54 protein-coding genes and 1 pseudogene (1 of these 55 cut by a window edge) are annotated in these 55,603 nt (G+C 64.9%); 36 read left to right on the top strand and 19 right to left on the bottom strand.

Features of this window, described 5'->3' with window-relative positions; genetic code table 11:
* The 3 genes in view from LCI23_RS13855 to LCI23_RS13845 are tightly spaced (at most 22 nt apart) and all read left to right on the top strand, a layout consistent with a single transcriptional unit that may run on beyond the window.
* Window positions 1–608, top strand: partial view of an SDR family oxidoreductase gene (locus LCI23_RS13855; RefSeq protein WP_224947032.1) — the 3' end only. 682 nt of this gene lie to the left of the window's left edge; the window shows 608 of its 1,290 coding nt (coding positions 683–1,290); its start codon lies off the left edge, out of view; the stop codon is at window positions 606–608.
* Entirely contained in the window at window positions 608–1,072 is a 465-nt protein-coding gene (locus tag LCI23_RS13850) for a DUF2269 domain-containing protein (RefSeq protein ID WP_224947031.1), read from the top strand. The genes LCI23_RS13855 and LCI23_RS13850 overlap by 1 nt, the downstream gene beginning before the upstream one ends.
* A 22-nt stretch (window positions 1,073–1,094) precedes the next feature.
* A complete protein-coding gene (locus tag LCI23_RS13845; protein ID WP_224947030.1) occupies window positions 1,095–2,123 on the top strand; it encodes an NAD(P)-dependent alcohol dehydrogenase in 1,029 nt (342 codons plus the stop codon).
* Between the two features lie 9 nt (window positions 2,124–2,132).
* On the opposite strand, the gene LCI23_RS13840 is transcribed toward LCI23_RS13845, so the two are convergent.
* The 5 genes from LCI23_RS13840 to LCI23_RS13820 are packed head-to-tail and all read right to left on the bottom strand — an operon-like array spanning window position 2,133 to window position 5,117.
* Complete coding sequence (locus LCI23_RS13840) at window positions 2,133–2,912, bottom strand: glutaminyl-peptide cyclotransferase (protein ID WP_224947029.1); 780 nt, start codon at window positions 2,910–2,912, stop codon at window positions 2,133–2,135.
* Between the two features lie 45 nt (window positions 2,913–2,957).
* Entirely contained in the window at window positions 2,958–3,641 is a 684-nt protein-coding gene (locus LCI23_RS13835; protein WP_224947028.1) for an SOS response-associated peptidase, read from the bottom strand.
* Between the two features lie 24 nt (window positions 3,642–3,665).
* On the bottom strand, window positions 3,666–4,145 hold the full coding sequence (locus LCI23_RS13830) for a hypothetical protein (protein ID WP_224947027.1): 480 nt from the start codon (window positions 4,143–4,145) through the stop codon (window positions 3,666–3,668).
* Window positions 4,145–4,495 (bottom strand): DUF6152 family protein, encoded by a 351-nt coding sequence (locus LCI23_RS13825; protein ID WP_224947026.1) that lies wholly within the window; start codon window positions 4,493–4,495, stop codon window positions 4,145–4,147. The genes LCI23_RS13830 and LCI23_RS13825 overlap by 1 nt, the downstream gene beginning before the upstream one ends.
* Window positions 4,496–4,550: 55 nt before the next feature.
* Entirely contained in the window at window positions 4,551–5,117 is a 567-nt protein-coding gene (locus tag LCI23_RS13820; protein ID WP_224947025.1) for a histidine phosphatase family protein, read from the bottom strand.
* Between the two features lie 104 nt (window positions 5,118–5,221).
* Between LCI23_RS13820 and LCI23_RS13815 the strand changes: the two genes are divergently transcribed.
* Window positions 5,222–5,698, top strand: coding sequence for a GNAT family N-acetyltransferase (locus LCI23_RS13815; RefSeq protein ID WP_224947024.1), 477 nt, complete (start codon window positions 5,222–5,224; stop codon window positions 5,696–5,698).
* A 72-nt stretch (window positions 5,699–5,770) separates the two neighbouring features.
* On the opposite strand, the gene LCI23_RS13810 is transcribed toward LCI23_RS13815, so the two are convergent.
* The 3 genes from LCI23_RS13810 to LCI23_RS13800 all read right to left on the bottom strand — a co-directional run bounded on the left by LCI23_RS13810 (window position 5,771) and on the right by LCI23_RS13800 (window position 8,612).
* Window positions 5,771–6,778 carry a zinc-binding alcohol dehydrogenase family protein gene (locus LCI23_RS13810; RefSeq protein WP_224947023.1) on the bottom strand — a complete coding sequence of 336 codons (1,008 nt, stop codon included), beginning with the start codon at window positions 6,776–6,778 and terminating at the stop codon, window positions 5,771–5,773.
* Window positions 6,779–6,879: 101 nt separating this feature from the next.
* Window positions 6,880–7,962 carry a nitronate monooxygenase gene (locus tag LCI23_RS13805; protein WP_307727735.1) on the bottom strand — a complete coding sequence of 361 codons (1,083 nt, stop codon included), beginning with the start codon at window positions 7,960–7,962 and terminating at the stop codon, window positions 6,880–6,882.
* 32 nt (window positions 7,963–7,994) lie between these two features.
* Window positions 7,995–8,612, bottom strand: a complete 618-nt coding sequence (locus tag LCI23_RS13800) for a LysE/ArgO family amino acid transporter (protein WP_224947022.1) — start codon at window positions 8,610–8,612, stop codon at window positions 7,995–7,997.
* 95 nt (window positions 8,613–8,707) lie between these two features.
* Between LCI23_RS13800 and LCI23_RS13795 the strand changes: the two genes are divergently transcribed.
* Window positions 8,708–9,601, top strand: a complete 894-nt coding sequence (locus LCI23_RS13795) for a LysR family transcriptional regulator ArgP (protein ID WP_224947021.1) — start codon at window positions 8,708–8,710, stop codon at window positions 9,599–9,601.
* Between the two features lie 46 nt (window positions 9,602–9,647).
* Here LCI23_RS13795 and LCI23_RS13790 read toward each other — a convergent pair.
* Window positions 9,648–11,897 (bottom strand): annotated as a pseudogene (locus LCI23_RS13790) (PhoX family phosphatase).
* Between the two features lie 156 nt (window positions 11,898–12,053).
* On the bottom strand, window positions 12,054–12,371 hold the full coding sequence (locus LCI23_RS13785; RefSeq protein ID WP_224947107.1) for a YnfA family protein: 318 nt from the start codon (window positions 12,369–12,371) through the stop codon (window positions 12,054–12,056).
* 171 nt (window positions 12,372–12,542) lie between these two features.
* Here LCI23_RS13785 and LCI23_RS13780 point away from each other — a divergent pair, with 171 nt between their 5' ends.
* The gene (locus LCI23_RS13780; protein WP_224947020.1) at window positions 12,543–12,950 is read left to right on the top strand and encodes a DUF2750 domain-containing protein; all 408 of its coding nucleotides are present in this window, start codon (window positions 12,543–12,545) and stop codon (window positions 12,948–12,950) included.
* Between the two features lie 9 nt (window positions 12,951–12,959).
* Here the strand turns inward: LCI23_RS13780 and tssG are convergent, their stop codons facing one another.
* From tssG to tssE, 3 genes are read right to left on the bottom strand one after another with little or no spacing between them, the layout of a single operon-like run.
* Window positions 12,960–14,057 carry a type VI secretion system baseplate subunit TssG gene (gene tssG / locus LCI23_RS13775; RefSeq protein ID WP_224947106.1) on the bottom strand — a complete coding sequence of 366 codons (1,098 nt, stop codon included), beginning with the start codon at window positions 14,055–14,057 and terminating at the stop codon, window positions 12,960–12,962.
* Window positions 14,021–15,862, bottom strand: coding sequence for a type VI secretion system baseplate subunit TssF (gene tssF, locus LCI23_RS13770; protein ID WP_224947019.1), 1,842 nt, complete (start codon window positions 15,860–15,862; stop codon window positions 14,021–14,023). The genes tssG and tssF overlap by 37 nt, the downstream gene beginning before the upstream one ends.
* A gap of 2 nt (window positions 15,863–15,864) precedes the next feature.
* Entirely contained in the window at window positions 15,865–16,389 is a 525-nt protein-coding gene (gene tssE, locus LCI23_RS13765) for a type VI secretion system baseplate subunit TssE (RefSeq protein ID WP_224947018.1), read from the bottom strand.
* A 138-nt stretch (window positions 16,390–16,527) separates the two neighbouring features.
* On the opposite strand from tssE, the gene tssK reads away from it, so the two are divergent.
* Together tssK and LCI23_RS13755 are read left to right on the top strand one after the other, a co-directional pair.
* Window positions 16,528–17,865 (top strand): type VI secretion system baseplate subunit TssK, encoded by a 1,338-nt coding sequence (tssK, locus tag LCI23_RS13760; RefSeq protein WP_224947017.1) that lies wholly within the window; start codon window positions 16,528–16,530, stop codon window positions 17,863–17,865.
* Between the two features lie 63 nt (window positions 17,866–17,928).
* Window positions 17,929–18,480 carry a hypothetical protein gene (locus LCI23_RS13755; protein ID WP_224947016.1) on the top strand — a complete coding sequence of 184 codons (552 nt, stop codon included), beginning with the start codon at window positions 17,929–17,931 and terminating at the stop codon, window positions 18,478–18,480.
* 36 nt (window positions 18,481–18,516) lie between these two features.
* Here the strand turns inward: LCI23_RS13755 and glmS are convergent, their stop codons facing one another.
* Window positions 18,517–20,346 carry a glutamine--fructose-6-phosphate transaminase (isomerizing) gene (gene glmS / locus LCI23_RS13750; protein ID WP_224947015.1) on the bottom strand — a complete coding sequence of 610 codons (1,830 nt, stop codon included), beginning with the start codon at window positions 20,344–20,346 and terminating at the stop codon, window positions 18,517–18,519.
* 156 nt (window positions 20,347–20,502) lie between these two features.
* On the opposite strand from glmS, the gene LCI23_RS13745 reads away from it, so the two are divergent.
* A complete protein-coding gene (locus LCI23_RS13745) occupies window positions 20,503–20,973 on the top strand; it encodes an Lrp/AsnC family transcriptional regulator (RefSeq protein WP_224947014.1) in 471 nt (156 codons plus the stop codon).
* Between the two features lie 101 nt (window positions 20,974–21,074).
* Here the strand turns inward: LCI23_RS13745 and glmU are convergent, their stop codons facing one another.
* Entirely contained in the window at window positions 21,075–22,451 is a 1,377-nt protein-coding gene (glmU, locus tag LCI23_RS13740) for a bifunctional UDP-N-acetylglucosamine diphosphorylase/glucosamine-1-phosphate N-acetyltransferase GlmU (RefSeq protein WP_224947013.1), read from the bottom strand.
* 25 nt (window positions 22,452–22,476) lie between these two features.
* Between glmU and LCI23_RS13735 the strand changes: the two genes are divergently transcribed.
* From LCI23_RS13735 to LCI23_RS13715, 5 genes are all read left to right on the top strand, one after another.
* Complete coding sequence (locus LCI23_RS13735; protein ID WP_224947012.1) at window positions 22,477–23,370, top strand: DUF6279 family lipoprotein; 894 nt, start codon at window positions 22,477–22,479, stop codon at window positions 23,368–23,370.
* A 41-nt stretch (window positions 23,371–23,411) separates the two neighbouring features.
* Complete coding sequence (gene rsmD, locus LCI23_RS13730; protein WP_224947011.1) at window positions 23,412–24,041, top strand: 16S rRNA (guanine(966)-N(2))-methyltransferase RsmD; 630 nt, start codon at window positions 23,412–23,414, stop codon at window positions 24,039–24,041.
* A 132-nt stretch (window positions 24,042–24,173) separates the two neighbouring features.
* Window positions 24,174–24,674 carry a pantetheine-phosphate adenylyltransferase gene (gene coaD / locus LCI23_RS13725; protein WP_171087220.1) on the top strand — a complete coding sequence of 167 codons (501 nt, stop codon included), beginning with the start codon at window positions 24,174–24,176 and terminating at the stop codon, window positions 24,672–24,674.
* 44 nt (window positions 24,675–24,718) lie between these two features.
* Window positions 24,719–24,979: a YfhL family 4Fe-4S dicluster ferredoxin gene (locus LCI23_RS13720; protein ID WP_224947010.1), complete on the top strand. Its 261-nt coding sequence runs from the start codon at window positions 24,719–24,721 to the stop codon at window positions 24,977–24,979.
* Window positions 24,980–25,089: 110 nt separating this feature from the next.
* Window positions 25,090–25,641, top strand: a complete 552-nt coding sequence (locus tag LCI23_RS13715) for a DUF1003 domain-containing protein (RefSeq protein WP_224947009.1) — start codon at window positions 25,090–25,092, stop codon at window positions 25,639–25,641.
* Between the two features lie 531 nt (window positions 25,642–26,172).
* Here LCI23_RS13715 and LCI23_RS13710 read toward each other — a convergent pair.
* Window positions 26,173–26,367: a hypothetical protein gene (locus LCI23_RS13710; RefSeq protein ID WP_224947008.1), complete on the bottom strand. Its 195-nt coding sequence runs from the start codon at window positions 26,365–26,367 to the stop codon at window positions 26,173–26,175.
* A 154-nt stretch (window positions 26,368–26,521) separates the two neighbouring features.
* Here LCI23_RS13710 and LCI23_RS13705 point away from each other — a divergent pair, with 154 nt between their 5' ends.
* Window positions 26,522–27,478, top strand: a complete 957-nt coding sequence (locus LCI23_RS13705) for a LysR family transcriptional regulator (protein WP_224947007.1) — start codon at window positions 26,522–26,524, stop codon at window positions 27,476–27,478.
* A gap of 13 nt (window positions 27,479–27,491) precedes the next feature.
* On the opposite strand, the gene LCI23_RS13700 is transcribed toward LCI23_RS13705, so the two are convergent.
* Window positions 27,492–27,947: an Lrp/AsnC ligand binding domain-containing protein gene (locus LCI23_RS13700; RefSeq protein ID WP_224947006.1), complete on the bottom strand. Its 456-nt coding sequence runs from the start codon at window positions 27,945–27,947 to the stop codon at window positions 27,492–27,494.
* Window positions 27,948–28,162: 215 nt separating this feature from the next.
* On the opposite strand from LCI23_RS13700, the gene putA reads away from it, so the two are divergent.
* Entirely contained in the window at window positions 28,163–31,834 is a 3,672-nt protein-coding gene (putA, locus tag LCI23_RS13695; RefSeq protein ID WP_224947005.1) for a trifunctional transcriptional regulator/proline dehydrogenase/L-glutamate gamma-semialdehyde dehydrogenase, read from the top strand.
* A gap of 105 nt (window positions 31,835–31,939) precedes the next feature.
* Entirely contained in the window at window positions 31,940–33,055 is a 1,116-nt protein-coding gene (ald, locus tag LCI23_RS13690) for an alanine dehydrogenase (protein ID WP_224947004.1), read from the top strand.
* 6 nt (window positions 33,056–33,061) lie between these two features.
* On the opposite strand, the gene LCI23_RS13685 is transcribed toward ald, so the two are convergent.
* Window positions 33,062–33,826 (bottom strand): 5'-methylthioadenosine/adenosylhomocysteine nucleosidase, encoded by a 765-nt coding sequence (locus LCI23_RS13685; protein ID WP_224947003.1) that lies wholly within the window; start codon window positions 33,824–33,826, stop codon window positions 33,062–33,064.
* Between the two features lie 1,454 nt (window positions 33,827–35,280).
* Here LCI23_RS13685 and LCI23_RS13680 point away from each other — a divergent pair.
* Window positions 35,281–36,909, top strand: a complete 1,629-nt coding sequence (locus LCI23_RS13680) for a GMC family oxidoreductase (protein ID WP_224947002.1) — start codon at window positions 35,281–35,283, stop codon at window positions 36,907–36,909.
* Between the two features lie 31 nt (window positions 36,910–36,940).
* Here the strand turns inward: LCI23_RS13680 and LCI23_RS13675 are convergent, their stop codons facing one another.
* Window positions 36,941–37,282, bottom strand: coding sequence for a DUF3592 domain-containing protein (locus tag LCI23_RS13675; RefSeq protein ID WP_224947001.1), 342 nt, complete (start codon window positions 37,280–37,282; stop codon window positions 36,941–36,943).
* Window positions 37,283–37,606: 324 nt separating this feature from the next.
* Here LCI23_RS13675 and LCI23_RS13670 point away from each other — a divergent pair, with 324 nt between their 5' ends.
* From LCI23_RS13670 to LCI23_RS13585, 18 genes are all read left to right on the top strand, one after another.
* On the top strand, window positions 37,607–38,428 hold the full coding sequence (locus LCI23_RS13670; RefSeq protein WP_224947000.1) for an alpha/beta fold hydrolase: 822 nt from the start codon (window positions 37,607–37,609) through the stop codon (window positions 38,426–38,428).
* A 115-nt stretch (window positions 38,429–38,543) separates the two neighbouring features.
* Window positions 38,544–39,314 carry a TSUP family transporter gene (locus tag LCI23_RS13665; RefSeq protein ID WP_224946999.1) on the top strand — a complete coding sequence of 257 codons (771 nt, stop codon included), beginning with the start codon at window positions 38,544–38,546 and terminating at the stop codon, window positions 39,312–39,314.
* A 151-nt stretch (window positions 39,315–39,465) separates the two neighbouring features.
* Complete coding sequence (gene mnmG / locus LCI23_RS13660; protein ID WP_224946998.1) at window positions 39,466–41,397, top strand: tRNA uridine-5-carboxymethylaminomethyl(34) synthesis enzyme MnmG; 1,932 nt, start codon at window positions 39,466–39,468, stop codon at window positions 41,395–41,397.
* Window positions 41,394–42,050 (top strand): 16S rRNA (guanine(527)-N(7))-methyltransferase RsmG, encoded by a 657-nt coding sequence (gene rsmG / locus LCI23_RS13655; RefSeq protein WP_224946997.1) that lies wholly within the window; start codon window positions 41,394–41,396, stop codon window positions 42,048–42,050. Before mnmG ends, rsmG begins: the two co-directional genes overlap by 4 nt.
* A gap of 117 nt (window positions 42,051–42,167) precedes the next feature.
* Window positions 42,168–42,938 carry a ParA family protein gene (locus LCI23_RS13650; protein WP_224946996.1) on the top strand — a complete coding sequence of 257 codons (771 nt, stop codon included), beginning with the start codon at window positions 42,168–42,170 and terminating at the stop codon, window positions 42,936–42,938.
* Window positions 42,939–42,969: 31 nt separating this feature from the next.
* The gene (locus LCI23_RS13645) at window positions 42,970–43,842 is read left to right on the top strand and encodes a ParB/RepB/Spo0J family partition protein (RefSeq protein WP_224946995.1); all 873 of its coding nucleotides are present in this window, start codon (window positions 42,970–42,972) and stop codon (window positions 43,840–43,842) included.
* Window positions 43,843–44,155: 313 nt separating this feature from the next.
* Window positions 44,156–44,494 (top strand): ATP synthase subunit I, encoded by a 339-nt coding sequence (locus LCI23_RS13640; RefSeq protein ID WP_224946994.1) that lies wholly within the window; start codon window positions 44,156–44,158, stop codon window positions 44,492–44,494.
* 2 nt (window positions 44,495–44,496) lie between these two features.
* Window positions 44,497–45,333, top strand: a complete 837-nt coding sequence (atpB, locus tag LCI23_RS13635) for a F0F1 ATP synthase subunit A (protein ID WP_224946993.1) — start codon at window positions 44,497–44,499, stop codon at window positions 45,331–45,333.
* Between the two features lie 86 nt (window positions 45,334–45,419).
* Entirely contained in the window at window positions 45,420–45,659 is a 240-nt protein-coding gene (gene atpE, locus LCI23_RS13630; RefSeq protein ID WP_056340707.1) for a F0F1 ATP synthase subunit C, read from the top strand.
* A 72-nt stretch (window positions 45,660–45,731) separates the two neighbouring features.
* Window positions 45,732–46,202: a F0F1 ATP synthase subunit B gene (locus LCI23_RS13625; protein ID WP_224946992.1), complete on the top strand. Its 471-nt coding sequence runs from the start codon at window positions 45,732–45,734 to the stop codon at window positions 46,200–46,202.
* A gap of 2 nt (window positions 46,203–46,204) precedes the next feature.
* Window positions 46,205–46,738 (top strand): F0F1 ATP synthase subunit delta, encoded by a 534-nt coding sequence (locus LCI23_RS13620; RefSeq protein WP_224946991.1) that lies wholly within the window; start codon window positions 46,205–46,207, stop codon window positions 46,736–46,738.
* 80 nt (window positions 46,739–46,818) lie between these two features.
* The gene (gene atpA, locus LCI23_RS13615; protein ID WP_224946990.1) at window positions 46,819–48,360 is read left to right on the top strand and encodes a F0F1 ATP synthase subunit alpha; all 1,542 of its coding nucleotides are present in this window, start codon (window positions 46,819–46,821) and stop codon (window positions 48,358–48,360) included.
* Between the two features lie 56 nt (window positions 48,361–48,416).
* Window positions 48,417–49,292, top strand: coding sequence for a F0F1 ATP synthase subunit gamma (gene atpG / locus LCI23_RS13610; protein ID WP_224946989.1), 876 nt, complete (start codon window positions 48,417–48,419; stop codon window positions 49,290–49,292).
* A 105-nt stretch (window positions 49,293–49,397) separates the two neighbouring features.
* The gene (atpD, locus tag LCI23_RS13605) at window positions 49,398–50,801 is read left to right on the top strand and encodes a F0F1 ATP synthase subunit beta (protein WP_159699287.1); all 1,404 of its coding nucleotides are present in this window, start codon (window positions 49,398–49,400) and stop codon (window positions 50,799–50,801) included.
* A gap of 27 nt (window positions 50,802–50,828) precedes the next feature.
* Window positions 50,829–51,251, top strand: coding sequence for a F0F1 ATP synthase subunit epsilon (locus tag LCI23_RS13600; RefSeq protein WP_224946988.1), 423 nt, complete (start codon window positions 50,829–50,831; stop codon window positions 51,249–51,251).
* A 435-nt stretch (window positions 51,252–51,686) separates the two neighbouring features.
* The gene (locus LCI23_RS13595) at window positions 51,687–52,046 is read left to right on the top strand and encodes a hypothetical protein (RefSeq protein WP_224946987.1); all 360 of its coding nucleotides are present in this window, start codon (window positions 51,687–51,689) and stop codon (window positions 52,044–52,046) included.
* 139 nt (window positions 52,047–52,185) lie between these two features.
* Window positions 52,186–53,865, top strand: a complete 1,680-nt coding sequence (locus LCI23_RS13590; protein WP_224946986.1) for a beta-lactamase family protein — start codon at window positions 52,186–52,188, stop codon at window positions 53,863–53,865.
* Window positions 53,866–53,958: 93 nt separating this feature from the next.
* On the top strand, window positions 53,959–55,603 hold a 1,645-nt coding region (locus LCI23_RS13585; RefSeq protein ID WP_224946985.1), incomplete at its 3' end, for a serine hydrolase.

The following is a 55,603-nucleotide window of genomic DNA, read 5'->3' as shown; positions in this document are numbered from 1 at the left end:
TGCGCACGGCGATGGGCATGGGGCGCCAGCGCGTCCTGGCGCTGCCGGGCAGCGTGGCGCGCGGGCTGGCGCGCTGCGCGCCCCTGCTGCCGGGCGGCCTGCTCGACGAGGACGCGCTGCGCATGCTGGAGCGCGGCAATGCGGCCGACCCGGCCATGACGACACGGCTGATCGGCCATGCGCCGCGGGAGGTAGGCGAGTTCATCGCCAGCCCCGGCGCCGAGCGCAGCCGCGCCAGGCTGGGCTGGCTGCTGCCCGTCCTGCGCCTGTCGATCGCGGCGGTGTGGATCCTCACTGCGATCGTGTCCTTCGGCCTGTATCCGGTCCAGGACAGCTACGCGCTGCTGGGGCGCACCGGCATTCCGCCCGCGCTGCAGCCGCTGATGCTGTACGGCGCCGCCAGCTGCGACCTGCTGCTCGGCCTCGGAACCCTGTTCCTCGGCCGGCGCCGCAGGCTATGGCTGGCGCAGCTGGGGCTGATCGGCTTCTATACCGTCGTCATCGCAATCAGGCTGCCGGAATTCCTGCTCCACCCGTACGGACCGCTCACCAAGAACCTGCCCATGCTGGCCGCCATCTGGCTGCTGTACGAACTGGAGGAACACTGATGGACTACGTCGTCGTCAAGTGGCTGCACATCCTGTCCTCCACCTTCCTGTTCGGCACCGGCATCGGCTCGGCCTGGTACATGCTGTTCGCCAACCTCAGCCGCGACGTGCGTGCGATCGCCGTGGTCGCCAGGAACGTGGTGGTGGCCGACTGGCTGTTCACGGCGACGACCGCCATCGCCCAGCCGCTCACCGGCTTCTACATGATCCACCTGGCGGGCTACCCGCTGCACAGCAAATGGATCATGTGGTCGATTGCCCTGTACGTGCTGGCCGGCGCCTGCTGGCTGCCGGTGGTGTGGCTGCAGATCCGCATGCGCGACATCGCCCGGCACGCGGCGCACACGGGTACCGGACTCACGCCGCAGTACTGGCGTTACTTCCGTATCTGGGTCACGCTCGGCATACCGGCCTTTGTCGCCTTCGTGGCGATCTTCTGGCTGATGGTCGCCAAGCCGGTGTGACCTCTCACTCCAGGAGAACCCCATGAAGGCCTACCAGATTCTTCCCGGCGCAAACATCGACGCCCTGCGGTGCATCGACTACCCCGACCGCCAGCTCGGCCACGGCGAGGTGCGCATCCGCGTGCATGCGGTGTCGCTGAACTACCGCGACCTGATGGTCGCCAGCGGCAACTACCTCGTCAACGTGGACGATCCGATCATCCCCTGCTCGGACGGCGCCGGCGACGTGCTGGAAACCGGGCCGGGCGTCACGCGCGTGCAGGTCGGCGACCGCGTGGCCGCTTCCTTTTTCCCCTACTGGCAGGACGGGCGCACTTCACCGGAAAAAATCCGCCATGCGCTGGGTGGCGACATCGACGGCATGCTGGCCGAGGAAGTGGTGCTGCACGAGGATGCGCTGGCCAGGATTCCCGCCTCGCTGAGCTTCATCGAAGCCGCCACGCTGCCTTGCGCCGGGGTCACCGCATGGAATGCGCTGTTCGTCTCCAGCAATGGGACCAAGCCGGGCGACACCGTGCTGCTGCTCGGGACCGGCGGCGTCTCGGTGCTCGGCCTGCAGCTGGCCAGGGCCGCCGGCCTGCGCACCATCATCACCTCCTCGAGCGAAGACAAGCTGCGGCGCGCCCGCGACCTCGGTGCCCACCACACCATCAACTACCAGGCCACCCCCGAATGGCACGAGGACGTGCTGGCCCTGACCCAGGGCCGCGGCGCGGACGTGGTGCTCGAAGTCGGCGGAAAGGGCACGGTCAACCGCTCGGTGGCGGCGGCGGCGATGGGCGGCACGGTGGCGATCATCGGCGGCGTCAGCGGCTTCGGCGGCGAGGTCAATCCGGCCTCGCTGCTGTCCAGCGCCAAGCGCATGGTCGGCATTTTCGTGGGCAGCCGCGCCATGCTGGAAGCGCTGATGCGCTTTGCCGACGTCAGCGGCCTGAAGCCGGTGATCGACCGCGTGTTCCCGTTCGCACAGGCCCAGCAGGCCTACCGCTACATGGAATCGGGCTCGCACTTCGGCAAGGTGGTGATCGACGTGACCAGCCAGGACAACTGAGCGGGCCGCTCAACGCTGCTGCGGCACCAGTTCGATCTCGTACAACCTGGGCCAGAGCTTGCCGGTGACGAATAGGCGCTTGCCCTTGCTGTCCCAGGCGATGCCGTTCAGGACCGCGTCCGGATCGAGGGTGCCGCGCTGGGCGGCCGGCAGCAGGCCCTCGAGGTTGATCACGCCCTTGACCTTGCCCGATGCCGGGTCGATCCGGATGATCAGGTCCGACCCCCATACGTTCGAGAACAGTTCGCCCTCGACCATCTCGAGTTCGTTCAGCTGCGCGATCGGACGGCCCGCATGGGTCACCTGGATACGCCGTACTTCCTTCAGCGTCTTCGGTTCCAGGATGCGGATGAAGGAACTGCCATCGCTCATGTAGACCTGCTTCGCATCGCTGGCCAGGCCCCAGCCTTCGCCGACATACCTGAAGCTGCGCTTGAGCCTGAAGGTTTTCAGGTCGTACACGTAGCCGGTCTGCGAGGTCCAGGTGAGGGCGAGGATGTCGCCGCCGACCGGGGTCGATCCTTCGCCGAAGACCTCGGCCGGCATGTCCTTCTGCTGCAGCACCTTGCCGCTCGCCAGGTCCAGCTTGCGCAGCCACGAGCTGCCGTTGCGGCCGGTCGTCTCGTACAGATGGCCATCGCGGAAGAACAGGCCCTGGGTGAAGGCCTTCGGGTCGTGCGGATAGCTGTTCTTGACCACGAAGCCGTAGACCGGCACCGTCGCCTGGGCGGTGGCGATGGCAGGAACGGCAGCGGCAGCGAGGGCGAGGGTGGCAATGGGTTTCAGCATGAGGGAAACTGTAGCACGATCACCGGCCAGGCATGGCATGCCTGGCTAGAACAGCGACAGGTTCGGCGAGGACTCGGCCGCCTTGTGCACCGTTTGCGGCGCAGCCCAGGTCTTCATCCGCTGCGCCGGATAATGGCGCAGGAAGCTACGCGCCGTCTCCACGTCGCGGCAGGCCAGCCAGTCGTCCAGCTCTTCCGGCCCGATCACGACCAGCGAGCGCTTCTCGTCCCCCGGCTTGTGCATGCGCGCCATCAGCGGGTGCTGGTCCGCGTTGATCGTGATCTGGGTGAACGAGGAGGCGACGCCGCCATCGGTTTCCGTCCACTCGCGCCACAACCCGGCCACCATGAACGGGCTGTCGTCATGCATGCCGATCGCGTGGCGCACGGCGCGTCCGCTTTCGTAGCAGGGCTCGTAGAACCAGGCCATCGGCACCGCGCACAGCTGCAGGCGGCGCCAGGCCGGCGCGAAGGAGCGGCGCTCGCCCAGCGATTCGGCGCGGGCATTCATGGTGTCGAAGGGCTTCACGCCGGGCGGGATGTGGCGCCGCGGCACCATGCCGTAGCTGGCCAGGCAGGCCGACGGGCTGCCGTCGCTGCCGCGGCGGATGATCGGCGCGCTGTAGTCCTTCCAGACTTCGTCGGGCCAGCGCCAGTCGGCCGGCAGCTCGCTGAAGGCGCCGAGGGTGCCGAACTGTTCGCGGGTGGGAGAGTGGTAGTTGACGCACATGGTCCGCCAAGCATAGTGCAAGCGCTAGAAGTATGCCAGCAGCCGTCCGCAAGCGATCACGGCGATCCACAGGCCGAGCGAGAGCAGGGCGTGCAGCAGGGCGCGTACCGGCGCCCGCCGCGGCCAGGCATCGGCCCGGCGATACGGGCCGGCATGGAAGGCCAGCGCATTCAGGCCGGCCGCCAGGATCAGTCCCAGCTTGAGCAGGAAGATGCGGTTAGCAAGCAGCGCCGGCGGATCGGCCAGGAACAGCAGCAGGCCGGTGGGCAGCACCAGGAGCATGCTGCCGGCCGACCAGGGCAGCAGGTGGCGCGCCAGCGCCCTGACCGGCAGCTGGCGTCCGAAGCCGAGCACGCGCAGGTCGAACATCGCGACCGCGCCCACCAGCACCACGAAGCCGAGGATATGCAGCGTCTCGACGGCCGGATACAGCCAGGCGTGCTCGCGCAAGGCGCGGGCCAGGGGCAGGGACGCGGCAACGCTGGCCGCGTCCTGCAGCGGCATCAGCGCAGCTCCGTGGTCTGGTCCTGGATGGTAATGCGTTCGGCGCGCAGCTCGTCCGGCTTGCTGCGGTGCGGATAGCCGACCACCGTGGCATTGCCCCCGGCCGCCAGCCGGGCCTTCGGCAGGCCGCGGTTTTCCATGCGTCCGGGCGGCGCCAGCACCACCAGCCAGGTCTTGTCGGCCGTCTTCAGGCGCACGAAGCCGTGCGGCTGCAGGTAGCCCGATTCGGCGATGGTGCCGGACAGGGTGAGCGGTTTGTCGGCGTCGTATTCGCTCCAGCCATGGTGGGCAAGAGCGGAAGTGGCCAGCAGGGCAGCAGACAGTGCAGCAGGAACAAGCACGCGTTTCATGGGAGCCTCCATGCAAGGAAAGGGCAGCCCGATTCTACGCCTGCGCCCTGCCGCGTCAATCGCCGGAAACCGGCAGCTGGCCCACCACGTCGAGCCGGCCGGGGCCGGGCCGCGCCACCACGATCCCGCCGGGGGCCACGTATTCTCCGGCCAGGGCGCGGATGTTGACGTCGTGCGTCACCAGCACCAGGTTGGAGCGCTCGCGATGCCGGCCGACCCGGGCCAGTACCTCGCCCTGCTTGGCACGCACAGCGGCGTGGCTGTCGCGGAACATGGAATCGAGCATCGGGGCCGGTTCCACCCGGCCGAAAGCGAGACGGGCGGTGTCGAGGCAGCGGCACCAGCGGCTCGACAACACAGGTCCGGTGGGAACGCCGCGGCTGCGCAAGGCCGCGCCGAGCGCGCGGGCCTGGCGCCGGCCCGCTTCCGACAGGTTGCGCTGGGTACCGCACACGCCAAGCCGGAAACCGGACGGATCGCCAATGCCGGGATCGGTGGCCGCGTGGCGGACCAGCAGCACGTAGCCGCCAGCGCGCAGGCCCTGCCACAGCGCCTCGTCGCCCAGCGCCAGGGGGCTGGCCGCCAGGGCGGCACTGGTGGCCAGAAAGCGTCGTCGCTGCATGCCTGTCTCCAAGGAATCGGCCTGCGCACGATTATCCCGCCGGCGCGGCATGGACGCGCGCACGGCAGGCGGATAAGCTGGGGCTTTTCTCCTGCCCGACTCCCATGCCGATCCAGCGCCAGGCCTTCGCTGCCGACATCCCCGCCCTGTGGGCCCTGCGTACCCGTGCCATCCGCATCGGCTGCGCCTCGCACTATGCCCCGGACATCCTCGACGCCTGGTGCGCCGCCGGCCCTCCCGACCGGATGGCGGCCCTGCTGGCGGCAGGCGGCGGCCTGCTGGTGGAAGAGGATGGCAAGATGCTCGGCTATGCGATCCTGGACCTGGGCACGGGCGAGCTGGACGCCGCCTTCGTCGACCCCGCGCACGGGGGACGCGGCATTGGGCGCCGGCTGCTGGCGGCGCTCGATGCCATGGCGGCGCAACACGGCCTGCGCCGCCTGTTCCTGTCGGCCTCGCTCAACGCCTTGCCGTTCTACGAGCGCGCCGGCTATGTGGCGCTGCGGCGCGACACCTATCCGCACCGTAGTGGCGTCGCGCTGGCGTCGGTGTTCATGGAAAAGATGCTTCCCTGCCCCTAGCAGGACGAACGGCAGCCGAAACTGGCCAGCACCACGCTGGCCAGGCCGCTCGCGCGGGGCTGCCGGTAAAAATCAAGCATGTTCGAGCACGATCTTGCCGACCGCGCGGCCGCTCTCGATCAGCGCATGCGCGCGGCGCAGGTTCTCGGCCGAGATGCTGCCGAAGTGCTCGCCCAGGGTGGTGCGCAGGCTGCCTTCGTCGACCATCTGCGCGACCAGGTTCAGCAGCTTGTGCTGCTTGATCATGTCGGGCGTCTCGAACATCGAGCGCGTGAACATCAGTTCCCAATGCAGCGAGATCGACTTGCGCTTGAGCGGCACGGCATCGAGCGTGGCCGGGTCGTCGATCAGGGCGAACTGGCCCTGCGGCGCCAGCACGTCGACAATGGCGTCATAGTGCTGTTCGGTATGGGTCAGGCTGATGACGATGTCCACCGCCGGAAAACCAAGCGCTTCGAGCTGCGCGCGCAGCGGCTGCGTGTGGTCGATGACGTGGTGGGCGCCCAGTTCGCGCACCCAGTTGCGCGTTGCCTCGCGCGAGGCGGTGCCGATCACGGTCAGGGCGGTGAGCTTGCGTGCCAGCTGGAGCAGGATCGAGCCGACGCCGCCGGCCGCGCCGATCACCAGCAGCGACTTGCCGCTGCCGCCGCCTTCGGCGATCCGGAGCCGGTCGAACAGCAGTTCCCAGGCCGTGATCGCGGTCAGGGGCAGGGCGGCCGACTGGGCGAAGTCGAGCGTGGCGGGTTTATGGCCGACGATGCGCTCGTCGACTGCGTGGAATTCGCTGTTCGCACCGGGGCGCAGCAGCGAACCGGCATAGAACACTTCGTCGCCTTCCTTGAACAGGCTGACATTGCTGCCGACCGCGCGCACGATGCCGCTCGCATCCCAGCCGAGCACGCGCGGTTCGGTGACTGGCACACCGAGGCGGATCTTGGTGTCCACCGGATTGACCGAGACGGCGCGCACTTCGACCAGCAGGTCGTGAGGGCCGGCCAGCGGCATCGGCAATTCGGTCTCCTGCAGCGAACGGGGGTCGGCGATGGGCAGGCCGTGCTGGGTATACACCACTGCTTTCATGTTGAATCTCCGGTAAGTGTTGATCGGGGCGCCCGTTTCCTGGGCGGCCCGGTACGGAACAATGCGGCTGAAGAGCGCTGCCGCCCATTGGCGCGCGCCCTCTAGGCCGCTGCGTTCATCTCGTCCGCCAGCATGGCCACCAGTTCACCCGCCGGCATGGCGCGTGCCTGGCCCACATTGGTGCCGCCCCAGTTGACCGAGTAATCCTGGCTGCCCTCCGCGCAGGCCGCCGCATGCAGGGCCTTGGCGGCGTCGTAGGCGATCGGGTAGTCCGGCAGCGGCGGATGGCCGGCCGCGCCGACCTCGGTGAACATCCTGTTGACGATGCCGCGTGCCGGCCGGCCCGAGATGGCGGCGGTGAGCTCGGTGCGCAGCGCCGCGCCGCGGGCGATCAGCGCGCGGTGGTGCGCCGTGGCCATCGACTCCGGGCAGGCGATGAAGGCGCTGCCCATCTGGACCGCGCTGGCGCCGTGGTGGAGCGCGCTACGGATGTGTGCACCATGCATGATGCCGCCGGCGGCGATCAGCGGCAGCGACACCTTGCCGCGCAACTGTTCCAGCAGCGCGAAGGCGGGAAGCGCGGGATCGGGCGCGGCGGGGTCGAACATGCCGCGGTGTCCGCCGGCCTCGATGCCCTGGGCGACGATGGCGTCGATGCCGGCCGCCTCGATCCTCAGCGCTTCGTCGAGCGAGGTCGCGGTGGTAAACAGCACGATGCCGGCCGCCTTCAGCGCGTCGATCCTGTCCTGCGGCGGCAGGCCGAAGTGAAAACTGACCACGGCCGGGCGCAGTTCCAGCAGCAGCTCGAACATCGGCTCGTCGTCCAGGAAGCTGCGGTAGATCTCGCCCAGCGCGGCGGGCGGGCAGGCGCCGAATCGTTCGAAGTGCGGCCGCAGCCAGTCCAGCCAGGCGGCCTCGCGCGCCGGGTCGGCCTGCGCGGGCCGATGGGTGAACACGTTGACGTTGAACGGCCGGCTGGTCTTCTCGCGCACAGCCCCGATCGCCGCGCGCGCCTGCTGCACGGTCGAGGTGCCGACGGCGACCGAGCCCAGTGCGCCGACTTCCGAGACGGCGATGGCCAGCGCCGGGGTCGAGACGCCCGCCATCGGGGCCTGGATGATGGGATAGCGGATGTCCAGTGTCGACAACAGGTCGTGGCGCATGATGGCGGCTTCCTTGGTCAAGTCCAGTCATGAGTATAGCCACAGCGGGGCGCTTACGCTGCGCGCACGAGCAGGCAGGCCAGCACCAGCATCAGCGAGCCGGTCAAGGCTTCGATCGCGCGCCACACCGACGGACGGCCGAGCACGGAGGCAAAACGCCGCGCGCCGAGACCGAGCAGGGAGAACCACAGCACCGATGCGGTCATCGCCCCCAGCGCGAACGAGGGACGGGCGTCGCCGCCAAGGCTGCTGCCCACCGCGCCGAGCAGCACCACGGTGTCGAGGTAGACGTGCGGATTGAGCAGCGACAGCGCCAGGACCGTGGCCAGCGCCCGGCCCAGCGTCAGGGTGTTCGCCTCGGCCGGCAGTGCCAGCGACGCGCCGCCTCGCAGGCTGCTTCTGAAGCAGCGCCAGCCATACCACACGAGGAAGGCGGCGCCGCCGTAGCGCGCCACCGCCATCAGGGTGGGCGAGGCTTCCACCAGCACGCCCAGCCCCGTGATGCCGAGCGCGATCAGCGCCACGTCGACGACGATGCAGGTGGCAACCGTGGCCAGCACGTACTGGCCGCGCACGCCGGTGCGGATCACGTGCGCATTCTGCGCGCCGATGGCCATGATGAGGCTGGCGCCCAGGCCCAGCCCCTGCAGGAAAACCTGTTGCGAAAACATGATGCTTCTCCAAGAAAGACCCCATGCTCGCGGACGCACAGCGATAATTCAAATATATTCATGTTTTCTAAACTTGCTTAAGCAAAACTGATCCAATGCAGATCGATCCCCGCCGCAGCGCTGCATTCATTGCCGCCGTCGACACCGGCAGCCTGGAAGCGGCCGCCGCCCAGCTGTCGATCAGTCCCTCGGCCGTCTCGCAGCGCATCTCGGCGCTGGAGCAGGACTTCGGCACGCCGCTGCTGGTGCGCAGCCGTCCCTGCCGTCCGACCGGCCCGGGCACGCGTTTGCTGCAGTTCCTGCGCCGCAGCACGCTGCTGGAGTCCGAGTTCCTGGCCGAGATGGGCATGGACGAAGGCCCGGTACGCGTGACGCTGGCGGTCAACAACGACACGCTGGCCACCTGGCTGCTGCCGGTGCTGGCACCGGCCCTGGCGAGCGAAGAACTGCTGGTCGAATTCGTGCTCGACAACCAGGGCCATACCTTCGCCTTGCTGGAACAGGGGCGCGTGGTGGCCTGCGTGTCGGGCGAGGCGGCGCCGATGCACGGCTGCACGGCGAGCCCGCTCGGCCAGATGCGCTACCGGATGGTGGCCTCGTGCGGCTTCGCCAGGCAGTGGTTCGCCGACGGGTTCCAGCGCGAGAGCGCGCGGCGGGCGCCGGTGATCGTGTTCGACCGCAAGGACTCGCTGCAGTCGGCCTTCCTGCTGAAACACTTCGGGCTGCCGGAGGGGTCGTATCCTTTTCACTATGTGCCGGCCAGCGACCCGTTCGCGCGAGCGATCCGCCAGGGCATGGGCTATGGCCTGCTGCCGCTGGAGCAGTGCGAAGCCATGCTGCGCGACGGCAGCATGGTGGACCTGGCGCCCGGCCTGCACGTGGACGTGCCCCTGTACTGGCACGCCTGGCGCATCCAGCCGCCGCGCCTCGAACGCATGGGTGCGGCCCTGATCCGGGCCGCGCGCGAAGTGCTGCTGCCCATGACCTAGGACATGGGCGCGGTCCTGGCGCGAGCGCCAGGACCGACGTCAACGATCAGGTACCGATCCTGCCGCCATCGTTCTTGGTGATGACGATGGTCGCCGAGCGCGGACGCTTGCCGGCGCCGTAGCCGGCATTGCTTGGCCACTGGCTGGTGTACCTGGCCGGGTCGCCGACGTTGCTTGATGCGGTATTCTCGCCCGGGTGCTGGATGTTCACGAACAACGCCTTGCCGTCCGGAGTCTCGGCGATGCCGGTGATCTCGCTGCCCACCGGGCCGACCAGGAAGCGCTTGAGCGTGTCGGGCGTGGCGGCCTTGCCGACATAGGTGTCCACGCTCAGGGTGCCGCCGTTGGCGCGCGGGTAGTTCAGGGTGAGCTTCCTGCCGTCGCCCACCTGGCCCGGCACGCCGGCCAGCATCATGCAGTTGGTGACGTCGGTATACGCGCCGTCGTCGGTCTGGATCCAGCAGATGCCGGTGGCGGTGCTGAAGGCCAGGCCGTCCGGGCTCGAGAAGTCCTGGTCGGCGGTGAGGCCGGACAGGTTCACGCTGGCGGCGGCGGCGCCGGCTTCGGCGCCGAACAGGTAGACGTCCCAGGTGAAGCCCGTCGCGGCCGCACCTGCCGTGCCTTCCCTGACGCGGATGATGTGGCCGTTCACGTTGCCCTGCTGCGTGCTGGTCCCCTTCATGTCGGTATACGCGCGCGGGTTGGCGGCGTCCGGTGCGGCCTGGCTCGATCCGCTCGGCTCGGCGCGGCGGTTGCTGTTGTTGGTCAGCGAGAAGTAGACCTCGCCGGTGGTCGGATGCACCGAGCACCATTCCGGACGGTCCATCCTGGTCGCGCCGACGGCGTCGCCGGCCAGGCGGGCATTCACCAGCACGTCGGCCTGGTCGGCGAACTTGTAGCCGGCGTAGGCAGCAATCAAGGGGTTGGCGATCGACAGCTCGATCCACTGGCCAGTGCCGTCGGCGGCGAATTTCGCGACGTACAGCCTGCCGCTGTCGAGGTACTTGTCGCCGGTGGCGATGCGGTCCGCCGGGGCGGCGTCGGCGGCCGACCAGACGGCATTCGACACGTACTTGAAAATGTACTCGTTGCGCGAGTCGTCGCCCATGTACACGGCCAGCGGCTGGCCCACGACCACCTTGCCGAAGGCGGCGCTTTCGTGGGCATAGCGGCCCAGCGCGGTGCGCTTCTTGATCGGCCTGGTCTTGTCGTAGGCGTCCATCTCGACGATGTAGCCCATGCCGTTCATTTCGTTGCGGTAGTCGTCGCTGCCATCGTTTGACGCCCCGGTCTTGCTGATGTTCCAGCGCTGGTATTTGTCGTCCCGGCCGCCAGTTTCCCAGCCGTGGCGCGAGCTGGCGCCCTGGTCGCGGCCATAGCGCTTGAGCGAAACCACGCTCTTGTCGCCGCGCGCGGCGTCGTCCGTGGCGGCGCGGGTGAAGTAGCCCGCCCAGTTCTCTTCGCCCGACAGGTAGGTGTTCCACGGGGTCTTGCCGGTGCCGCAGTTGTTCAGGGTGCCGCGGATCCTGGTGCCGCCGGTCGAATATCTGGTGATCACCAGCGCATTGCCGCGCACCGGACCCGAGAGCTCGACATCGGTCTGCTGGTGGACACGGCGGTTGAAGCCGGAGTCCTTCAGGTATTCCCACTTGCCGCCGTTCCGGCGCACCTCGACCACGGACAGGCCATGCAGCGCCATTTCCTTGTCCACCTCGGCGGCCGGACGGGGCAGGCTCATGGTGCCGCCGTTGGCGTGCACGAAGAACGAGGACAGCTTCTCGTCGGTGGTGGCTTCGTGGTTCATCGCCAGCAGGCCGCGGTCGTTGGCCGTGGTGGACGCGCTGCCGGTGCTCGAGAGCGGGAAGAATTCCATGCCGTCGTGGTGGTCGCCGGCGCGGTTTTCCATGTCGGTATCGGTACCGTCGTTCCTGTAGGCGGGGGTGGTGGCGGTGAGCGGGTCGCCCAGCGCATACAGGACCGATGCGGTCTAGCCGGCCGGGACCAGCACCGTATCCGCCAGGCTCTTGGAGACGGCGCTGAAGCCAAGCAGCCTGTCGGCCGGCGGTATGTTCGCGACGGGTCCGGCCGGCGCGCTGGCGCCGTCCGAGCCGCCGCAGCCGCTCAGGCCGATGGCGCCGAGCAGGGCGGAAGCGGCGCCGGCGGCGCCACCGCGCAGCAGGCTGCGGCGGCTCAGGCGGGCTTCCAGCACGGTACTGAAATGTTCGTTCGACGAGACGTTCGTATCGATGTCGTCGTGGTCGACAGGGATGCGGGCGAAGTCGGTCGGCTTGTTCACGGGGATCCTCTGGATGGTTAAGAAGGTCCGTGCATGGTACGAAGCCAACATGACTGGCCTGTGACGCGCATGAGCAGGCCGGCGCGGCCGGGCGTCATGCAGGCGTTGCTGGCCAGGCTGGCCAGGCTGGCTCCTTGCTCCGACTGCCCGGCCAGCTCAAGCCTGGCGCTGCCCAAAAGCGATGCAGGCGGCACCGGCCAGCGCCAGCGCCACGCCGGCATAGTCGGTCCAGCCCGGCCTGATGCCGTCGACCACCCACAGCCAGGCCAGCGCCGTGGCGATGTACACCGCGCCGTAGGCGGCATACACGCGGCCGCTGGCTGCCGGGTGCAGGGTCAGGAGCCAGACGAAGACGGCCAGGCTGAGCGCGGCCGGCAGCAGCAGCCAGGCGCTGCCCTTCCCGGTCAGCCACAGCAGCGGCAGGTAGCAGCCGAGCAGCTCGGCGATGGCGGTCACGAAGAACAGGCCGGCCATGCGGCCGAAGGAAAACAGGTCGGGAAACATCGGATCGCGCGGGCTGTGGAAAAGCGCCATCTTATCCCCAGCCCGGCGCGACAGGGTGGGAATGGAGGGCATGCGCGCCTGCGCCACCGATCCGCGTTCCGGCGTATCCTTGGCGGCACAATCATTCTGGCGGCGGATACCTTGAGCGAGCGGACACTTTCGGCAATCAAGCTGGGCGCGCAGCAGCTGGCGGACGTGGTCACCCTGTCCGCCCAGCAGCGCTACACGCGCTTCGTGCAGCAGGTGGCGCGCAGCGGCGAAGTCTGGGGCCTGTACCGCGACGGCTGGGCGCTGGCCAGGACCGACGACGGTACCCTGGTGTTCGCCATGTGGCCGGCCAGCGAGTTCGCCGACCTGTGCGCCGAATACGAGTGGGATGGCTACGAGCCGCAAGCCTTCGCGCTCGATGAGCTGATGGGCGACCTGCTGCCCCAGCTGGAAGAAGACGGCGTCCTGCCCGGCATCTTCTACACCCCCGGCGACCGCGGGCTGACGCCGACCGCCTACATGCTGCGGGTGGACCTGGAACGCGCGCTGGGCGAGCACTAGCCCGCGGCCCTATAGCCGGAGCTCGTAGCGCACGTCGTGCCGGTCGTGTTCCTGTTCGCCCTCGGCCAGGTAGGCATCCCAGCCCAGCCGCGCCGCGCCGCCTTCCAGGCAGGCATTGCGCACGTCGGCCGCCCGCAGCACCAGGTTCACTTCGTATTCGAGGGTCTGGCCGGTGAACATCACCAGCATGCTGCGCAGCGCGCGCGCCGCCAGGCCGCCGGGCAAGAAGCGGTCGAAGCTGGCGCGGTCCAGCGGTCCCACCACCAGGCGCAGGCGCAGGTCGCGCTGCCAGATGCGCACGCCCGCCAGCGCGCCGGCGCCCAGCACCGGATGGACGCTGCCCAGCACGCTCTGCTGGCCGGGCGGCACGTCGTACCAGCGGCCGACGAACTGCTCGGCGCGCACCGGCTGGCCGAAGTATTCCGACAGCACGCGCGCCAGTTGCACGCTCGACACCGGCCGGTGCCGCACCGAGGCGGCAAAGTAGGCGATCGACTCGTCCAGCACCGCGCCCTGCGCGCTGCCCACCAGGCGCCGCCGCAGCGCGCCATTGCCCAGGCCGGCCAGGCTCAGGAGCAGGGGCAGGAAAGGATCGTGGCCGTCGCGCTGATACTGCAGCGCCAGCCGGTACTTGCGCCAGGCCTCGTAAAACAGCACCAGCGAGCGGCTCGAGAAGCAGTCGAGGAAGGCGCGCGCGCCCTCGGCTTCGGCTTCTCCCTTGTCGAGGGCCAGCTGTTCGGCGATGCGCTCGGTGTAGTGCAGCGGCAGCACGCCGTGGCAGCCCAGCAGGCCCATGAAGGTCGGCGTCAGCCGTAGCTGCTTCAGGCTGCCGTCCGCCAGCGCCGCGGCCAGGGCCGTGGCCAGGGCCGGCTGCGTGGCCAGCGCGCGCGGTTCGGCCCCGATGGTTTCGAGCTCGCTGGCCGGGAAGGACAGCGACAGCGAGTTCTGGAAGCGCAGGTAGCGCGGCAGCAGGCCGCGCGCCGGCTGGCCACGCCGGCGCAGCCACAGTTCCAGCATGCGCACCGCCTGGAAATACTCGAAGCGGTAGGGCTCGCGGAACAGGCGTTCGATTACAGCAGGCTCAATTCGCCGCTGCGGGGCTGGCAGGTCAATAGCGCTTCTCCGGTATGGGCCGACACGATCACCAGCTGGGTGAAGCTGTTGGCATGCACGTACAGGGCCAGGAAGCGTTCGATCACCTGGGCAAAGGCGTGGATGCCGCTGCCGACGAAGGCTTCCTCGTCGATGCCGAGGCGTACTTCGACGCCGCGCACCATGCAGGTAAACGGGTTCCCGGCCAGCCAGGCGGTGGTGGGACGCTGCGCGATCGTCCTGATGCCGCCGATCTGGCGCTGCGTGGACGGCGAGCGCGGCAGGTCGTACAGGGTCAGCATCTCGCGGAAGGCATCGACCCCGCCTTCGGCCAGCGACAGGTGGTTCAGCGCCAGGTGCGAGACCAGGCGCCAGTGGGCGCCGCGCCCGCGCGCGAAGCGGCAGGAGGCGCTCGGCTTGCGCAGGAAAGACACGGTGCGCGAATTCGAACCGCCTTCCAGGAACAGGTCGCCGCCCGCCTGGCCGTAGGAGAGCAGGGCGGGCAGATCGCGGTTGGTGCAGGTGAGTTCGATGTTGAGGGTATCGGTTTCCACCTGGCCCGGATCGAAGTCGATGTCGACGATCGCGACCTGGGTCTCGTACCCCGGACTGGTGTCGCGCAGGGTTTCGTCGCGCCGGATCGTGTAGTAGTGGCCGGCGTCCTCCGGGGTCTGGGCGTGCTTCAGGGCGTAGAAGGGACGAAAGCGCACCAGCGTCTCGCCCTGCGGCGTCTGGCGCACCAGGTGCAGCGACTCGATCGCATACACCTCGTAGGCGTAGGCGCGGCGCGCATCGGCCAGCACCGGATAGCTGGCGCTGGTATGCGTGACGCGCACCGGTTCGCCGCGCTGGCGGAACAGGTTGATCACCGGCGTGCAGCCCGCCAGCAGGTTGTTCGCGGACAGGGCGCCGAGCATGCGCGCCAGGTTCGAGTCGGCGCGCGGGCCGGACAAGGCCAGGTGCAGGGTCAGTTTGTGCGCGCCGGCCGGCGCGTGCGCGGCCAGCGCATCGAGGTCGATGTCGATGAAGTTGAACTTCTCGGGATAGCAGAAGTATTCGGTCAGCAGGCGGTAGGCGGCATGCGAGCGCGCCGGGAAGTCGATCAGGGCTTCGTCTTCGCCAAAGCCGGCCGGGTGCACGGGAATCGCCGGCAGTGCGCGCCAGATCCCGCCCTGGTCGGCCTCGACATAGGCGGCGACGCTGCGCATGAACAGGGTATCGCGCAGCGCCGCGCAGAACGAGGGTTCGCCGTCGAGGAACAGGCGCAGCCTGCCCGGGCCGGCGCGGCTTGCGCGCTCCTGGCTTGCACTCCAGGCGAATTCCAGGCTGATGCTGGCGCTGGCGTTGCCCGGCAGGCGTACGGCTTCGGGCGCGTCGATCACGGCGCAAAAACCGGCGCCGGCCAGCGCCAGCGGCGCCGCCGCCACCGGATACACGGTGCGAAAGCTGCAGGCCGCGCCGCGGACCGGGCGCGTATTCAGCAGGGTGCCGCGGGCGACCGCGCCGGCGCCGTCCTGGCCGGACTCGCCATCGGCACCGATGCGCGCGATCGAGCACGAAGGGAAGGGCCGCAGGTAATGCGGATACAGCACTTCGAACAGGGCCTCGGTGAATTCCGGATAGTCGTCGTCGAGGCGCTTGGCGATGCGCGCATTGAGCAGCGCGAAGGCCTCGATCATGCGCTCGGTGTGCGGGTCTTCGCAGGTCTCGCCGGCCAGCAGCAGGCGGCCGGCGATGCGCGGATAGCGTTCGGCGAATTCGCGCAGGCTGCGCCGCAGGTAGGCCAGCTCGCTTTCGTAGTACGGCAGCATCTGTTCCATGCTCACCCTCCCGCCGGCACCGGACGCGGCCCCTTGCCGGCACGGCTGACGCTGTACTGCAGGTTCGAGGGCGTCAGCACGGCATCGAAGCTGACCGGCTCTTCCGACATGCTGGCCACCAGCAGGGCCGTGATCGAGAAGTTCAGGCGGTTCACCGCGCCGCGGCCCTGGACGAAACTGGCGCTGGCCTTGCGCAGGCGCGGCTCGTGGCTGGCGATGGTCTTCTCGATGCTGGCGCAGATCGCGGCGCGCTCGAGCGGGCTGGACAGGCAGCGGTCGGCGAAATCGCGCAAGCCATACGCCACCAGCGAGCGGGAACACAGGGGAAAATCCTTCAGCGTTTCTTCCGCCAGGCTGGCGCGCGTGTTGAGCAGGGCTTCCAGGTCGCGCGCCACCGCTTCCTTCAGTTCTTCGATCGTCAGGCGCTGCGGCAGCTGGCGCGCCAGCGACGTGCCCGGGGCGCCGGTGGCGCCGCGCTGCGGCGCGCCCAGCAGGCGGTCGAACAAGCCTGGCGTGTATCCCTTCATCGGCGTCTTTCCCGAATACAAAAGCCGATGTTGCCACGCCGGGCAGCGCCAAGGTTTGAGCAAGTTCACATGCGCAACCCTTTCCAATTGTTATGGTCCTGAAGCGTTGTTCCCATTTCGACCGAACGTGAGGAAGACATGAGCAGCAAGATTCTCTGGGGCGAAGGCCTGTTACTGCGCCCCCAGCATTTCCAGCGGCAGGACCATTACCACGAGCAGCGCCTGCATAAAAGCGTCCGCGCGGTGCACCCGTATGCCTGGGGTGTCGAGACCCTGCAGGTCGACCGCGAGGCGCTGGCCAGCGGCATGCTGCGGCTGCTGGCGCTGGCGGTGCGCTTCCAGGACGGGGAACTGGTCGAGGCGCCGGAAGTCGACGCGCTGCCGGAACCGGTGGACCTGAGCCTGCTGCCGCCTTCGCAGCAAAGCATCACCTATCACATCGCCCTGCCCGGCATGAAGCCCTACCACAGCAATTTCGCGCCGCCCGGCCAGGCCAGCAGCATGGCGCGCTTCGTGCAGGCCAACCAGGACACGCCCGACCTGTATACGGAAGCTGCACCGGTGCAGCTGGCCTACCTGAACAAGGCGGTGCGCCTGGTGTCGGAGGCCGAGCCGCGCGACGCCTATGTCAACTTTCCGCTGCTGCGGCTGCGGCGCGCCTCGACCGGCTTCGAGCTGGACGATGGCTTCCTGCCGCCGATGCTGTCGGTGGGGGCGGTGCCGGTGCTGTTCCAGCAGCTGCGGCGCCTGCTCGACGCGCTGCAGGCCAAGACGGCGGCGCTGTATGGCCACCAGCGCGAGCCGAGCCGCAACGTGGTGGAATTCCGCTCCGGCGACATGGCTTCGTTCTGGCTGCTGCACACGGCCAGTTCGGCCTATGCCGGCTTGATCCACTATTTCCACCATCCGTCCCTGCATCCGGAACGCCTGTACCAGCAGCTGCTCACCCTGGCGGGCGGGCTGATGACGTATTCGAAAAGCTGGAGCCTGGGCGACCTGCCGCCCTACCAGCATGGCGACCCGGGACCGGCGTTCGGCAAGCTGCACGCCATCATCCGTGAACTGCTCGACACCGTGATCTCGTCCAAGTACTTCGCCATCGCGCTCAACGAAGTGCGGCCTTCCTACCATATCGGCGCGCTCGACTCCGGCAAGATCGACGAGCGCACCACCTTCTATATTGCGGTCTCGGCCGCGCTGCCGGCGCTGGAACTGGTGGAGCTGGTGCCGCTGCGCTTCAAGGTGGGGGCGCCGGACGACGTCGAGAAATTCGTGCTGTCGGCGCTGCCCGGGGTGCGCCTGCAGTATGCGCCGCAGCTGCCGCCCGCGGTGCCGGTGCGGCCCGAAACCTGCTACTTCGTGCTGGAAGCGAAGGGGCCGATGTACGAGCGCATGCTCAAGGCGCAGTCGATCTCGATTTATGTTCCGGCGGGCATGTCGGAATTGCGGCTGGAGCTGCTGGCGGTGGCGGCGTGAGGGGCCGGTCCTGACTGGAGCGCCGCCCTGTCCTGACGCCAGATCTTTTCTGGGAAAACGGTCATGAAGCAAGCGGGAACCACGAGCAAGGATGGCTTGCCTGGGCGGGCGACGCAGGAGACGGGCGAAGCGTCGCACGGGTCGCCACCGGAACCGGGCGTTTCATGGCGTGGGGTCATCGTGCGGCCACCGGCGCGGCTGGTCCTGCCGGACGGGACGGAACCTCATGCCCGCTTCGACATCCCTGTCCGCGGCTTTTATCTTGTCAACGTCAGCGACACCTACCGCCATCCAGGGCCCAAGGTGCTGGTGTTCACCGATCTGGAGTCCGGGGAAGAATCCCGCGCAGACATGTTCCGGCAGGGGGGCGAACCGCTTGTTCCGCAAGTGCGCGCCGATCCGGTCGATCCTGCTTCGCCCCAGGCCATGCGCAATTTTTTCAGTTTCAATGTGCGCGATTACGTCAGGCTGCCACTGCGGCCCGCGCGCTATCGCTTGCAAGTTCTGTTTGCCGGTTACACGTCGAATGCGCCGGAAATCGAGGTAGTTCAGTATGAACAGCCCACATGGCCACGAAGGTGGCGCATGTGGGCTGCGTTACGGTATAAAGCCTGACTTCGGCCTGATGAGGCCTGAAGACTAGTCCCGCACTTACTCCACCGTCACCGATTTGGCCAGGTTACGCGGCTTGTCCACATCGGTGCCACGCGCCAGCGCGGTGTGATAGGCCAGCAGCTGCAGCGCGGCCACGTGCAGGATCGGCGACAGTGCGCCATAGTGCTCCGGCAGGCGAATCACGTGCAGACCGTCGCCCGAGGTGATGCGCGAGTCGACGTCGGCGAAGACGTACAGCTGGCCGCCGCGCGCGCGCACTTCCTGCATGTTCGACTTCAGCTTTTCCAGCAGCGCATCGTTCGGCGCGATGGTCACGACCGGCATCTCCTCGGTCACCAGCGCCAGCGGGCCGTGCTTGAGCTCGCCCGCCGGATAGGCTTCGGCGTGGATGTACGAGATTTCCTTCAGCTTCAGCGCGCCTTCGAGGGCGATCGGGTAGTGCATGCCGCGGCCCAGGAACAGGGCGTTTTCCTTGCGTGCGAACTCCTCGGCCCAGGCCATGATCTGCGGTTCCAGCGCCAGCACCGAACCCAGGGCCACCGGCAGGTGGCGCATCATCTTGAGGTGCCCGGCTTCCTGCTCGTCCGTCAGGCGGCCGTTCACCTGCGCCAGGGTCAGGGTCAGCAGGAACAGGGCGGCGAGCTGGGTGGTGAATGCCTTGGTCGAGGCGACGCCGACTTCGACGCCGGCGCGGGTGATGTAGGCCAGCTTGCATTCGCGCACCATGGCGCTGGTGGCGACGTTACAGATCGTCAGCGTATGCGGCATGCCGAGGCTGCGCGCGTGCTTCAGCGCGGCCAGGGTGTCGGCGGTTTCTCCGCTTTGCGAAATGGTCACGACCAGGGTCTGCGGATGCGGCACGCTGTCGCGGTAGCGGTATTCGCTGGCGATTTCGACGTTGACGGGCAGCTTGGCGACGGATTCGATCCAGTATTTCGCGGTCAGGCCGGCGTAGTAGCTGGTGCCGCAGGCCAGGATCAGCACGCGATCGATTTCCTTGAACACGCGGTTGGCGTTGTCGCCGAACAGTTCCGGCATGATGCCGGTCACGCCTTCCAGGGTGTCGCCGATGACGCGCGGCTGTTCGAAGATTTCCTTCTGCATGTAGTGACGGTACGGGCCCAGCTCGGCCGCGCCGGTATGGGCGTGCACGGTCTTGACTTCGCGTTCGACCTGGCGGCCTTCGGCATCGACGATCCAGTAGCGCGCCAGCTGCAGGTCGACCACGTCGCCTTCTTCCAGGTAGATGATCTGGTTGGTGGTGCCGGCCAGGGCCATCGCGTCGGAGGCGACGAAGTTCTCGTTTTCGCCCACGCCGACGATCAGCGGCGAACCCTGGCGGGCGGCCACGACGCGGTGCGGTTCTTCGCGCGAGAACACGGCGATCGCATAGGCGCCGTGCAGGCGCTTGACGGCCTGCTGGACGGTGTCGAACAGGTCGCCGTTGTACATGTGGTCGACCAGGTGGGCGATCACCTCGGTGTCGGTCTGGCTCGTGAAGTTGTAGCCGAGTTCGCTCAACTCGCGGCGCAGCTCGTCGTGGTTCTCGATGATGCCGTTGTGGACAAGTGCGATGCGGGCATTGTCTTCGGTCGGCGAGAAGTGCGGGTGGGCATTGTGCGAGGCCGGTGCGCCGTGGGTAGCCCAGCGGGTGTGGGCGATGCCGGTGAAACCATCCAGGCGCGCTTCGCGCACCTGCGACTCGAGGTCGGCCACGCGCGAGGTGCTGCGCGAACGGGTCAGGCGTCCGTCCAGGTGGACGGCGACGCCACAGGAATCATAACCGCGGTACTCGAGGCGTTTCAGGCCCTCGATCAGGACTGGGGTGATGTTGCGCTTGGCGACTGCTCCGACGATACCGCACATGATGGCCTCTTCAAAATTGACAATGAAGGCTATCGTAGAGCAACTCGTATGAAATAAGCTTTCAGTTTCCCGCTATTTTTGTTAGATTATTTCATCAATAGGAAACCACGAAATATCCTTTCAAATTAAGGATATTTTATTCATTTTATTTCAACGATGTCAGAACCAATCAATCTGGATGAGCTCGACCGTCGCATCCTGAATACATTGCAGACGGATGCCTCGCACACCAACACCGAACTGGCCGAACTGGTCCACGTCTCGCCACCGACCTGCTCGCGCCGTGTCAAGCAGCTGAGCGACAGCGGGGTGATCGAACGCCAGGTGGCGATCGTCGATCCCGCCAAGGTGGGCGCGCGCCTCACCGCCATCGTCGAGATCACGCTCGACGTGCAGGCGGCCGAGCGCATGCATGAGTTCGAAGCCCTGGCGCAGCAGGAAGCGGCGGTGATGCAGTGCTACCGCGTCTCGCCCGGGCCGGATTTCGTGCTGATCGTGCAGGTGGCCGACATGCCGGCCTACCACACGCTGGCCCACCGCCTGTTCACGGCGCACGCCAATGTGCGTAACGTCAAAGCCTATTTTTCCACCCACCGCGCCAAGTTCGATACCCGGATCGCGGTGTAGCAGCCTGTGGACAAGGCTGTGGAAGAAGCCCGGAAAACCACGGGAAAAGCGGATGAATATCCTGTGGTTTTCCTGTTATTAGCCTGTCGATAGCCGGTGGATTACTTCTTCGCCTTCACCGGACGCGCCCATCCTTCGATCGTCATCTGCTTCGGACGCGAGATGGTCAGTTTGCCCGCCGGCGCATCCTTGGTCAGTGTCGTGCCCGCTCCCAGGGTCGCGCCCTTGCCGACGGTGACCGGCGCCACCAGCTGGCTGTCGCTGCCGATGAAGGCATCGTCCTCGATCACGGTACGGAACTTGTTGGCGCCGTCGTAATTGCAGGTAATCGTGCCGGCGCCGATGTTGACGCGCGATCCGACGGTGGCATCGCCCACGTAGGCCAGGTGGTTGGCCTTGCTGTGCGCGGCGACCTGGCTGTTCTTGATCTCGACAAAGTTACCCACATGGACGTCTTCGCCCAGCTCGGTACCCGGGCGCAGGCGCGCGTAGGGGCCGATCTGCGACTGGTCGCCGACCACGGCATCCTCGATATGGCAGAAGGGCTTGACCTGGGCGCCGGCGCCGATCTTCGCGTTCACCAGCACGCAGTGCGGGCCGACCGTCACGCCGTCCGCCAGTTCCACCCGGCCTTCGAACACGCAGCCAACGTCGATCACGACATCGCGGCCGCAGATGAGTTCGCCGCGCACGTCGATGCGGGCCGGATCCATCAAGGTCACGCCCTTTTCCAGCAGCGCATTGGCGATGTTCAGCTGATGGCGGCGCTCGAGCTCGGCCAGTTGCACCTTGCTGTTGACGCCAGCCACTTCCCACTCGGCCGAAGGCTGGGCCGATACCACGGGCACGTCATCAAGCACGGCCTGGGCCACGATGTCGGTCAGGTAGTATTCTCCCTGGGCATTGTTGTTCGACAGGGCCGCCAGCCACTTCTTGAGGTGGGCGGTGGGAATGCACATGATGCCGCTGTTGATCTCGCGGATCGCGCGTTCGGCTTCGTTCGCATCCTTTTCCTCGACGATGCGCACGATCTGGCCGTTTTCACGCACGATGCGGCCCAGGCCGAAGGGATTGGCCTGTTCCACCGTCAGGATGGCGAGCTTGTCCGTTCCGGCGGCCTCGACCAGGCGGGCGAGCGAGTCGGCGGTGGTCAGCGGCACGTCGCCGTACAGCACCAGGGTCGGCGCGCTGTCGTCCAGCTGCGGCAAGGCCTGCATCACGGCGTGACCGGTGCCCAGTTGCGGCTGCTGCAGGGCGGTATCGATCGCCGTGCCGGTATCGCGTGCCAGTTGCGCGAGCATCTCCGGCACCGCTGCGCCGCCATGCCCGTAAATCACGCATAATTTACTCGGCGATAGGCTCCGGGCGGTATCGATTACGTGCCGCAACAGCGGTTTCCCAGCCAATGGATGCAAGACTTTTGGCAGCGCAGACTGCATGCGCTTGCCCATGCCAGCGGCGAGGATCACAACGTTCATAAGCCGTCCTAAAAAAGTTGAAAATATGAAAAATTTTAACACGCCAGACACCTTCTTCCGGCGCACGCTTGCGCTCTGCCTGCTGGTACTGGCCGTCTTCGTGGCGGGCTGCAGCTCGGTGCGTTTTACCTACAACCAGGGCGATACCCTGCTGTACTGGTGGCTCGATTCGTACGCCGACCTGGAAGGCGAGCAGGCCGATATCGCCAAGCGCGACATCGACAAACTGTTCCAGTGGCACCGCCAGACCCAGCTGCGCGACTATGCGGCGCTGCTCGGCAATATGCAGCGCCAGCTGGCCGGTAATCCGACCCAGGCCGACCTGGTCACTGTATATAAAGAAATCCGCCTGCGTGGCGAACGCCTGGCCGGCCATGCCGTGCCGGAGATGACCACCCTCGCACTCTCCATCAAACCGGATCAGATCGCCGATATCGAGCGCAAGTTCGTCTCGAAGAACCAGGATTATCGCCGCAAGTTCATCGAGGGCAGCACCGAAAAACGCCAGCGCGCCCGTTTCAAGAAGGCCATGAGCCAGCTCGAACTGTGGTTCGGCAATTTCAACAGGGAGCAGGAAGACATCCTGCGCAAGACCCTGGATGCGCGCCCGCTCGACAACGAAGCCTGGCTGGAAGAGCGGGTCTGGCGCCAGCGCCGCATCCTCGCCCTGCTGCGCAAGTTTGAGAAGGAAAAGCCGAACCGCGAACAGGCATCGGCCCAGATCGTGGCCATGCAGCGCGAGCTCTTTGGCCGCATCGACTCGCCCGAGCGCAAGGCCTTCTACGACGCCGGCATCGACCACACGACCAGGTTCATCCTGACCGCGATCCGCATCGCCACCCCGGCGCAAAAGAAACATGCGCACGATCGCATGCAGGGCTGGATCAAGGATTTCCAGGCGCTGGCGGCAGGTAAATAGCGCGGAAAAGGACCCTCCGGCAGCATGCTATAGTGCCGCCCATGCACAAGAAGTCCTCCCAACCCCGTTCCCATGGCGCCCCGCGCCTGGCGCCGCGCCAGGTGCGCATCATCGGTGGCGCCTGGAAGCGCGCCCTGCTGCCAGTCCTCGACGCCGAAGGCCTGCGCCCCACGCCGGACCGCGTGCGTGAAACCGTATTCAACTGGATCCGTCACCAGCTCGGCGGCGATTTTTCCCATGCCAGCTTCCTTGACCTGTTCGCCGGCTCCGGCGCGCTCGGCTTCGAAGCGGCCAGCCGCGGCGCCGCCTCCGTCACCATGGTGGACAGCCACGGCGCCGCGGCGCGCCAGCTGGAAGCCAACCGCGACAAGCTCAAGGCAAGCAAGGTCAAGGTGCTGCGCGCCGATGCGCTGGCCCTGGTCAAGGACATGGCGGCGCGTGGCCAAGGTGTCGACGTGATCTTCCTCGATCCGCCTTACCAGCTGGGCCTGCTCAGCCAGGTCTTGCCGCTGTGCCCGGCCATCCTGAACGAGGACGGCCTGGTCTATGCCGAAACGGGCGAACCCCTGCCGCTCGAGGGCGAAGCGCTGCCGGAATGGCTTGCCGACTGGGAAGCCATCCGCGCCGACAAGGCGGGCATGGTCTATTACTACCTGCTGAAACGGCGCTGAAGCGCGCACCAGCCTCAGCCTGGTGTGAACGACTGCACAAGAATGAGGCAAAAGCCGCCCCTCGCCCGGGCGGCTGCCGGATTTTCAGGCATAATGCGCGTTCTGACAGGGTGATTCTCCAAGGGAGCCGTAATGGTTGTAGCCGTTTATCCAGGTACTTTCGATCCGCTCACGCGCGGGCACGAGGACTTAGTGCGCCGTGCATCGGGCCTGTTCGACCGCCTGGTAGTCGGCGTGGCCGACAGCAAGAACAAGAAACCTTTCTTTTCGCTCGACGAGCGCCTGGAAATCGCCAATGAAGTGCTGGGCCATTATCCGAACGTGCAGGTCGAAAGTTTCTCCGGCCTGCTGAAGGATTTCGTGCGCAAGCACGATGCGCGGGTGATCGTGCGCGGACTGCGCGCGGTATCCGACTTCGAATACGAATTCCAGATGGCGGGCATGAACCGCTACCTGCTGCCGGATGTCGAAACCCTGTTCCTGACGCCCTCCGACCAGTACCAGTTCATCTCCGGCACCATCGTGCGCGAGATCGCGATGCTCGGCGGCGATGTCTCGAAGTTCGTCTTCCCCTCGGTGGACCGCTGGCTGCAGAAAAAGATTGCGGCGATCAAAGCGGCGCCGGCAGCCTGAGCGTCCTGGTGTAGTAAAAACAGCGGCAAGGAACCAGCAATACCATGGCACTGATGATTACCGACGATTGCATCAACTGCGACGTCTGCGAACCCGAATGCCCGAACGACGCCATTTCGATGGGCGCCGAGTTCTACCAGATCGACCCGCACAAGTGCACCGAATGCGTTGGCCATTTCGAAGAACCGACCTGCGCGGTGCTGTGCCCGGTCGCGTGCATTCCGATCAATCCGGACTGGCGCGAAACACGCGAACAGCTGCAGGCGAAATACGAACGCCTGACCGCAGCCAAGGCAGACGCCTGACCCCAAAGCCGACTTTCGAGTCGGCTTTTTCTTTTCCCGGACCGGCTGCGCGCCCCGCCTGTGTGCGCGCACGCGCATAACGCCTGTATCGACAGTGCTATCCTGATTTCATGGATACGCCTGACGACCGCAGGGACGCCGTCCCGTCTGCTTTCCAGGAACACCTTGGTACGGTGGCCGACTTCTATGCGCGGCACAACGAAGACCTGACGCCGGCCCAACGACTCATCGAGAAGCTCAGTCTCTTCCTTGGCAGCCCCGCCTATGTCGTGGGCAACCTGGTGTTTGTCGTGCTCTGGATCGTCTGGAACCTGGCAGCGCCAGCACTGGGCTTCGACCAATGGGACGAGCCGCCTTTCTTCTGGCTGCAGGGCATGATCGGCCTGAATGCCTTCGTGATCTCCACCACCGTGCTGATTCGCCAGAATCGCATGTCTACCCTCGCCAGCCACCATTCCCACCTCGACCTGCAGGTCAACCTGCTGGCCGAGGAGAAAAACAGCAAGATCATCCGCATGCTGGAAGAACTCCGCCGCGACCTGCCCAACGTCCACAACAAGGTCGACCCCGAGGCCGAAGAACTATCGACACCGACCGATACCGAAGCCGTCCTTTCCATCATCGAAGCGTCGGCCGAGCAGTTCAACTGCGAGCGCAAATAGCTTGACTGCGCACGACCCCCGTATGCCCCCGATGGCACGGCCACAGGCCTTCTCGCCTCAACATTAACCAATACTCATCAATACCGATGGATGAAACGTGAATTGTATTGAACCGCGCCTATCTATATACAATATTTGTCCTTCATGACTTCTATTTCCATCAATTGTCATTTTAAACGCGTTGGGGGACGAAGATATCGAAAGCAGACGGCTATACGCCCATCATCTATTTTCTCCTTGCAAGATGATCTTAATTTCATGCATTCCACGCTTTTTGGCTTGCTCAGGAATCTCACCAAGAAGGGCGCCGTGTAATTCTTCGTGAATTTTGTTAAATAAATGTGCCGAGAAAACCCGGGTGACGAAGAGTCACCGCCGGGCAGACCACGAACGGTCGGCGGCAGGGGTACGACGGCGAAAATGGCCGGAATGCGCCGGCGCAGGCGGGGACGGTAAGGGGAGGGACGGGAGACGGACGTAAAAAAACGCGGCGTCCGGATCGGAGGCCGCGTCAAACGGAGAAAGACGAAATCAGGAACGCTTGACCAGGTGCGTCTTCGGCAGGCGTGGGCGCACGGTCAGTACCGCGGCGCGGCCAATACCGACGAGCAGCGGACGGAAAAACATGGCAACGCCGCCCAGCAGCGCGAGGCCGGTGGCGGTACGGAGGACCTGACCGACGGGAACGGCTGCGGCAGCGGCACCGGCGGTCTGGAGAAGCGTCATTGCGGTAGACATGATGTGGATAAATGTTCAGTTGTGCACAATATAGTGCGATGCAACATATAAATCTAATTTTGTTCACTGATGACGCTTATGCATTCTGTGAATACTTGCGGTACACTGGCAGCACTTCCTGTATTGCCATCAATACCTCCTCATGAGCTTCCTGACGCTTGACCTGAACCTGCTGCGCGTGTTCGACGCAGTGATGACCGAGCAAAACCTCACCCGCGCCGCCGGACATCTCGCGATGACCCAGCCGGCGGTCTCGAACGCCATCAAGCGCCTGCGCGAAAGCCTCGGGGACGAACTCCTGATCCGCACCGCCTACGGGGTGAAACCGACGCCGCGCGCCGAGGCGCTGTGGCCGGCGGTGCGCCAGGCCCTGGCCGCGCTGGAAGCGGCCGTGATGCCGGAAACTTTTGATGTTTCCAAGGCCCAGGCGACCTTCCGCATGGCGATGGCGGACGCGACCGCCGCCCTGTGGCTGCCGTCGCTGATGCGTTCGATCGAAAGCGAAGCGCCGGGCGTGAACATCCGCATGGTGCCGCTGACCACGCGCGAGCCGCGCCCGATGCTGCTGCGCGGCGACATCGACCTCGCGGTCGGCTTCTTCCCGGGCGTGGCCGCCCAGCTGTCCTACGAGACCGGGTCGCCGATCCGCCACGAGCGCCTCTACTCGGGCGTCTATGTGTGCGTGATGCGCAAGGACCATCCGCTGGCCAAAGTTAAGCTCGACCTCGACACCTACTGCAAGGCGAACCATTTATTGGTGAGTTTCTCCGGCCGCGCCCACGGCCTGGTCGACGAGGCGCTGGCGCAGCTCGGACGCGAGCGCCGCATCCTGCTGACGGTGAACCAGTTTTTCACTGCAGGACGGGTGGTGGCGAATTCGGACCTGATCACCGTGCTGCCGAAACACCTGATGGTCTCGACCGGCATGACCGACGCCCTGGTCTGGCGCGAACTGCCTTTCCAGCTGCCCGCCGTCCACCTCGACATGCTGTGGCACGAGCGCGACGGGCGCAGCCCGGCGCACCGCTGGCTGCGCAAGAACCTGGAAAGCATGGCGGAAAGCGCCTCGCCCAAGACGGGCGCGCGCAAGGTGGTCTGAAACGCGCTGCCGGTCAGCGGATCGGCAGCTTGGTCGTGTTCTTGACTTCTTCCATCACCGCATAGGTGTGCGTTTCGCGCACGCCTTTTTGCAGCAGCGTCTTGCCAAGGAATTCGCGGTAGGCGGCCATGTCCTTGACGCGCGCCTTGACCAGGTAGTCGAAGCCGCCCGCCACCATATGGCATTCGAGCACTTCGGGAATCATTTGCACGCTCTGTTTGAATGCATCGAAGACCTCGGGAGTGGTACGATCAAGGACCACTTCGATGAACACCAATAGCGACACATCCAGCAATTGCGGATTGAGCTGGGCCGTATAGCCCGTGATGTAGCCGGATTCGTGCAGCTTGCGCACGCGTTCCAGGCAGGCTGCCGGAGACAGGTTGACCCGTGCCGCCAGCTCGACGTTGCTGATGCGCCCGTCGTTCTGGAGTTCGGCCAGAATCTTCTTGCTGATCTTGTCGAGCATGGTCTGTCTCCTGCCATGTAAATATTATTCGGTCAGATTGTCGCACCAAAAACTATCTTTTGCTAGTCTGTCTTAAAAACAGAATTAATCCAGAAGATTTCCTTCTACAATCGAATCATTCTATTGTGAACGCAGCGCGCCGTCCGCCTACCCAGCGGCACGGCGTTTTTGCTGCGTGACGCACGGTTTCCGATTTCCCTTCTAGAAGAGTCATTATGCAGATTGCCGCTTCCCCGGCTTCCAGTTCGACGGCTGCCGCCACGGCCTCCTTCCTCCCCTTCGACGCGCTCCAGCGCGAAGTCAAGCACGACCAGACCCCGCTGCGCGACGCCATCACCCAGGCCTACCGCCGCGACGAGCGCGAAGCCGTGCAGTGGCTGCTCGCGCAAGGCGCCAGCGCCAACGGCGACGCCTACATGCTGGCCCACCGCCTGGTCTCGAGCGTGCGCGAAAAGCGCACCCGCTCCTCGGGCGTGGATGCGCTGATGCACGAATTCTCGCTGTCCTCGGACGAAGGCGTGGCCCTGATGTGCCTGGCCGAAGCGCTGCTGCGCATCCCCGACAGCGCCACCGCCGACCGGCTGATCGCCGACAAGATCAGCCGCGGCGACTGGAAGAAGCACCTGGGCGAATCGCCTTCGCTGTTCGTCAATGCCGCCACCTGGGGCCTGCTCATCACCGGCAAGCTGGTGTCGACCAATAGCGAAAAGAACCTGGGCTCGGCGCTCACCCGCCTGATCGCCAAGGGCGGCGAACCGCTGATCCGCAAGGGCGTGGACATGGCCATGCGCATGCTCGGCAACCAGTTCGTCACCGGCCAGACCATCGAGGAAGCGCTGCGCAACAGCCGCGACAACGAAACCCGCGGCTACCGCTATTCCTACGACATGCTGGGAGAAGCGGCGCTGACCGAGCAGGATGCGAAGAACTACTACGCTTCCTACGAAGCGGCGATCCATGCGATCGGCAAGGCCTCGAACGGCCGCGGGATCAAGGACGGCCCGGGCATCTCGATCAAGCTGTCGGCCCTGCACCCGCGCTACAGCCGCGCGCAGTATGCGCGCGTGATGGGCGAGCTACTGCCGCGCGTACGCAGCCTGGTCCTGCTGGCCAAGGGATACAACATCGGCATCAACATCGACGCCGAGGAAGCCGACCGCCTCGAGATCTCGCTCGACATGCTGGAGTCGCTGGCTTTCGACCCCGAGCTGGCCGGCTTCGAGGGCATCGGCCTGGTGGTGCAGGCCTACCAGAAACGCTGCCCCTTCGTGATCGACTTCGTGGTCGACCTGGCCAAGAGGAGCGGCCGCAAGTTCATGGTGCGCCTGGTGAAGGGCGCCTACTGGGACGCCGAGATCAAGCGCGCCCAGGTCGATGGCATGCCGGGCTATCCGGTCTACACCCGCAAGGTGTACACCGACGTGTCCTATCTCACCTGCGCACGCAAGCTCCTCGCTGCCTCCGACATCATCTACCCGCAGTTCGCCACCCACAACGCGCATTCGCTGTCGGTGATCTACACCTGGGCCAAGGCCGACGGCATCACCAACTACGAGTTCCAGTGCCTGCACGGCATGGGCGAAACCCTGTACGACCAGGTCGTCGGCGCGGACAAGCTGGGCAAGGCCTGCCGCATCTATGCGCCGGTCGGCTCGCACGAAACCCTGCTGGCCTACCTCGTGCGCCGCCTGCTGGAAAACGGCGCCAATTCTTCGTTCGTGAACCAGATCGTGGACGAGAACGTGGCCATCGACACCCTGCTGGCCGATCCGTTCGACGCGGCGCGCGCCGCCGGCGCCGAGCCGCATCCGGCGATCGCGCTGCCGCTGCAGCTGTACGGCGACGAGCGCAGGAACTCGGCCGGCCTGGACCTGGTCAACGAACACTTGCTGGCCACGCTCGCAGACGGCCTGGCCCGGCAGCGCCAGCACGGCGCCACGCCGCTGGTCGCCGGTCCGGTCGAATCGAGCGGCACGGCGAAGATCGTCAACCCGGCCGTGTCGAGCGACATCGTCGGCACGGTGCAGGAAGCCACGCGCGCCGATGTCGAGACCGCACTGGCGGCCGCCAGCGCCTTCGCCGGCGAATGGCAGGCCACGCCGGTCGAGGCGCGCGCCGCCATCCTGGAACGCACGGCCGACCTGTTCGAGCAGCACGGCACCGAGCTGATGGCCCTGGCCGTGCGCGAAGCCGGCAAGTCGCTGCCGAACGCGATCGCCGAACTGCGCGAAGCGGTGGACTTCCTGCGCTATTACGCGGTGCAGGCGCGTGCGGAAAGCGGCACCCCGAGCGGGCTTGGCCCGATCACCTGCATCAGCCCGTGGAACTTCCCGCTGGCGATCTTCACCGGCCAGGTGGCCGCCGCCCTGGTGGCCGGCAACGTGGTGCTGGCCAAGCCGGCCGAGCAGACGCCCCTGATCGCGCACCGCGCGGTCGAGCTCTTCCTGGAGGCCGGCTGCCCGCGCGCCGCGCTGCAGCTGCTGCCGGGCCGTGGCGAAGTGGTGGGTGCCGCGCTGACCGCGGATGCGCGCGTCAAGGGCGTGATCTTCACCGGCTCCACCGAAGTGGCGCAGCTGATCAACCGCACCTTGGCCGCGCGTGCCGAAAAAGAAGGCGTCGACATCCCGCTGGTGGCGGAAACCGGCGGCCAGAACGCCCTCATCGTCGATTCCTCGGCGCTGCCGGAGCAGGTGGTGCAGGACGTGCTGTCCTCGGCCTTCGATTCCGCCGGCCAGCGCTGCTCGGCGCTGCGCGTGCTGTTCCTGCAGGAAGACATCGCCGACAAGACCATCACCATGCTCAAGGGCGCGATGCAGGAACTGCGCGTGGGCGCGCCGGACCGACTAGCCACCGACATCGGCCCGGTGATCGACGCGGAAGCCCAGCGCAACCTGCTGGCCCACATCGAGCGCACCCGCGCCACCGCGCGCAGCCACTTCGCGCTCGCGCTGCCCGACAGCGTCGCCAGCGCCGGCACCTTCGTGCCGCCGACCGTGCTGGAAATCGGCTCGCTGGCGGAACTCAAGCACGAGGTGTTCGGTCCGGTGCTGCACATCGTGCGCTACCGCCGCGCCGACCTGGCCAAGGTGGTCGACAGCATCAACGCCACCGGCTACGGCCTGACCCTGGGCGTGCATTCGCGGATCGACGAGACCATCGACTTCATCGTGGCGCGCGCCCACGTGGGCAACATCTACGTGAATCGCAACATCGTCGGCGCGGTCGTGGGCGTGCAGCCCTTCGGCGGCGAAGGCAAGTCCGGCACCGGCCCGAAGGCGGGCGGTCCGCTCTACCTGAAACGCCTGCAGCGCAACGCGGTGCCGCTGATGGAGCACAGCCGCGTGTTCGACGCCGGCCTCGACGCCCTGCTCGGCTGGCTGCGCACGCAGGGCCAGGATGCGCTGGCCAGCCTGGCGCAAGGCTATGGTCGCACGGCCCTGAACGGCGTCGAGATGGTGCTGCCCGGTCCGACCGGCGAGCGCAACACGCTGGCCTTCACGCCGCGCGGCACCGTGCTGTGCGCGCCGCACAGCGCCGCCGGCCTGCTGAACCAGCTGGCGGCGGCCCTCGCGGCCGGCAACCGCGCGCTGGTGCTGGCGGCGCCGGAGCTGATCCCGGCGAACCTGCCGGCGCTGGTGAAGGAGCGTGTGCGCTTCATCGGCAGCGACGAGATCGATGCCAGCGAGTTCCAGATCGCGCTGCTGGAAGCGGGCGTGGATGCAGCGCTGCGTGCCCGGCTGGCGGCGCGCACCGGCGCCATCGTCGGCATCGTCGATACCACGGCAGGAGAGCCGGTCGCGCTGTGGCGGCTGGTGGCGGAACGGGCCCTCTGCGTCAACACGACGGCGGCGGGCGGCAACGCAAGCCTCATGACGCTGGGGGTGTAATCATCAGGGGAGCCGCGAGCTCCCCTTTTTTTCGGGCATGAAAGACGCAAGAGGAGTACCGTAGGACCGTCGTTGGAGACATTTTAAAAAGACTCGGAGGCAGACATGCTGGTTGGCGTACCAAAAGAGATCAAGAATCACGAATACCGTGTCGGACTCACCCCAGCCTCGGTGCGCGAGCTCACCGCGCGCGGAGTGGAGGTCATCGTGCAGCAGGGGGCGGGAGAACAGATCGGGCTGTCGGACGGGCAGTACGTAGCAGCCGGCGCCGCCATCGTGGCCACGGCGCAGGAAGTCTTTGCGCGCGCCGACATGATCGTGAAGGTCAAGGAACCGCAGCCGGCCGAATGCGCCATGCTGCGCGAAGGGCAGCTGCTGTACACCTACCTGCACCTGGCGCCGGATCCGGAACAGACGGCCGCGCTGGTGAAATCCGGCGCGGTCTGCATCGCCTACGAGACCATCACCGGCCCGGGCGGCGGGCTGCCGCTGCTGGCGCCAATGAGCGAAGTGGCGGGACGCATGGCGATCCAGGCAGGCGCCGCCCACCTGGAAAAATCCAAGGGCGGCATGGGCCTGCTGCTGGGCGGGGTGCCGGGCGTGGCCGCGGGCCACGTGGTGATCATCGGCGCCGGCGTGGTGGGCAGCAATGCGCTGCAGATGGCGGTGGGCGCCGGGGCGCGCGTCACGGTGCTCGACAAGAACATCGATCGCCTGCGCCAGCTCGACCTCGTGTTCGGCAACCGCATCGCCACCCAGTACTCGAACGCCCAGGCGATCGAGGAAGCGGTGGTCTCGAGCGACCTGGTGATTGGCGGCGTGCTGGTGCCGGGCGCCGCGGCGCCGAAGCTGGTCACCCGCGACATGATCGCGCGCATGAAGAAGGGCGCGGTGGTGGTCGACGTGGCGATCGATCAGGGTGGATGCTTCGAGACCTCGCACGCCACCACCCACGCCGATCCGACCTTCGTGGTCGATGGCGTCATTCACTACTGCGTGGCCAACATGCCGGGGGCGGTCGCCCGCACCTCCACTTTCGCGTTGAACAACGCCACCATCGGGCATGCGGTGGCGCTGGCGACCAAGGGCTGGCGGCGCGCGCTGGCCGACGACCCCCACCTGCGCAACGGCCTGAACGTCTGCCTGGGCAAGCTCACCCACGAGGCAGTGGCCAGGGACCTGCACTACGACTACGTGCCGGCCGAATCCCTGCTCGGCTAGCCTGGACTAGCCTGCCTGCGCCAGATCGCGGCACAGGCGCCGGGTGGTGTGAAAAGCATATTGCGCGGCCACCGATTTCACGAAGCGCATGAAATCGGTGGCCGCGTCTTCATTCGCATTGTCCGACACGGTACGGATCACGGCGCAGGGGACATCCAGCTCGTAGCACACCTGGGCCACCGCGGCACCTTCCATTTCGACGGCCACCAGGCCGGGAAGGGCCGCGTTGAGCATATTCAGGCGCAGCGGGTCGGCCATGAACTGGTCGCCGCTTGCCACCACGCCGCGGTGCACGCGTGGCTGCGCCAGGCGAAATTCCCTGCGCTCTCCCTCGCTGATCGCTGTCTCCAGGTCTTGTTCCAGGAAATCATGGGCGGCACGCGACAGGCGCAGCGACAGCTGCTGGTCGGGCAGGAAGTGCGTTAGCCCGGTGAGCGGCACCTCGAAACGTGGAAACAGTGGACTGGCATCCATGTCGTGCTGGACCAGGGCCTCGGCCACCACGATATCGCCGACCTGGACCGTTTTATCACCCGCACCAGCCACGCCGGTAAACAGGATGTGGGTAACTCCGAACTTTTCCACAAGCGTGGTGGCCGTCATGGCTGCCGCAACCTTCCCAATTCGCGATAAAACGCACACAGCGTCGATTTCCCACAGCTTTCCGGCCCAGTACTCACGTTTGCCATGGATGAGCTTGGCGGGCCCTCTCATGGCTTCCACGAGCCCCAGCTGTTCTTCGTACAAGGCGCTGATGATCCCCAGTCGCATGTTTTCCCTGTTTTTCTTGTGTTTATCTCATCAAGGCTGCGTGTGGAATCGGACCACGCGGCTGCCTGGACTGCTTCTTGCGCTTCGCGCGACAAGCCAGCGACCCGCTCCCAGCCGGCTTGTTCGGCATGTATACACGGGTTTGATCGAGCTCATGAGGCTGGAAACTCCCATGCATGGGTGTTCATTTTGCTTGTCTTAAGCGGGTGAAGCCAGCAAAACCCCGGTTTTTCGCTTTTTCCTGGTTTTTTCCGCCTTTTCCGCGGCGCTGTGCTTCAGCGTATTAGTTAACTAAAGTTTGTATACAAACTGGTAGTAGATAGTAAACGCGGCTTTTTCTGTTGATAACTCGCGTTTACTCCACAGCATCAAGGACTTGCAGGGGCGTTTACTGGCTGAACAAAGCCTGTGTGGAATTTGGACGAAACTTGGACAGATTTTTGAAAGGGTGAACATTGCTGTGTTCTGCACATCTGATCCTGTGGATACCCATCGACTTGTCCACAGTTGTTTCGGCAAAAACGGGATGACAAGCGATTCTGCAGGCGATGTGACAGCGAAATGTCCATGACAGCCGCACTGACTGCCTTATCGGCCTTGTTGTCAACGCGAGCATGTCCAGGGCCGGCAGGCTTGCAGGCCGGGCAGCTTGCGGCTGGAGACGCGTTACCGGTTTTGTTGTTGTAGTAAACAAGTTTGTATACAAACTGGTAGTAATAGTAAACGCGCGCCATGCTGTGGATAACAAGACTTTTCTCCACATGCTCAATGGTTTACGGTCGCGTCAAGCAACTGGACAAGGCTTGTGTTCGAACTGGACGAAACGTGAACAGAATCCTGCTGGCAGCTTGGTCAGGCTGTTCTACACATTCGATCCTGTGGATATCCCAGCAGTTTTCCACAGTGGAAGGATGTGAAGCGAGCTGTTTTGCAGGCCGGCACGCGCAGCAATGCAGAAACCCGCTTGCAGGAAGCGCTGTGGCCAGGACCGCAGCTAGCGAGAATGTTCTGTGGGACTTTGTTGCCTGGATAAGTCCATTGACGGCAGGCGCAAAAATAATTGAAAATTTTTTCCGAGGTTTACAAGCAAAGTCTGTATACAAGAATAGTAGTAGTGGTTAACGACTGCCCCAGCTTGTGGACAAGGTGATGAAGTTCCAATAAATCATTCACTTAGCTGATGCATAAGGCAGTGCATCACTGGCGCATGAAGGCAGCCCGTAAACTGGACAAGATGTTGAAGGCGCCAAAACACCACGGTTCTGCACAAAACACACCTGTGGATATCAAGAGGCTTATCCACAGATGGCCTCTGGACTTCCGTCCACGTTCTGGTAAGCTCTGTTTCAACGAATGGGACACGGAGGCCGGATGGATCTCGACGCGCTGTTTCGACACGTCATGCCGGGTGGGCCAGCCCGTGGGGAGCTTGCTGTGACGCGAGAACACTAGCCTTGGAATCGGCCGGCGAGTACGACTACCTGATCGTCGGCGGCGGCACTTCCGGCTGCGTGCTGGCGAACCGGTTGACGCGTGATCCGAACGTGGAGGTGCTGCTGGTGGAGGCGGGCGGCCGTGACGATTACCTGTGGATCCACATCCCGGTCGGCTACCTGCATTGCATCGGAAATCCGCGCACCGATTGGCTATACCGTACGGAAGCCGATCCCGGCCTGCATGGACGGGCCCTGATCTACCCACGCGGCAAGGTACTGGGTGGCAGTTCGTCGATCAACGGCATGATCTACATGCGTGGCCAGCCTGGCGATTACGACCGCTGGGCAGAGCTGACAGGCGACGATTCCTGGCGCTGGGATGCGGTACTGCCCCTGTTCAGGCGCAGCGAAGACCACTACCTCGGGGCGAGCGCACTGCACGGTGCAGGCGGCGAGTGGCGCGTGGAAAAGCAGCGCCTGTCCTGGAAAATCCTGGATGCTTTCCGCGACGCGGCGTTCCAGACGGGCATCCCGAAGATCGATGATTTGAACGCCGGCCTTGGTGAAGGCTCCGCTTATTTCGAAGTCAACCAGCGGCGCGGCATCCGCCTGAACACGGCGAAAGCCTTCCTGAAACCGGCAGCGGCACGGCCCAACCTGACCATCATGACCGGCTGCCACGTCGAGCGCCTGCTGGTCGAGGAGACGGCGCGGGGCAAGGTCTGCACCGGCATCCGCTTTACCGGCGGCGCCCAAGCCTTTACGGCGACCGCGCGGCGTGAAACCCTGCTGGCGGCGGGGGCCGTGGGTTCGCCCCAGATCCTGCAGCTGTCCGGCATTGGCGCGCCGGAGCTGCTTCGGGGCCATGGCATCACGCCGGTGATGGACCTGCCTGGCGTCGGCGCCAACCTGCAGGACCACCTGCAGCTGCGCACGGTTTTCAAGATCCAGGGTGCGGCCACACTGAACACGCGCGCCACCAACTGGTTCGGCAAGGCCCTGATCGGGCTCGAGTATGCGCTGTTCCAGAGCGGTCCGATGTCGATGGCGCCCTCGCAACTGGGCATGTTCGCCAAGTCTGCGCCCGACCTGGCGGCGCCGAACCTGCAATACCACGTCCAGCCCCTGTCGTTGGACAGCTTCGGCCAGCCGCTGCACCGCTTTCCAGCCTTTACGGCCAGCGTGTGCAATCTGCAACCGACCTCCCGCGGGGAAGTGCGCATCGCCTCCGGCGACAGCGGAGCGCCGCCCAGGATCACGCCGAACTACCTGAGTACCGAAGCCGACCGCAAGACGGCCGCCGCCGCGCTGGCGCTCACGCGCCGCATCGTCGCGGCGCCGGCACTGGCGAAGTACCGTCCCGAAGAGTTCATGCCGGGCACGCAATACCAGGACCAGGACGAACTCGCGCATGCGGCAGGCCTGGTCGGCACCACGATTTTCCATCCGGTCGGGACTTGCCGCATGGGCCGGGAAAGCGATCCAATGGCGGTCGTCGACAGCCGCCTGCGGGTGCGCGGCATTGCAAAGCTGCGCGTGGTCGATGCCGCGATCATGCCTTTTATTACTTCCGGAAACACGAACGCGCCGACCATCATGATCGCGGAGAAGGCGGCGCAAGACATCCTTGCGCAGCAGGGAGTCTGATTTTCGCCCGATGAGCGCCCGGCGTGAAGCTTCAGCCAGGCCGCCTTGCCGTCTTGCCTGTCAGGACAAAGGCGCCCGCGAGCAGGACAAGCAACGCGAACAAGGCCATCAGGATATCGGGTACGCCCAATGCCGTCGGAAGGATCAATGCCTTTTCCGGACTGAGCGGATCGTAGCGGATCCAGATTGTTGTCCCCAGCGTGAATCGCGCCGACATGGCATCGGCATGCTGCCTGTCACGGAAGCAGGCAGCACCGGCATCCAGCGAAAATCTGCTGGAAGTAAACACCTTGTGACTGGCGATATACCGGTAACGCAACTGGACACACCAGGCGCCTGACTTGACGTGCTTGTCCAGGGTGGTCGCGAGCACGTCCGCATAGGTACCCGGTCACGAAGGCGAGCGCAATTTGTCGAGGCAGCCAATGACGGGATGTGTGCGGCGTGTGAACAAGGAGCTTCGAACTGGCAAGGACTGACGTTCTTGTGGATCAGGGCCGGGTATTCTACTGCTCAGTAGAGCAGGGCTCCCTGGTTCTGGCGGCAAGCTTCGGCAGTGCGAAAACAGAGCTGGGCCCGATGCGCTGTGTTCCCCGGCTCGACCGTGGTATGGTAGGGAAACTCGATGCCTTGCTCGAGCGTGGCCGCTGGCGCCGCGACAGGTCGGGCGGCGCACGGTATCGCATACGGAGCGGACATGAAACTGGAATCCCATTACATCGACGTACACGGTTTGCGCCAGCATGTCGTCTGCGCGGGCAGCGGTCCAGCGGTGATCCTGATGCATGGCTTTCCCGACACCCACGCCATCTGGCGCCACCAGATTCCGGCGCTGGCCGCGCAGGGGTTCCGGGTCATTGCCCCGGACATGCGCGGCTACGGCAAGACCGATGCCCCGCCCGCGATCGCCGCTTATGCCATCGAGTTCCTGTGTGCCGACATCCTGGGCCTGATGGACAAACTCGGTCTGGAGAAGGCCGCGCTGGTTGGCCACGACTGGGGTGGCCTGGTCGGCTGGCAGCTGTGCATGGATGCGCCGCAGCGCTTCGAACGGTTCGTCGCGCTGTCCACCGGACACCCGGCGGCGATCGCCAATGCCGGCCTCACCCAGCAGATGCGGTTCTGGTACATCCTGGGTTTCTTGATGCCGGTGGTGGCCGAGCATGCGATCCGTGCCAACGACTGGTTCTTCCTGCGCCAGATGACGCGCCGTCCGGATCAGCTTGCGCTGTGGCGCGAGGCGCTCGAGCCGGAGGGGCGCCTGACGGCGGCGCTGAACTACTACCGTGCCAACATCAAGCTGGGCCGGCCGCATCACTGGCGCCCGGTCGAGGTACCGGTGATGGGCGTGTGGAGCGACCGCGACCCGGCGCTGGGCGAGAAGCAGATGCTCGATTCGGTCCATCACTGCCGCGCTGGTTTCCGTTACGAGCGGCTCAGCGGAGCAGGGCACTGGATGCAGTTGTCGGCGACCGAGCCCCTCAATGCCCTGCTGCTGGACTTCTTGCGTCCAGCATGAGCTTGCAGCACTGTGCTGCGGCGCAACAATATGCCTGCTGGCCGGTTTGCAGCGTTGATGCCTGAAGGAAGCGGCTGCCGTACAATGCGGCCTCCGCATTCCTTCCTTCTGTTCCATGATTGATTTTGCTTGGCTCGGCGTTGCTGCCTTTACCGCCGGCCTGGTCGATGCCGTCGTCGGCGGCGGTGGCCTGATCCAGATCCCGGCGATTTTTTCCGTGCTTCCAAAAGAAGTTCCGGCCACCCTGCTGGGGACCAACAAGTTTGCGAGTATCTTCGGCACCAGCGCTGCTGCCGTGAACTACGCGCGCCGGGTGAGGGTGGCGTGGAGTACCGCGGCACCGGCGGCGCTGGCCGCCTTCGCCCTCTCCTTTGCCGGAGCCTGGACCGTGACGCGGGTCCCGGCCGATTTCGTACGTACGCTGCTGCCGGTCATCCTGGTTGCCGTCGCCGTGTACACCTTCAGGAAAAAAGACCTCGGCGCTATCCACGCGCCGGTGCATAGCGGACTCGCCGAGCGCTACTGGGCCATCGGCATTGGCGCCGCGATCGGTTTCTATGACGGCTTTTTTGGGCCCGGCACCGGCAGCTTCCTGATCTTCCTGTTCGTGCGCTTTTTCGGCTTCGATTTCCTGAGCGCGTCGGCGGCGGCGAAGATTGTCAATGTTGCCTGCAACTTTTCGGCCTTGCTCTGGTTCGGTTACAGCGGGCACCTGTTGTGGCAACTGGGTTTGATGATGGCCTGCTGCCAGGTTGCCGGTTCGCTGATCGGCACCCGCCTGGCGTTGAAGCACGGCAGCGGTTTCGTGCGCAAGCTGTTTCTGATGGTCGTATCCGGCTTGATCCTGAAAACTGCCTACGATGCCTTTAGCAAGATTGGCTGGTGATTGTTCCACGTGAAACAGACAAGCCGGGCACGCCCGGCTTTTTTGTTTTGTTCCACGTGAAACAAAATCTGTCGTTTTCAGGCCGCCAAAAACTTCCACAAGAAAAAAGAATCTATAATCGCGCATTAGTCTCCTCGCCTCACTCTCCATCATGCTATTTCCTACTGAATTCGACGTCATCGTCGTCGGCGGCGGCCATGCCGGTACCGAGGCCGCGCTCGCGTCTGCTCGCACCGGTCAAAAGACCCTGCTGCTGACCCACAACATCGAAACCCTTGGCGCCATGTCGTGCAATCCTTCGATTGGCGGCATCGGCAAGGGCCACCTTGTCAAGGAAGTCGACGCGCTTGGCGGCGCCATGGCGATCGCCACCGACGAGTCGGGTATCCAGTTCCGTATCCTGAATTCCTCCAAGGGCCCGGCCGTGCGCGCCACCCGCGCGCAGGCCGATCGCATCCTGTACAAACAAGCGATTCGTTCGCGCCTGGAAAACCAGCCGAACCTGTGGCTGTTCCAGCAGGCCGTGGAAGACCTGATGCTGGAAGGCGAGCGTGTGGTCGGCGCCGTTACCCAGGTCGGGCTGAAGTTCCGTGCCCGTGCCGTGGTGCTCACTGCCGGCACATTCCTGGACGGGAAGATCCACGTCGGCCTGCAGAACTACTCGGGCGGCCGCGCCGGTGATCCGCCCGCAGTGTCGCTGTCGAGCCGCCTGAAGGAACTCAAGCTGCCGCAGGGCCGCCTGAAGACCGGCACGCCGCCGCGCATCGACGGCCGCAGCATCGATTTTTCTGTCCTGTCCGAGCAGCCGGGCGACCTCGATCCGGTGCCGGTATTCTCGGTGATGGGCAACGCCGCCATGCACCCGCGCCAGGTGCCGTGCTGGGTCACGCACACCAACGAGAGGACCCACGAGATCATCCGCAACGGGCTCGATCGCAGCCCGATGTACACCGGCGTGATCGAAGGCGTGGGGCCGCGCTACTGCCCTTCGATCGAAGACAAGATCCATCGTTTCGCTTCGAAAGAGTCGCACCAGATCTTCCTGGAACCGGAAGGCTTGAGCACCAACGAGTTCTACCCGAACGGGATCTCGACCAGCCTGCCGTTCGACGTGCAGCTGGAACTGGTGCGCTCGATGCGCGGCATGGAAAGTGCTTTCATCCTGCGCCCGGGCTATGCGATCGAATACGACTACTACGATCCGCGCGGCCTGAAGGCTTCGCTGGAGACGCGGGAGATCAAGGGCCTGTTCTTTGCCGGCCAGATCAACGGCACCACCGGCTATGAAGAAGCGGCCGCGCAAGGCTTGCTGGCTGGCCTGAACGCGGCACTGCAAACGCAGGGCAAGGAAGCCTGGACACCGGGCCGATCGGAAGCCTACCTCGGCGTGCTGGTCGACGACCTGACCACGCAAGGTGTGGCCGAGCCCTACCGCATGTTTACCAGCCGTGCCGAGTATCGCCTGTCGCTGCGCGAAGACAATGCCGACATGCGCCTGACCGAGATCGGCCGCAAGCTGGGTATCGTCGGCGATGCCCAATGGGCCGCCTTCGAAACCAAGCGTGAATCCGTCGCGCGGGAGCTTGAGCGCCTGCGCTCGACCTGGGTTAATCCGCGCATCCTGGCCGCCGCTGAATCCGAGCGCGTGGTGGGGCAGGCGATCGAGCGCGAATACAACCTGGCCGACCTGCTGCGCCGGCCCGGCGTGCAGTACGACACGCTGATGAGCATGGCCGGGGTCGAAGGCCAGCCCCTGGCCGGCCCCGGGGTGGAAGACCCGGCGGTAAAAGAGCAGATCGAGATCCAGCTGAAGTATGCCGGCTACATCGACCGCCAGGCACGCGAAGTCGAGCGTCACGACCATTACGAGAACCTCAAGCTGCCGGAAAACCTGAACTACCTGGAGATCCAGGCGCTGTCGTTCGAGGTGCGCCAGAAGCTGGACAAGCAGCGTCCGGAAACCCTGGGCCAGGCTTCGCGCATTTCTGGTGTCACCCCGGCGGCGATCTCGCTGCTGCTGGTACACCTGAAAAAGCGCGGCGCCAGGGGCTTCAGCAACGCGGCAGTGGAGGGGGCCGAATGAAATACTTCGACCGCGCCGCCCTGGCGCAGGTACTCGCTGATGGTATCAAGGACATGCAGCTCGACGTATCGGCAGCGCAGCAGGAACAACTGCTCGATTACCTGGCGCTGATGAACAAGTGGAACAGCGTCTATAACCTGACGTCGCTGCGCGACCCGATGCAAATGGTGACCCATCACCTGCTCGATTCGCTGGCAGCGGTGCCGGCCTTTGCGGGCGCACGCAATGTGCTGGACGTCGGGGCAGGCGGCGGCTTGCCCGGCGTCGTGCTGGCGATCTGCCGCCCCGACATGAAAGTGGCGATGATCGACACGGTCCACAAGAAAACCGCCTTCCTGAAACAGGTGAAGGCGGAGCTGGAGCTGGTCAATGTCACCGTGCACACGATGAAAGTGCAAGACCTTGAGGTGAGCGACAAATTCGACGTGATTACCTCGCGCGCATTTGCCGATTTGTCGGATTTCCTGGAGTGGTCAGGGCACCTGCTGCAGGAAGGCGGCAGATTCATCGCGCTAAAAGGCACGGCGCCGGCAGAAGAGCAGGAGCGGGTACCGGCAGCATGGAAAGTGACAGGCCTGCAGGCGCTGCAGGTGCCGAGGCTCGGGGCGGAACGCCACCTGGTGTTCGTCGAGAGATCGAACCAAACAGAATAAACCGTATAAACAGTTTATACCGTTCATACAATATAAATTGTTAAAATGGTTTGTATGATATGAACGGTATGTTGCCTTGTTGCGATCTCCTTTAATAGAACCGCGGATAAAGAACAGATGGCGAAGATTTTTTGCGTAGCGAACCAGAAGGGTGGCGTCGGCAAGACCACCACGTCCGTCAACCTGGCGGCGGGGCTGGCCAAGCTCGAGCAGCGCGTGCTGCTGGTCGACCTCGACCCGCAGGGCAATGCCACGATGGGGGCGGGCATCAACAAGGCGGCGCTCGAAGGCTCGATCTACCAGGTGCTGCTGGGCGAGCTCGACGTCGCCGGCGCGCGCGTGCGCTCCGAGTCAGGGCGTTTCGACGTGCTGCCGGCCAACCGCGAGCTGGCCGGCGCCGAAGTCGAGATGGTGGCACTGGAAAACCGCGAGCGCCGCCTGAAGGACGCGCTGGGCGCGGTGGCGAAGGACTACGACTTCATCCTGGTCGACTGCCCGCCGGCACTGTCGCTGCTGACACTGAACGGCCTGTGCGCGGCGCACGGCGTGATCATCCCGATGCAGTGCGAGTACTACGCGCTCGAAGGCCTGTCCGACCTGGTCAACACGATCAAGAAGGTGCACGCCAACCTGAACACCGACTTGCGCATCATCGGCCTGCTGCGCGTGATGTTCGACCCGCGCATGACGCTGTCGCAGCAGGTATCGGGCCAGCTCGAGCAGCACTTCGGCGACAAGGTCTTCAAGACCATCATCCCGCGCAACGTGCGCCTGGCCGAGGCGCCCTCGTATGGCATGCCGGGCGTGGTATTCGATCCGTCCTCGAAGGGCGCGCAGGCGTACATCGCCTTCGGCGCGGAAATGGTCGAGCGCATCAAGACGATGTGATTACAAAACTAGCACGGAAAGCTGACTTAGAATGGCAACGAAAAAATTGAAAGGCCTCGGACGCGGCCTCGACGCACTGCTCGGCGGTGATAGCCAGCCGGCGCCGGCGAAGGCGCCCTCGACCCTCAAGATCGACCAGGTCCAGGCCGGCAAGTACCAGCCGCGCACCCGCATGGATGAAACCTCGCTGAGCGAACTGGCCGCCTCGATCAAGAACCAGGGCATCATGCAGCCGGTGCTGGTACGTCCGCTGCAGGAGGGCGCCCCGGTACCGTATGAAATCATCGCCGGCGAGCGCCGCTTCCGCGCCGCCCAGATGGCCGGCCTGGACGAGATCCCGGTCCTGGTGCGCGAAGTCGACGACCAGTCCGCCGCGGCCATGGCCCTGATCGAGAACATCCAGCGCGAAGACCTGAATCCGCTGGAAGAGGCGCAAGGCATCCAGCGCCTGATCAACGATTTCCAGTTCACCCACGAGCAGGCAGCAAGCGCCGTCGGGCGTTCGCGCAGCGCGGTATCGAACCTCTTGCGCCTGATAAACCTGGCCCAGCCGGTGCAGACCATGCTGATGGCCGGCGACATCGACATGGGCCATGCGCGCGCCCTGTTGGCGGTGGACAGCGCGCACCAGATCACCCTGGCCACCCAGGTGATCGCCAAGCGCCTGTCGGTACGCGAGACCGAGAAGCTGGTCGCGCGCGCCCTCGAGGAGCAGGCGAGCCCGGCAACGCCGGCCCGGGCCAGGGAAAAGCCGGGCGACATCGTGCGCCTCGAGGAAGAACTGTCGGACAAGCTTGCCACCCCGGTGATGTTCAAGATGGGGGCGAAGGGCAAGGGGCAGCTGATCATCGACTTTGCCGACCTCGATATCCTGGACGGTGTGCTGGCGCGCCTGCGTGCCTGAATTGTGTCTTGCGCGGTGCGCCGGATGCGCGTCCGAGTGACGTATGCATGCCACGTTTCCTAACGGCCAGCATGGCATGGACGCGCGGGCGGCGCAGCCGTCCATCCCACGCGAGTCAGTACTGACTCATCAGTTAAGTGACTGAAAATATGGGAAAAAGCGCAATTCGTTTGTTGCTTTCAGCACATCTTTACGCAGCAGTTATAAGCGCGGAATCGTTTGACTCACGTCCGTATAACCACTTATAATCCCGCTGATTCATGTAATTACCACATCGTAACTGTCTGATTGCGCGGCGAGAAACCATAACAATATGTTGCGCATCGTCTCCCTGCAATTGATTGCAACAGTAGCCGCTGGCGTCATCGCCGCACTGCTGGGGGGATGGTCTGCGATGTTTTCGGCAGTACTGGGCGGTTTGTGTTGTGTAGTGCCCAACGGCATCATGGCAGTACGGCTGTTCGCCAACGCCCACCGGGCCGAAGGCGCCAGTCCTGCAACATTTTTCATCTGGGAATTTGTAAAGATTGCACTGACGGTCGCGCTCCTGTTCGCGGTCGCGAAGCTGTACCACGATCTGAACTGGTTCGCCCTGGTGGGCGGCTTCATCGTGGCGCTGAAGAGTTACATCATCTTATTATTTAGGCACTGACAATGGCGACTCCAACCGTAGAAGGCGCAGCACACGCGCCCACCCCATCAGAATACATCACCCACCACCTGGGTCACCTGTCGAACAAGCACCAGGACTTCGTGGTCGACTTCAGTGTCTTCAACTACGACACCATCTTCTGGTCGATCTTCGCCGGTGTGGTCGGCTGCCTGATCATGTGGATGGCCGCCCGTAAAGCGACTTCGGGCGTACCGGGCCGCTTCCAGGCTGCCGTCGAGATGCTGGTCGAGATGGTCGAAGACCAGTCGAAGTCGATCGTGCACGGCAACCGCGCCTTCATCGCGCCGCTGGCCCTGACCGTCTTTGTGTGGGTCGCCATCATGAACTCGCTGGACTTCCTGCCGGTCGACATGTTCGCCGGCCTGTTCAGCCTGCTGGGTGTGGAAAACATCTTCCCGTACCACCGTGTCGTGCCGACCGCCGACCTGAACGGCACCCTGGGCATCTCGCTGGGCGTGCTGGCACTGATGCTGTACTACAGCGTCAAGATCAAAGGCCTGGGTGGTTTCATCCATGAACTGTTCGCAGCACCGTTCGGCATCTGGATGGCGCCGTTCAACCTGCTCCTGAACATCATCGAATATGCAGCAAAAACCGTGTCGCTGGGTATGCGACTGTTCGGCAACATGTACGCCGGTGAGCTGCTGTTCCTCTTGATTGCTCTGCTCGGCTCCATGGCCACCGCATTTGGTGTGATCGGTCACATCATCGCGGGTTCGATCTGGGCGATCTTCCACATCCTGATCGTGTTCCTGCAGGCATTCATCTTCATGATGCTGACGCTGGTGTATATCGGTCAGGCCCATGAAGGCCACTGATCGGCGCCGCAAGCATCGAACAGATAGTGGTTGTAAAGAAGTTGTAGTTTTTAATCTAGTTTTTAAATTAACTTTTGGAGTTACACATGACTGACCTTTCTTTTGTTGCACTGGCTTGCGGTTTGATCATCGGCCTCGGCGCTATCGGTGCTTGCATCGGTATCGCAATCATGGGCGGTAAATACCTGGAAGCTTCTGCACGTCAGCCAGAACTGATGAACACCCTGCAGACCAAGATGTTCCTGCTGGCTGGTCTGATCGACGCGGCATTCCTGATCGGCGTTGGTATCGCCATGCTGTTCGTCTTCGCACGTCCGTTCAGCTAATCAAGCACGACTTGATCTGAAGAGCCGAACCGTCCCTGGTTCGGCATCCGTTTTTGTGAGAAGGAATTTACCGTGAACTTGAACGCAACTTTGTTTGTCCAGTTCGTGGTCTTCTTCATCCTGGCGGGCTTCACGATGAAATTCGTGTGGCCGCCACTGATGAAAGCGCTCGACGAGCGCGCCGAGAGGATCGCGAATGGCCTGGCCGCCGCCGACCGTGGCAAGGCCGACCTGGCCGCTGCCGAAAAGCGTGTGCAGGCCGAAATGGCTGGCGCCCGTGACGAAGTCCAGAAGCGCATCGCCGACGCTGAAAAGCGCGCCGCCCAGATCATCGACGCAGCCAAGGCAAGCGCTGCCGAAGAAGCTGCCCGTATCGTCGCTGCCGCCCAGGCTGACGCCGAGCAGCAGGTGACCCGTGCCCGCGAAGAACTGCGTGGCCAGGTGGCCGCACTGGCAGTGCAAGGCGCCGAGCAGATCCTGAAGCGTGAAGTGAACCCAGCGGTCCACGCCGACCTGCTGTCGAAACTGTCGACCGAGCTCTGATCATGGCTGAACTCGCAACCGTCGCCCGCCCTTACGCCGAAGCGCTGTTCCGTGTCGCCCAGTCCGGCGACATGGCCGCCTGGTCGGCCGTTACGTCCGAGCTGGGCCAGATCGGCGCCAACCCGGACGTACAGGCTTTCGCCGCCAACCCGAAGGTCACCGCCGCTCAGCTGGCCGACACGATTGCGTCTATGGTCAAGTCGCCGCTGAACGCTGAAGCGAAGAACTTTATCGCGATGCTGGCCGAAAACGGCCGCGTCAACCTGCTGCCCGAAATCGCCGCCCAGTTCGCGGCACTGAAGAACGCCAACGAAGGCGCCGCCGATGCGGACATCGTCAGCGCCTTCGAGATCTCGGGTGACCAGCTGGCCCAGCTGGTCGCTACGCTGGAAAAGAAATTTGGCCGCAAGCTGAACCCGTCGGTGACCGTGGATCCTTCGCTGATCGGTGGTGTGCGCGTGGTCGTCGGCGACGAAGTGCTCGATACCTCGGTACGCGCCAAGCTGCAACAGATGCATGTTGCGCTGGTGTCGTAACGAGTTGAATCGACAGCAATCGCACTCGCCGGCCACAGCGCCCTTGCCCTACGCATCAAAAACATTTGGAGTTAGCACTCATGCAACTTAATTCTTCTGAAATCAGCGAACTGATCAAGAGCCGCATCCAGGGTCTGGAAGGTTCGGCTGAAGTTCGCAATCAAGGCACGGTGATCTCCGTCGCCGACGGTATCTGCCGCATCCATGGTCTGTCGGACGTGATGCAGGGCGAGATGCTGGAATTCCCTGGCAACACCTTCGGCCTGGCGATGAACCTCGAGCGCGACTCCGTCGGCGCCGTCATCCTGGGCGCCTACGAGCACATCTCGGAAGGCGACACCGTCAAGACCACCGGCCGCATCCTGGAAGTGCCGATCGGTCCGGAGCTGCGTGGCCGCGTGGTCAATGCACTGGGCCAGCCGATCGACGGCAAGGGTCCTGTCAATGCGCAACTGACCGCGCCGATCGAAAAGATCGCTCCGGGCGTCATCGCCCGTGAATCCGTCTCGCAGCCGATGCAGACCGGCATCAAGTCGATCGACGCGATGGTGCCGATCGGCCGTGGCCAGCGTGAGCTGATCATCGGCGACCGCCAGACCGGCAAGTCGGCCGTGGCTGTCGATGCGATCATCAACCAGAAGGGCCAGGGCGTCACCTGCGTGTACGTCGCCATCGGCCAGAAGGCATCGACCATCAAGAACATCGTCCGCTCGCTGGAACAGCACGGCGCGATGGAGTACACCATCGTTGTCGCCGCTTCCGCTTCGGAATCGGCTGCAATGCAGTACATCTCGGCCTACTCGGGCTGCGCGATGGGCGAATACTTCCGCGACCGCGGCGAAGACGCGCTGATCGTGTACGACGACCTGTCGAAGCAGGCCGTCGCCTACCGCCAGATCTCGCTGCTGCTGCGCCGTCCGCCGGGCCGCGAAGCCTACCCGGGCGACGTGTTCTACCTGCACAGCCGTCTGCTCGAGCGCGCAGCCCGCGTGAACGCCGACTACGTCGAGAAGTTCACCAACGGCGCCGTCACCGGCAAGACCGGTTCGCTGACCGCACTGCCGATCATCGAAACCCAGGCAGGCGACGTCTCGGCCTTCGTTCCGACCAATGTGATTTCGATTACCGACGGCCAGATCTTCCTGGAGACCTCGCTGTTCAACGCCGGTATCCGTCCTGCGATCAACGCCGGTATCTCGGTGTCGCGCGTCGGTGGCGCAGCCCAGACCAAGGTCATCAAGGGCCTGTCGGGCGGTATCCGTACCGACCTGGCGCAGTACCGTGAACTGGCTGCGTTCGCGCAGTTCGCATCGGACCTGGACGAGTCGACCCGCAAGCAGCTGGACCGCGGCGCGCGCGTGACCGAACTGCTGAAGCAGCCGCAGTTCTCGCCGCTGTCGACCTCGCTGATGGCCGCATCGCTGTTCGCCGTCAACAAGGGCTACCTGGACGACATCGAAGTCAAGAAAGTGCTGCCGTTCGAGCACGGCCTGCACAACTTCCTGAAGTCGAGCCACGCTGCCCTGCTGTCGAAGATCGACGAAACCAAGCAACTGGACAAGGACGGCGAAGCTGCGCTGGCCGCCGCCATTGCTGATTTCAAGAAATCCGGCGCATATTAATCGTCAAGCCGGCGCTGCCCGAGGGCGGCGCCGGTGCGCGGAAGGAGTAAGGACTCATGGCAGTAGGCAAAGAGATTCGTGGCAAGATCAAGAGCGTAGAGAATACGAAGAAGATCACCAAGGCGATGGAAATGGTCGCCGCATCGAAAATGCGCAAGGCGCAGGACCGCATGCGCGCCGCCCGTCCCTACAGTGACAAGGTTCGTACCATCACCGCCAATCTGGCCGGCGCAAACCCGGAATACACGCACGCATTCATGGCGCAAGCCAAGGACGTGAAGGCGAAGGCCGTGGGTTTCATCGTCGTCACGACCGACAAGGGTCTGTGCGGCGGCATGAACACCAACGTGCTGCGCCAGGTGACGATGAAGGCGCGCGAAGTGGAACAGGCAGGCAACACCGTCGAGGCGGTTGCTATTGGTAACAAGGGCCTCGGTTTCCTGAACCGCATGGGCATGAAGGTCGTGTCGCAAGCGACCCAGCTCGGCGACACCCCGCACCTGGACAAGCTGATCGGTCCGGTCAAAGTGATGCTGGACGCGTACCAGGAAGGCAAGCTCGACGCTGTCTACCTGTGCTACACCAAGTTCATCAACACGATGAAGCAGGAACCGATGGTCGAGCAGCTGCTGCCGCTGCCGGCGAAGCACCTGGAAAAGGATGCGGGCGGTATCAGCTGGGACTACATCTACGAACCGGAAGCACAGGTCGTCATCGACGAACTGCTGGTGCGTTACGTGGAAGCGCTGGTGTACCAGGCGGTTGCAGAAAACCTGGCGTCCGAGCAATCGGCGCGCATGGTCGCGATGAAGGCCGCGAGCGATAACGCCGGCAGTGTCATCAGCGACCTGAAGCTGGTCTATAACAAGACCCGCCAGGCTGCGATTACCAAAGAACTGTCCGAAATCGTGTCGGGTGCGGCTGCTGTCTAAGCAAGCGAACGCCCTTGGGGAAAGAGTTAAGCGAGCAAGGCGAGCGGTACTCTGTCCCCAACCGATCAAGCATACAAGAATTTAACTATATCTGAAGGAACGAAAATGGCTGATGGCAAAATCGTTCAGTGTATCGGCGCTGTGGTCGACGTGGAATTCCCGCGTAACGCCATGCCGAAAGTGTACGACGCACTGAAAATGGAAGGTTCGGAACTGACCCTGGAAGTCCAGCAGCAGCTGGGCGACGGCGTGGTCCGTACCATTGCACTGGGCAGCTCGGAAGGCCTGCGCCGCGGCATGATCATCCAGAACACCGGCAATCCGATCATGGTTCCGGTCGGCACCCCGACCCTGGGCCGCATCATGGACGTGCTGGGCAACCCGATCGACGAATGCGGTCCGGTCAGCCACGAGCGCATGGCATCGATCCACCGCGATGCACCGGCCTACGACGAACTGTCGCCGTCGACCGACCTGCTGGAAACCGGTATTAAAGTGATTGACCTGGTCTGCCCGTTCGCAAAAGGCGGCAAGGTCGGCCTGTTCGGCGGCGCCGGCGTCGGCAAGACCGTCAACATGATGGAACTGATCAACAACATCGCAAAGGCGCACTCGGGTCTGTCCGTGTTCGCCGGCGTGGGTGAGCGTACCCGTGAAGGTAACGACTTCTACCACGAGATGGCGGACGCCAAGGTCGTCGACCTGGAAAACCCGACCAACTCGAAAGTGGCGATGGTCTACGGCCAGATGAACGAACCGCCGGGCAACCGCCTGCGCGTCGCGCTGACCGGCCTGACCATGGCGGAAGCCTTCCGTGATGAAGGCAAGGACGTTCTGTTCTTCGTCGACAACATCTACCGCTACACCCTGGCCGGTACCGAAGTGTCGGCACTGCTGGGCCGTATGCCGTCCGCGGTGGGCTACCAGCCGACCCTGGCCGAAGAAATGGGCCGCCTGCAAGAGCGCATCACCTCGACCAAGACCGGCTCGATCACCTCGATCCAGGCCGTGTACGTCCCTGCGGATGACTTGACCGACCCGTCGCCGGCAACCACCTTCGCCCACCTGGACTCGACCGTCGTTCTGTCGCGTGACATCGCTTCGCTGGGTATCTACCCGGCAGTGGACCCGCTGGACTCGACCTCGCGCCAGCTGGACCCGCTGGTCGTCGGTGAAGAGCACTACAACACCGCGCGCGCCGTGCAGGGCACCCTGCAGCGCTACAAGGAACTGCGTGACATCATCGCGATTCTGGGCATGGACGAACTGGCGCCGGAAGACAAGCTGGTCGTCGCACGCGCTCGCAAGATGCAGCGTTTCCTGTCGCAGCCGTTCCACGTCGCTGAAGTCTTCACCGGCTCGCCGGGCAAGTACGTTTCGCTGAAGGACACGATCAAGGGCTTCAAGATGATCGCGTCGGGCGAACTGGACCACCTGCCGGAGCAGGCCTTCTACATGGTCGGCACCATCGAGGAAGCAATCGAGAAGGCCAAGAAGCTGGCTGCCTAAGCCGGATTCTTAACCCGAAGGACAGACATGGCAAACACCATTCAAGTGGACGTGGTCTCGGCCGAAGAGCAGATCTTCTCCGGCCTGGCTACCTTCGTCGCGCTGCCGGGTGAAGCGGGTGAGCTGGGTATCTACCCGAAGCACACCCCGCTGATCACGCGCATCAGGCCAGGTGCCGTCCGGATCCAGACGGCTGCCGGCGGCGAAGAGTTCGTCTTCGTCGCAGGCGGTATCCTCGAAGTGCAGCCGAACGGCGTGACCGTGCTGGCCGACACCGCGATCCGCGGTGGCGACCTGGACGAAGCGAAGGCACTGGAAGCAAAGAAGCAGGCCGAAGAGCTGATGCTGAACAGGGAATCGAAGATCGACTACGCGAAAGCCCAGGCCGAAATGGCCGCGGCGATCGCGCAGCTGGCGGCGATCCAGAAGCTGCGTTCGAAAGGACGCTGATTCAAGGCATCCGCGTTTGCGGCACCAAGAGGCAGCCTTCGGGCTGCCTTTTTTATTGGCACGTTGCGCGCTCGCCTGGCGATGGCGGCGCACCGTTAGCTGGCAGACGGGTGCGTGGATGGTTGGGTTCGTAGGGTGGGCGGCTCCACCCGAGGACGTGGCTCATCCGCATGATCACCGCCGCCCACGCGTTCAACGCTCCTGCGCGCAGATGGAACGGCGATGCACGACCCGGTTGAACGCGTGGGCGGCGCCAGGAGCGCGGCTGCTTACATGTTCAGGTAGAGCCGACCACCCTACATCTGCCTGAATTGCACTTCCCTCCTGCAAGTTTCCACCGTCACGCATGCCGTGCACGGTTCGCTGGCGCACAGGTGCGCGCCGGTTTCCGGCTTAGTATGGCCTCTTCCAGCATGAGACTCATCGGGCCGGACCATGGCACTTCTTCCAGAATCGCATCAACCCCCAGCCCTGCCGGCGGACGACCGCTTCGGCCAAACCCTGTACCGATTTCTTTTTTTCGACTGGCTGTTCCGCGACGTGAGCAGGGCGCGCAATGTGTACGAGCGCCACGCCGCGCGCGAGCACAACCGGCGCATGAGGCGTTATTTGCCGGTTTACATGCGGCGCTGGTCGGTGCTGGCCGCCTGCGACCTCGTGCTCGGCTTCCTGTTCGAGCGCGTGCTGTCCGCCACGGTGCTGTCGGCCCTGTTCTTCACCGGTACCTGCGTGACCATCACCGGCATCCTGGTGATGACCGTGATCTGGCTGTTCCTCGCCGCCCGCCTGCCATGACGCCTCCCTAGGCGGCCCGTTCGCCCCCGGATAGCCACCACTCGACCCATCCGAACGACCGCTGATCGGCTCCCGATTGCGGCCGACCCGGCCCCGTACGTACAGTCACGGCATCCAAAACAAGAAAGGAATGCCGACCATGTTCATCCGTACCGCCATCTGCGCCGCCGCGCTGCTCCTGTGCACGCCGCAGGCCGCCTTCGCTGCCGACGCCAACCAGGACAAGCCGGTGAGCAAGCGCGCCCTCGCGGACCTGTCGGCGCGCCTGCACGCGACCATCGCTCCCTACTTTCCCGCCGAGGCGCCGGGCGGCGTCGTGCTGGTCGTCAAGGATGGCCAGACCGTCCTGCGCCGCGCCTACGGCATGGCCGACACGATCAAGGGTGTGAACATGGCGCCCGAGATGGCCATGCGCATCGGCTCGATGACCAAGCAGTTCACCGCCACCGCCATCCTGCTGCTGGCGGACGAGGGCAAGCTCTCCGTCGACGACGAGATCACCAGCTACCTGCCGGACTATCCGACCCAGGGCAAGCGGATCACCATCGAACACCTGCTGACCCATACCTCGGGCATCGTCAGCTATACCGGCAAGCCGGGCTTCTCGCAGCGTGCGCCGCAGGACACCACGGTGACGGCGCTGATCGACTCGTTCAAGAACGACCCGCTGCAGTTCGAGCCGGGCAGCGCCTGGCGCTATAACAATTCCGGCTACTACCTGCTCGGCGCCATCATCGAGAAGGTCGCGGGCATGCCTTACCACCAGTTCCTCGCACAGCGCATCTTCACGCCGCTCGGCATGGACCACACCGCCTACGAGGGCCAGGAGCGCGCCAGGTGGCCGAGCGCCGCAGGCCATTCGCCGGCGGAGAACGGTTTCGGTGCGGCCCGCCCGCTGGGCAGGAACCAGTCCTATGCCGCGGGAGAGCTGGTCTCGACCGTGGACGACCTGGCGAAGTGGGATGCCGCGGTCGGCAAGAAGCTGCTCACGCCGGCCACCTGGCAGCGCGCCTTCACCTCCTACCGCCTCAGCGACGGCAAGGACAGCCACTACGGCTATGGCTGGGAGCTGAGCCTGATCCAGGGCGAAGCGGTCATCGGCCACAGCGGCTCGACCCGTGGTTTCCGCTCCTACGGCCTGCGCGTGCCCGCCAAGGGCGTGTATGTGGCGGTGCTGACCAATGGCGACGGCGGCACCGTGGTGCCGGACGTGGTGGCGCGCCGGGCGGCGGCGGTCGCCATCGGCAAGCCGCTGCCGGAATTTCGCGAAGTGGCGCTCGATGCCGCTGCGCTGGATGCGGTGGCAGGCGTGTACACCCTGGATGGCAGCCGCCGCGTGTTCTGGCGCGACGGCGACTTCCTCTCGGTGCAGCGCCCGGGCCGCGGGCCGCTGGTGCTGAAGGCCATGTCGGCCAACGCGTTCTTCGTGCCGGATACGGCCGACTGGTTCGTGTTCCAGCGCGAGGGTGGCGCCGACACGGGCAAGGTGACCGGCGTGACCTATTACCAGGACGGCAGGGCGCTGGTCCACACCCGCAGCAGCGAGCCGCCGCCGCCGCCGCGGATCGTGGCCAGGATCGCCGACGCCGCCTTCGATGCGCACGCCGGCCGCTACGAGATCCAGCCCGGCATGGTGCTGGAAGTGAAGCGCGACGGCAGCCGCTACTTCGTGCAGCCGAGCGGCCAGCGCCGGCTCGAGATCTTCCCCTTGAGCGAAACCCGTTATTTCGCGCGCGATATCGATGCCGAGATCGGCTTCGAAGGCCAGGCCCTGTCGTTCAGGCAGGGCAGCCGCAGCTTCACCGGGCGCCGCCTGTAGTCCACGCTTGCCCCCCTTCGTGGTGATGCCAGCCACGCGCGGGGGGCGATATAGTGAACCACGCCAGGACAACAACAGAAAGGGATGCCGACCATGCTGCTCCGTTCCGCCATCTGCGCCGCCGCGCTGCTGCTGTGCCATCCGCATGCCGCCTTCGCCCAGGATACGGCAGCCTCCACACTGGTCCAGCAAGACCTGGCCAGCCGCATCGACGCCGCGCTCGCGCCGTATTTCAGCGCCGGGATGCCGGGCGCCACGGTCATCGTGGTCAAGGACGGCAAGACCGTGCTGCGCCGCGCCTACGGCATGGCGGACACCGCGCAAGGCGTGCCGATGACGCCCGACATGGCGCTGCGCCTCGGCTCGATCACCAAGCAGTTCACGGCGGCGGCGATCCTGCTGCTGCAGGAAGAAGGCAAGCTGTCGGTAAGCGACGACATCACCAGGCACCTGCCTGACTACCCGACCAGGGGCAAGCGCATCACCATCGAGCACCTGCTGACGCATACCTCGGGCATCGCCAGCTACACGGGCAAGCCGGACTACGTCAATCGCATGGCGCAGGACCTGACGGTGGCCCAGATGATCGACTCGTTCAAGAACGATCCGCTCGACTTCGAGCCGGGCAGCCAGTACCGCTACAACAATTCGGGCTACTTCCTGCTCGGCGCGATCATCGAAAGGATCTCCGGCCAGCCCTACCACGCCTTCCTGGACCAGCGCATCTTCACGCCGCTCGGCATGCACGACACCCATTACGAAGGGTTTGGACGCGGCAAGGCGCCGGTGGCCGCCGGCCATACCCGCGGCGCGGCCGGTTTCGGCGCCGCCAAGCCGCTCAGCATGAGCCAGCCGTACGCGGCGGGTTCGCTGGTGTCCACCGTGGACGACCTGGCGCGCTGGGACGCGGCCATCGGCGCCGGGCGCCTGCTCAAGCCGGCCAGCTGGCAGCGCGCCTTCACCTCCTATCGCCTGGACGACGGCAAGCCGACCAACTACGGCTATGGCTGGGATGTCAGCAAGGTGCAGGGCGAGACCGCCATGGGCCATGGGGGCGGCATCAACGGGTTCAGCACCCATGCGCTGCGCTTCCCGGACCAGAAGGTCTATGTGGCGGTGCTGACCAACAGCGATAGCGGCCCGGCCAATCCGGCCGTGGTGGCGCGCAAGGCGGCCGGCATCGCCATCGGCAAGCCATACCGGGAACTGCGCGAAGTGGCGCTGGACGGCAGGGCGCTCGATGCCGTCAGCGGCGCCTACGGGATCGAGAAAGGCGTGCAGCGCGTGTTCCGGCGCAGCGGCGAGGTGCTCACGATGCAGCGTGGCGGCCGCCCGCCGGTGATGCTGAAGGCTGCCTCCGCCACCGAGTTCTTTGTGCCCGGTGCGCTCGACTGGTATGCGTTCCAGCGCGACGCCGGCGGCAAGGTCACCGCGGTGACCCACCACCAGGATGGCAACACGGTGCCGTATCCGCGCAGCGGCGACGCGGCCCCGGCACGCCAGGCGGTGAAGATCGCCAATGCGTCCTTCGACGCGCGCGCCGGCCGCTACGAGCTGGCGCCGGGCTTCGTGCTGGAACTCATGCGCGACGGCGACCGTTACTTTGCCCAGGCCACCGGACAGGGCAGGCTGGAGATCTTCCCGATGAGCGAGACCGCCTTCTTCTCGCAGCAGGTGGATGCGGAGATCAGCTTCGAGCAGGTGGCAGGAAGGGAAGGGCAGACGCTGGTGCTGAAGC

The organism is Massilia sp. MS-15, from assembly GCF_020176695.1.
GTDB lineage: Bacteria > Pseudomonadota > Gammaproteobacteria > Burkholderiales > Burkholderiaceae_D > Telluria > Telluria hydrophila.
Note: the sequence above shows the minus strand (reverse complement) of the source record. Positions and strands in the feature narration are given on the sequence as shown.

Excerpts from the sequence above, each read along its gene's own strand:
- LCI23_RS13850 (WP_224947031.1), top strand. The coding sequence starts at position 608 with ATGGACTACGTCGTCGTCAAGTGGCTGCACATCCTGTCCTCCACCTTC.
- LCI23_RS13845 (WP_224947030.1), top strand. The coding sequence starts at position 1,095 with ATGAAGGCCTACCAGATTCTTCCCGGCGCAAACATCGACGCCCTGCGG.
- LCI23_RS13840 (WP_224947029.1), bottom strand. The coding sequence starts at position 2,912 with ATGCTGAAACCCATTGCCACCCTCGCCCTCGCTGCCGCTGCCGTTCCT.
- LCI23_RS13835 (WP_224947028.1), bottom strand. The coding sequence starts at position 3,641 with ATGTGCGTCAACTACCACTCTCCCACCCGCGAACAGTTCGGCACCCTC.
- LCI23_RS13830 (WP_224947027.1), bottom strand. The coding sequence starts at position 4,145 with ATGCCGCTGCAGGACGCGGCCAGCGTTGCCGCGTCCCTGCCCCTGGCC.
- LCI23_RS13825 (WP_224947026.1), bottom strand. The coding sequence starts at position 4,495 with ATGAAACGCGTGCTTGTTCCTGCTGCACTGTCTGCTGCCCTGCTGGCC.
- LCI23_RS13820 (WP_224947025.1), bottom strand. The coding sequence starts at position 5,117 with ATGCAGCGACGACGCTTTCTGGCCACCAGTGCCGCCCTGGCGGCCAGC.
- LCI23_RS13815 (WP_224947024.1), top strand. The coding sequence starts at position 5,222 with ATGCCGATCCAGCGCCAGGCCTTCGCTGCCGACATCCCCGCCCTGTGG.
- LCI23_RS13810 (WP_224947023.1), bottom strand. The coding sequence starts at position 6,778 with ATGAAAGCAGTGGTGTATACCCAGCACGGCCTGCCCATCGCCGACCCC.
- LCI23_RS13800 (WP_224947022.1), bottom strand. The coding sequence starts at position 8,612 with ATGTTTTCGCAACAGGTTTTCCTGCAGGGGCTGGGCCTGGGCGCCAGC.
- LCI23_RS13795 (WP_224947021.1), top strand. The coding sequence starts at position 8,708 with ATGCAGATCGATCCCCGCCGCAGCGCTGCATTCATTGCCGCCGTCGAC.
- LCI23_RS13785 (WP_224947107.1), bottom strand. The coding sequence starts at position 12,371 with ATGGCCGGCCTGTTCTTCGTGACCGCCATCGCCGAGCTGCTCGGCTGC.
- tssF (WP_224947019.1), bottom strand. The coding sequence starts at position 15,862 with ATGGAACAGATGCTGCCGTACTACGAAAGCGAGCTGGCCTACCTGCGG.
- tssE (WP_224947018.1), bottom strand. The coding sequence starts at position 16,389 with ATGAAGGGATACACGCCAGGCTTGTTCGACCGCCTGCTGGGCGCGCCG.
- tssK (WP_224947017.1), top strand. The coding sequence starts at position 16,528 with ATGAGCAGCAAGATTCTCTGGGGCGAAGGCCTGTTACTGCGCCCCCAG.
- LCI23_RS13755 (WP_224947016.1), top strand. The coding sequence starts at position 17,929 with ATGAAGCAAGCGGGAACCACGAGCAAGGATGGCTTGCCTGGGCGGGCG.
- glmS (WP_224947015.1), bottom strand. The coding sequence starts at position 20,346 with ATGTGCGGTATCGTCGGAGCAGTCGCCAAGCGCAACATCACCCCAGTC.
- LCI23_RS13745 (WP_224947014.1), top strand. The coding sequence starts at position 20,503 with ATGTCAGAACCAATCAATCTGGATGAGCTCGACCGTCGCATCCTGAAT.
- glmU (WP_224947013.1), bottom strand. The coding sequence starts at position 22,451 with ATGAACGTTGTGATCCTCGCCGCTGGCATGGGCAAGCGCATGCAGTCT.
- LCI23_RS13735 (WP_224947012.1), top strand. The coding sequence starts at position 22,477 with ATGAAAAATTTTAACACGCCAGACACCTTCTTCCGGCGCACGCTTGCG.
- rsmD (WP_224947011.1), top strand. The coding sequence starts at position 23,412 with ATGCACAAGAAGTCCTCCCAACCCCGTTCCCATGGCGCCCCGCGCCTG.
- coaD (WP_171087220.1), top strand. The coding sequence starts at position 24,174 with ATGGTTGTAGCCGTTTATCCAGGTACTTTCGATCCGCTCACGCGCGGG.
- LCI23_RS13720 (WP_224947010.1), top strand. The coding sequence starts at position 24,719 with ATGGCACTGATGATTACCGACGATTGCATCAACTGCGACGTCTGCGAA.
- LCI23_RS13715 (WP_224947009.1), top strand. The coding sequence starts at position 25,090 with ATGGATACGCCTGACGACCGCAGGGACGCCGTCCCGTCTGCTTTCCAG.
- LCI23_RS13710 (WP_224947008.1), bottom strand. The coding sequence starts at position 26,367 with ATGACGCTTCTCCAGACCGCCGGTGCCGCTGCCGCAGCCGTTCCCGTC.
- LCI23_RS13705 (WP_224947007.1), top strand. The coding sequence starts at position 26,522 with ATGAGCTTCCTGACGCTTGACCTGAACCTGCTGCGCGTGTTCGACGCA.
- LCI23_RS13700 (WP_224947006.1), bottom strand. The coding sequence starts at position 27,947 with ATGCTCGACAAGATCAGCAAGAAGATTCTGGCCGAACTCCAGAACGAC.
- putA (WP_224947005.1), top strand. The coding sequence starts at position 28,163 with ATGCAGATTGCCGCTTCCCCGGCTTCCAGTTCGACGGCTGCCGCCACG.
- ald (WP_224947004.1), top strand. The coding sequence starts at position 31,940 with ATGCTGGTTGGCGTACCAAAAGAGATCAAGAATCACGAATACCGTGTC.
- LCI23_RS13685 (WP_224947003.1), bottom strand. The coding sequence starts at position 33,826 with ATGCGACTGGGGATCATCAGCGCCTTGTACGAAGAACAGCTGGGGCTC.
- LCI23_RS13670 (WP_224947000.1), top strand. The coding sequence starts at position 37,607 with ATGAAACTGGAATCCCATTACATCGACGTACACGGTTTGCGCCAGCAT.
- LCI23_RS13665 (WP_224946999.1), top strand. The coding sequence starts at position 38,544 with ATGATTGATTTTGCTTGGCTCGGCGTTGCTGCCTTTACCGCCGGCCTG.
- mnmG (WP_224946998.1), top strand. The coding sequence starts at position 39,466 with ATGCTATTTCCTACTGAATTCGACGTCATCGTCGTCGGCGGCGGCCAT.
- rsmG (WP_224946997.1), top strand. The coding sequence starts at position 41,394 with ATGAAATACTTCGACCGCGCCGCCCTGGCGCAGGTACTCGCTGATGGT.
- LCI23_RS13650 (WP_224946996.1), top strand. The coding sequence starts at position 42,168 with ATGGCGAAGATTTTTTGCGTAGCGAACCAGAAGGGTGGCGTCGGCAAG.
- LCI23_RS13645 (WP_224946995.1), top strand. The coding sequence starts at position 42,970 with ATGGCAACGAAAAAATTGAAAGGCCTCGGACGCGGCCTCGACGCACTG.
- LCI23_RS13640 (WP_224946994.1), top strand. The coding sequence starts at position 44,156 with ATGTTGCGCATCGTCTCCCTGCAATTGATTGCAACAGTAGCCGCTGGC.
- atpB (WP_224946993.1), top strand. The coding sequence starts at position 44,497 with ATGGCGACTCCAACCGTAGAAGGCGCAGCACACGCGCCCACCCCATCA.
- atpE (WP_056340707.1), top strand. The coding sequence starts at position 45,420 with ATGACTGACCTTTCTTTTGTTGCACTGGCTTGCGGTTTGATCATCGGC.
- LCI23_RS13620 (WP_224946991.1), top strand. The coding sequence starts at position 46,205 with ATGGCTGAACTCGCAACCGTCGCCCGCCCTTACGCCGAAGCGCTGTTC.
- atpA (WP_224946990.1), top strand. The coding sequence starts at position 46,819 with ATGCAACTTAATTCTTCTGAAATCAGCGAACTGATCAAGAGCCGCATC.
- atpG (WP_224946989.1), top strand. The coding sequence starts at position 48,417 with ATGGCAGTAGGCAAAGAGATTCGTGGCAAGATCAAGAGCGTAGAGAAT.
- atpD (WP_159699287.1), top strand. The coding sequence starts at position 49,398 with ATGGCTGATGGCAAAATCGTTCAGTGTATCGGCGCTGTGGTCGACGTG.
- LCI23_RS13600 (WP_224946988.1), top strand. The coding sequence starts at position 50,829 with ATGGCAAACACCATTCAAGTGGACGTGGTCTCGGCCGAAGAGCAGATC.
- LCI23_RS13595 (WP_224946987.1), top strand. The coding sequence starts at position 51,687 with ATGGCACTTCTTCCAGAATCGCATCAACCCCCAGCCCTGCCGGCGGAC.
- LCI23_RS13590 (WP_224946986.1), top strand. The coding sequence starts at position 52,186 with ATGTTCATCCGTACCGCCATCTGCGCCGCCGCGCTGCTCCTGTGCACG.